Consider the following 57,671-nt stretch of genomic DNA (forward strand, 5'->3'; position numbering starts at 1 on the left):
AACCAGGTGAAGAAACAGGGAAACCAGGTGAAGAAACAGGGAAACCAGGTGAAGAAACAGGGAAACCAGGTGAAGAAACAGGGAAACCAGGTGAAGAAACAGGGAAACCAGGTGAAGAAACAGGGAAGCCAGGTGAAGGAACAGAAAAGCCAGGTGAAGAAACAGGGAAGCCAGGTGAAGGAACAGAAAAGCCAGGTGAGGGAGTAGAAAAACCTAATTTCCCAGAAAAAGGACAAGGTTCTTCTAATAATCAACAACTTCCAGCTACAGGACACAATACGAATTACGTTCCATTCATCGGTTTTATGCTTCTGTTACTAGGAATACGTTTAAGATTCATGGCTAAAAATAGTTAACGGATGTATAAAAGGCATCAGAGATATATAATCTCTGATGCCTTTTAAGTGAATACAGATAAAATGAAAATATCTATATGGAATGATAAATATGTTAAGCTTCAATTACGCTAAGCATTCTGTTTATAAATGCAGCTGCGTGAGCACGTTGTGATGGTCCTTTTGGTACGAATTGATTAAATTCATTACCTTTTACAATTCCATATCCATACACTCTTTGTACTTCTTCTTTAGCGTAAATTAAGTTTTGGTCTACGAATGGTAGTTCAACTTGTTTTGCAAAAATACCAGCGTGTTTTAGAGAACGATCGATCATAATAACAGCTTCTTCGCGTGTAATTGTAGTATTTGGATCAAATGTATTATCACCACGTCCGCGGATTATGCCTGCGCTTGCTGCACGATTAATACCGTCTCTTAAAGATGGGTGTACTTGTTCTAAGTCTGTGAAATTAGCATTTCCACTTGGTAATTGTAAAGCACGAGTAATTAATGTAGCAAATTCAGCACGCGTTACAAGACGTTCTGGGAAGTACTTGCCGTTCCCTTCTCCTTGCATAATGCCTCTAGCTGCTAATTGACGAATGTCTTGTTCATACCATCCACCTGTAATGTCATCAGTTACGGGATTTTTTTGGTTTTCCTTATAGTATGTTTCAGTTCCTTTTAAGAAAGCATCCCATTGTCCGCGTTGAATCATAAACGCAGGGCAGTTTTTTCCTGACCAAAATTGGTGTTTTTGGACCTTATCTAGAGAAATATTTAAGTCGTTCATTAAATAAGCTGCCAATTTACGTGCATTTTCTACCGCTTTTTCATAGTTTCCATCTTGATTAACGGCAATTTCAATTCCGATAGATTCATAGTTTCCAGTTTTATTTCCAGCATGCCATCCAACTTCATTTACTGGAAGATGTTGATAAATTTCTTTATCATCTACTGTGAAATGCCAAGATGCAGCGCGATCAGCTGTTCCGCGTGCTTGATTATCTAAGAATTTTGCATGATTTAGAGCATTAGCACCTTTCGCTGTATTAGCCGTTTCGTGAATCGTAATATATTTAGGCACCATCGGGTAGCCAGGGCGAATATCGTCATTTCCTTTTGGGACAATCATTTCTTTAAATGTAACGCCATAAATATTGTTTGTTTGTAGAGCTTCTGGCGATCTCAATAAACTATTTTTAGCAGTACGACTGTTTTTTAATAATGAAGCTTTTGTACCTTCAAATGTAGCAGAAGGTGCATAAATCCATTTTGCTGTTTCATTTATTTGGACTTTAAACCAATTTCCAGCTTGTTCAGTAGGAGTTATGACTTGTGGCTCTAGTTTTCCTTCTTCTTTAAACGATTGGAACGGAAGTGCATGTATGGAAGCTTCTTCTTTTACGATTAATTTTTGGTTAGATAGTTTATGAATCTCTTGAACTTCTAAGCTATTATCATTGTTATCTATCCATCCAGCGCCAGTTGACGTGGTTATGTAATAAGCATTTCCTTTTTTCTTTGTCGCCGTTACGACTTGTTCTGTAATCTCGATATTCGATTTGTTTTTTAAATCATTCGCGGTATATAATGAATGTTTTTTTGAAGTGTATAGTAGGAATTGGCCAGTAACCTCGATATCTTCTTCATGAGTACTATGCTCATTAACATGTTCTTTAATACTTTTAAAAACTTGATCCTCCGTATATACTTCGGCGGATTTTTCAGCACTCTCTGCAAATGAATAAGTAGGTGCAAGAACAGTTTGTAATGCAAGAGAGAGAGTTAAAACACTATAAAATTTCTTTTTCATATTTGTTTTTAACACATTAGATTGTGGAATCTAGTGTTAACAGTCCTCCTTTTTATATTGTATTTTCACTATGTATCGATTTTAACACTAATAAATTTTAACAAGAGAAAATCATGATGTCTATATACATGAGCAATATTCATAAAAAGAATTATTTAAAAAAATGTAAGAGAAACAGGTAAAACCTTCTGTATTGACCTGTAAACGCCCTTCAAGTAAACTAAAGAGAGTTTGCAAATGAAAAGGTGATAATGTTGTTAATTTCAATTAAAACGTTACAAGATGATCGTTTTTTACGTCCGCTACAAAATATTGGCGGCTTATTTTTTGAAGATAGTACGATTGGATTTGAACAAGAGGAAGCAAATCTGATCGTTGATATACACATTGAGGATAATGTGAAAGCATCCGCTCAATTAACGGATGTTAGCACAGGAAATGTGTATGAAGAAACATTCTCGAAAGATTTATCTGCTTTCACAGATGAAAAAGAGCGTATGAAGCAAGTGAAACACGTTGTTTCTTATGTATATCTTTCTGTTCTTCAGCAGTTAACTGGTATTGAACAAAGCTGGGGTATTTTAACGGGAGTACGTCCGACGAAACTTCTTCACAAAATGCTTCAAAATGGTATGTCAAAAGAAGAAGCGCATCAAGAACTTCGTGAAAGTTATTTAATTCATGAAGAGAAAATTGAACTTCTTCAGCGCATTGTTGATTGCCAATTAGCAGTTGTTCCGGATTTATACCGTTTGAAAGAAGAAGTAAGTATTTATATCGGTATTCCGTTCTGCCCAACGAAATGTGCATACTGTACATTCCCGGCTTATGCGATTAATGGACGCCAAGGGTCTGTTGATTCGTTCTTAGGTGGTTTACATTATGAAGTTCGTGAAATTGGTAAGTTTTTAAAAGAAAAAGGTGTAAAAGTTACGACGATTTATTACGGCGGCGGTACACCTACAAGTATTACAGCAGAAGAGATGGATATGCTGTATGAAGAAATGTATGAAGCGTTCCCAGATGTGAAAAATGTGCGTGAAGTAACAGTTGAGGCAGGTCGCCCAGATACGATCACGCCAGCAAAGCTAGAAGTGTTAAATAAATGGAACATTGACCGTATTAGTATTAATCCACAGTCATACCATCAAGAGACACTAAAAGCAATTGGACGTCATCATACTGTAGAAGAAACAATTGAGAAATACCATTTAGCTCGTGAAATGGGAATGAACAATATTAATATGGACTTAATTATTGGTCTTCCTGGTGAAGGGTTAGATATCTTCAAGCATACGTTAGATGAAACAGAAAAGTTAATGCCAGAATCATTAACAGTTCATACGTTATCATTCAAACGTGCTTCTGAAATGACGCAAAACAAACGTAAATATAAAGTAGCAGGTCGCGAAGAAATTACAGCGATGATGCATGAAGCAGAAGAGTGGACGCAAAAGCATAATTACGTACCATATTACCTATATCGTCAAAAGAATATTTTAGGTAACTTAGAGAACGTTGGTTATGCAATGCCGACGCAAGAAAGTATTTACAACATTGTCATTATGGAAGAAGTACAATCAATTATCGGACTTGGTTGTGGTGCATCAAGTAAATTTGTTCACCCGAAGACGGGAGCAATTACGCACTTTGCGAATCCGAAAGATCCAAAATCATATAATGATGGCTTTGTGAAATATACAGAAGATAAACTGAAAATTTTAGAAGAGCTATTTGCATAAGAAGAAAGAGGTTGTTCCGAGTCGGAACAACCTCTTTTTTATCCTGCAGTAACGGGCGGTCCGATTATATCTTGTCAGTTTTTGTCGGTAAGTTGATATATTCGAAAAATCGCCGATATAATTTCATTTACCGTCTAGCGGTACCGTATGTAAAACTATGTCGATAATAATCAGAAAAATTAGTCAAATCATTAGAGGACAATGTCTACTTATGGACGAAATGATAGATTTATGAAAGAGAAAAGGGGGAAATTGTTGGCATGTATATGACGATAGGGAGAATTTTTGATTTATCAGTTGGTAAGTATCCAAATAAAGAGGCGTTAGTGGAACCTGAAAAAAATATTCGCTGGACGTATAAACAGTGGGATGAACAAATAAATAAAACAGCGCACGCTCTATTAGAAGAAGGGGTAAGAAAGGGAGATACGGTATCTGTTTACTTATATAATTGCCATGAATTTGTAAACGTTTACTTAGCCTGTGCGAAAATTGGAGCGATCTTTAACCCGATTAATTTCCGCTTAAAAGCGAAAGAAGTATCTTATATTCTTCAGGACGCATCCTCGAAAGTCGTTGTCTTTGAAAAAGCAGTTGAGTCAACTGTTGCTATAATTGAAAGAGATTTTCCAAATACATCTTTTTGGTCTATAGAAAACGATAAACCTTCCTATGCAAGTTCCTACCATGAAAAAGTGAATGAAGCATCTTCTGAGAAAGTAAATATCGAAATTGATGAAATGGATTATTGTTCAATGCTTTATACGAGCGGTACGACTGGGCATCCGAAAGGCGTATTACATCGTCATCGCGAAATGACTGAGCATAGTATGATTTGTACGTATTTCCTTAAATATAATAGAGATAGTGTTGGGCTTGTTGTTGCGCCTTTATATCACTGTGGTGAATTAAATGCCGGAATCATACCACGCATTCAAGTTGGCGGAAAGAATGTTATTTTGCATCATTTTGATACAGAAACAGTATTACATACGATTCAAGAAGAAAAGATTACGACGTTCTTTGCAGCGCCGACGATGTGGAATATGTTGTTGCAAAAAGATTTAGCTCAGTATGATTTAACGTCAATGAAAATCGGTATATATGGCGGAGCAGCAATGGCACCGGCGTTAGTGAAGGAATGTAAAGAACGTCTTTATATTGATCTTGTTCAAATATACGGAATGACAGAAATGGGGCCAGTTGTTGCGTTTCTCGTAGAGGAGGATCAAATTACGAAAGCTGGTTCAGCAGGCACGCCATGTTTTAGCCATGAAGTTCGTATTGTGAAACCGAACGAGGATGCACCGGCAGAACCAGATGATGTATTACCTCCTTATGAAGTGGGAGAAATTATTTTACGCGGCCCAACTATGATGGCTGGCTATCATAATCGTGAAGAAGCGAATAAAAAATCGATGTATAAAGGATGGTATCATTCTGGTGATCTAGGCTATTTTGATAAAGACGGTTATTTATTCGTTGCTGATCGCGTTGATGATATGGTAATTAGCGGTGGCGTAAACATTTATCCTCGTGAAATTGAAGATTTCCTTCATAGTCATCCAGGTATATTAGATGTGGCGGTACTTGGTGAGCCAGATGAATTATGGGGAGAGCGTGTTGTGGCAGTTATTGTGAAGAAAGATGAAACAATAACAGAAGCTGATTTAGAAACGTATTGCAAAGAAAGTGATGAACTAGCAGATTATAAACGTCCGCGTCATTATTTATTTGTAGATGAACTCCCTCGTAATGCGAGCGGGAAGTTGCAGAAGTTTGTACTGAGGGAGTCGTTGAAAGGTGCGAAAAAATAGAAAATGCAGGATGCCCCATATCTATGGGGTATCCTGCATTTTTCTGTATTAAACAGAAGAAACAATATCTTTGTTAATTCTCATTTCTTCTTGGTGAAGGTTAATTAGCGCATTTGAAATAAGGTGGAAAAACAAAAGGGATGTAATGCACAAAAAGAAAAGACACCCTAAGGTGCCTCTCTCCGACTTGAACCATTTCATTTCATACGAATCGGAATCTATTCGTATTACCATTACCCCTTTGTTATGAGTGTAAACACACACTATAAAGCAGAATCGTCTATATACACTAGATTGTTAGTTCACAAAAGACAAGAGATTTGAGATCAATATCGAAGTGACGCCACATCCCCTATAATAATTGATATGTTACGCCTTTTAAAAGAATCTGCTTTATAGAACGTGCCCACAAGTTATATTTTACTACATGTAATATTCATTTAGTGTATTTTTTGATGAATATGTATAATTACATAAACTGTATGAAAAAAAAGAGAGTATACTCTAATATTGTGTAATAAAGATGAAGCCCGCCTACGAATAGGGGGCTTTTCTTACTTTTTATAAATATTTATTCCAATTATATTATCAGATGAGTCTAAACGAATATAAACGTCAGCTGATAAAAGGTGTGCATTATATATTCGTTGTTTATATGTTGATATCTCGAAGCGTTTTCCATTTAATTCACATTCTAGAATAATCATATCGCCATGTTCTTTCCAAGTTATTAATTTAGCAGTTGTATTCATATAAACCTCCTCTGAATCATTTTATGAAAATTAATAGAGATAGTGTGAGAAAGGAGTTTATATAACAAAAAAAGACACCTTAAGTGTCTTCTTTGATTACTATAAAAGTCGTTGAATAAAATAGGTTTCTATTTTTATTTGCGTGAAAAGCCTTCTTCATCAAGGTATTCCGCAGCTTCTGGATAAGAGTTGAATGTACCGTCTAAGTTTACACCAGCGTACACGTTCCACATGTCATCCTCTGAAATAAGAGTAAGAATATGACCATCTTCGTTCTGCCATTCTTCTTCTTTCGCAGGTTCTACAGGTGCTACTACTTCTTCTTGTGATAGAAGGTCAATTGATTTCTCAATTACTGAACGTAACTCCTCTGCTGAAAACTCACGGATGTTAACCATGCCTTTATCATCTGTTTTATAACCTTTAATACCGCTTGCATATACAAATCCATTTCCATTTGGGTGTAAATGAAATACAACGTTCTTTTTATCTAAACGACTTTCTTCAAAGTGGAAGTTTACACGTTTTAATGATACGTTCTTTCTTTCTAGTTCTGGGAAAGATTCAATAATCGATAATTTTTCTTCAAAAGTTAGCATAGTGCCTCCAAGTATATAGTAAAAGATTTAATTTGTTCATTATAGCATAGTTGCAATTGTTTCCAAAGATAAGGGGAAAACTTTTCGTTGAATACGTTTACGTCACGAGAATGTAAAAAGTGAGCTAACGAATGTATCTTTTTAGGTGTACAATGGAACATGGACTTTATACAAAGGTGGTTTTTTTATGTTTCAAAAAATAGCAAAGGAATGTTTAGCAGGATTTACTGTTGCGATTGTTGCGTTACCACTTGCGATTGCATTTGGTATTGCCGCGACAGGAACGTCTGAGGGAGCGCTTGTTGGATTGTATGGTGCGATTTTTGCAGGTTTATTCGCAGCGTTATTTGGAGGGACACCTGGGCAAGTAACAGGGCCAACTGGACCAATTACCGTTATTGCAACAGGAGTTATTGCGACGCACGGGTTAGAGGCAAGTTTTATTGCCTTTATGATGGCAGGGTTATTTCAAATTTTATTCGGTGTATGTAAGCTCGGTTCTTACGTTCGATATATTCCGTATCCTGTCGTTTCGGGGTTTATGAATGGTATTGCATTAATCATTATTTTAGGCGAAATAAAGCACGTACAAAATAGTTTTTTACTTGTTGTGTTAACGATTATTGTAATGATTGTTTCTGGTAAATGGATTAAGGCGATTCCGTCTAGTTTAGTAGCACTAGTCGGTGTGACAGCTTTGCTTCCTTTATTTTCTTCCTTACTCGAAGGACTTACAGTAAAGTTACCGATTATCGGAAATCTTTCACTAAATAAAGTAATTGAAAAGATTGGAACCATTCCAGAAGCGATGCCTACGCTTCATATTCCATCTTTAAGTGGAACAGGAATAGCAGCACTTATTTTGCCAGCGCTTAGTATTGCTTTATTAGGATCGATTGACTCGTTGTTAACATCGGTCGTAATGGATAATGTGACAGGTACACGTCATAAAAGTAATAAAGAACTGGTTGGACAAGGTATCGGTAATATGATGAGCGGATTGTTTGGCGGATTAGCAGGTGCAGGTGCGACTGTAAGGTCTATCGTGAATATAAGAAGTGGCGGTAAAACGGCACTTTCGGCATGTATGCATAGTGTTATCTTATTTATTTTTATTATGGGTCTTGGTTCGGTCGTACAATATATTCCACTTGCTGTATTATCAGGTATTTTAATTTTAACTGGTATTGGAATGTTCGATTGGGGAAGCATGAAAAAGATGCATGTCGCTCCTAAAGGTGATGTCGTTGTTATGCTCGTAACGATGATTGTAACGGTGAAGTTCGATTTAATGATTGCTGTTGCATTCGGTATTATTCTTTCGTTCATCATATATATGGTGAAATGTAAAGAACGCAAAACTTCTATCGTAAAAGAAAAAGAAGAAACGTACACAATTCAAGGACCGCTCTCTTTCCTATCAGTAGATCGTATTTTCTCTACTTTACAAGATGTGAAGTCACCGGTTGTTTTACGTATGAAAGATGTGCGTTATATGGATGTATCAGGAGCTATGGCATTATTAAATTTTGTTGAGCAATCAAATAAAGTAGGAGCAAGTGTAAAGCTTGAGCAAGTACATCCGAGTATTGAAAAAACAATCGCAGTAATGGCAAGCGATGAACAGAAAGAGCAATTGAAAATTTTAAGTGTTTAGATGGTAATTAGAATATCTCACAATCTTACATAAATTATAATGTAGAGTTGTGGGATATTTTTATAATGTTTTTAGTAATATGTATCGCAGTGATAGAGAGGAAGGGCTCTTTTTGCGTAACAGAAACGGTTATAGTGTGTACATATATAATGGAAGGAATTAGAAAAAATATTGTGAAGAGACAGGCTTAAATGGGTTCTCTTTTCTATTTTGAAAAAAAAACCAAGTATTCAACCTATAATAAATTTGTTATGATAACCAATGGGATAAAGTGAATTCCTATCGTTTAAAACAATATGTTTGAGAGTATATGTATAAAAGAAAAGAGAAAAAATATGAATAAAACATTTGTAAAAGGAGCAGCAATTTTAACCATTACAACTTTTTTGTCGAAATTGCTGGGTAGTTTTTTTCAAATTCCATTACAAAATATTGCAGGAGATGAAGTGCTCGGTATTTTCCGCCTTGTTTTTCCTGTATATATGATTGCTCTTACATTATCGGTAGCCGGAGTTCCACTTGCAATTTCGAAACTAATTGCAGAGTTGAACGAAAAAAATAAGCAAAAGGAAATTGCGAAATTATTTAAATCAGCGTCAATTATTGGGATAGCATTTGGCGTTTTCGGCTGTTTAGTCATTGTATTATTTTCTATTGAAATTGCAAATATGCTTGGTGGACAAGAAACTAGAATGCCGTTGCTTATTACTTCATTAGCGTTACTCATTGCGCCATACATGGCGGTGTATAGAGGGTATTTTCAAGGTTTCGGTGATATGAAACCAACAGGGGTATCACAGGTCATTGAGCAATTTGTACGTGTGTTTTTTATGTTAATAATTGCTTACATACTAGTATCATGGGATAAGAGTAATACTGTTATTACTAGTGGTGCGATGGTTGGCTCTTTTCTTGGAGTCATTAGTTCGCTTATATATTTGCGTATAAAATATAATAGAAGTCCATACTACAATAAAAGCAATTCCTATTCGCTCCGAGATTTAAGAGAAAACGGCAAAAAGATATTGCGGGTATCGATCCCAATCGCTATTGGAGCTTTATCAATGCCACTTTTAAATTTAGTAGACTCGCTTACAATACCGCATGTATTACAAGGATCATCAACAGAAATTCAAGAACAATTTGGAATATACAGTCGCGGTTTTGCATTCACGCAAATAATTGTTATTTTTGCAAGCGCAATTGTATTTCCGTTAATACCACTCTTAACTTCCGCATTGGCCAAAAGAGATATAAATTTGGCGGAAATAACAATTCAAAATACAAATCGACTAGCGCATGTTTTGACAGCACCGTTAACAATATGGTTGATGGCATTAACAGTACCGTTAAATGTCGGATTGTTCACAGATGTAAAAGGCAGTAGTATGTTAACAGTTATGATTGGCAGTTCGTATTTTACTGCGGTTATGGTATTATCAATAGGTGTTTTACAGGGCATTAACCGTTCTGCACAAGCTGCATGGATTGTTATTGGTGCGAGTTGTGTGAAAGTCGTGTTAAACATTATGTTCGTGCAGAAGTTTGGCATAGATGGAGCGGCGTATAGTACATTCATTACTTACGTATTGATTTGTATTGTAAATCATTTGTATATTCGAAGCTATATTGCCTATTCTATTCATTTAAAAAGCTTTTTTGGTGTGCTAGCAATAGCATGTATTTTGGGACTAGGATTGTATGAATTATGTAATGTGATAAATATTACATCTTCAAGAATTATGACGTTATTATTCAGTGGTATAGCATTAAGTATTACAACCATTTTGTATGGTGTATGTGCTTTGAAATTAAAATGGATATCAATAAACAAAATACCATTTTTAAAAAGATAAATATAGAAATTTAATTTTTTATTATAATTCATATGAACTGATAAAGAGGAAACTATGTAGGGTATCAAGTGTTTAGGTAAGGAATGGGTACTAGTTTATGTTAGATGAAATAAATGGTTACCTAGTTTTGGAGGAGATTTAGGGTGCGTTTAGTCTTATCAGGATATTATGGTTTTTATAATGTTGGAGACGAGGCGATTCTACAATCAATTATTGAATCGTTAAGTAAAGAGAACCCGGATATAGAACTAGTAGTACTATCAAATGATTCTAAATATACAAAGGAAATGTATGGTGTAGAATCGGTAGATCGCTGGGATATAAAAGCTGTTTATCATGCGATAAAAAACAGTGATGGAGTTATTAGCGGTGGCGGGAGCCTTCTTCAAGATCAGACAAGTACGAAGAGTATTCTATATTATACGGGTATTATGGGACTCGCTCGATTATTAAAAAAGCCGTATTATATTTATTCACAAGGAATAGGTCCAATTACAAAAGGATATAATCGTCTATTAGTAAAATGGAACTTGTCAAAAGCTTCCTATGTATCAGTTCGAGATGAGGATTCGTTTTTATATTTAAAAGAACTTGGCATAAAAAACGATATTGAAATTGTTCCAGACCCTGTTTTAACATGGAAACGGACAAAACAATCGGATTGGTTGCAAAAGCATTCGATACATGGAAAAGTAATCGCGGTTAGTGTGCGTTATTGGAATGCAAAAGAAGATTATATAAAAAAATTAGCTGCGGCATTAAAAAAATTAAAGCAAGAAGGATACCAAATTCTATTTGTTCCAATGCATGAGCCATTTGATCAAAAAGCTTCGCGTGAAGTAGTAGACTTAATGGGAGAAGAGACGTATATGCTTCCATATAAAATGGATATCGACGAGAAAATATTCATTTTATCACAATGTTCATTACTAATTGGTATGCGTCTTCATGCACTAGTTTTTTCTGCTGTAGCCAAAACTCCAATGGTCGGGATTTCATACGATCCGAAAATTGATTCGTTTTTAAGTCAAGTGAATCAGCCAGTTATAGGAAGTGTGGATGGCGAATGGAGTGCTGAGTATTTATATGAAATTGCGAAAAAGCAATTAATGCAACAAGGAACTGTGCAGCAAGAGTTACAATTGACAATAGATGAGCTTCGGTTGCAAGGCAAACAGGCAACAAAGAAACTCATTGATCATATGGAAAAAGGCACTTTATTAAAAAAGTAAAGTGTCTTTTATTTTGTTTTGAATGTAATGAAAATTCAAATTAAAAAACGTTTTATTTTAATTCCTATTTATTATGCTAAAATGATTGTGATTATTATATAATCAAATTTGTGATAATAAATTCGTAGATTACGAGGAGGATAACCTTGAAGACTTTTTCAAAAGGTATAACAGCAGTGGCATTAACGGGATCATTACTTTTAACTCCTATTTCAAGTTATGCGGCAAATGATGATATTACAGGACATATGTTTGAGACGAATATGCGCTCACTTATTACTAAAGGAGTTTTAATGGGGTATGGAGACAATGTATATGCGCCTGATAAATTAGTAACAAGAGCAGAGTTTGCTACATTCATAGCGAGGGCTTTAAATTTACCGAAAGCTGATTCGAATTTCGAGGATGTGCCGAAGACTTACGGTTTATATGATGGTGTAAGTAGAGCATATGGAGCGAAAATTATTAATGGTCGTACGAACGAGACGTTCTCACCAAATGATGTGATTACACGTGAAGAAATGTCGATCATGGTAAAGCGAGCGTTAGACTATAAAAATATTAAAGTAGCTGTAAGTCCGCTTACCTTTACTGATAAAGATAGTATTAACTATAAAGAACATGTGCAAGTTATGGTGGCTACTCAAATTATTAAAGGGTATCCAGAAGATAATACATTTAGACCACATTTATCAGCTACAAGAGGGATGGCTTCAGCTATGTTGGATCGCATGCTTCAGACGATTGAAAAAAACGGAAATAGCAATCCTGTAGAAACTAAGAAATATGTCGTGACAAATGTAAGAGAAAACGGAACAGAGCAAGAAGTAGAGCGCTATAATACGTATAAAGAAGCGGTTACCGCTGCTCAAAATAAAGGTATGAATGCGGTAAAATACGAGAACGAATTTTTATGGATTAAAGATGGTTTTGCAAGTGCGAAAAGAATAACTGGGCAAAACATCATTAATATTTATGATGAGAATTTATCAACAGTATATACGTATATTCAGTATGGAACAGAATTGAAAGTGTTAGAAGTTGGCGAAGATCGTGTGAAAGTTCAACTTTCTGGTTTGACAGGTTATGTGAAGAAGAATGAAATCACTTTAATTCCTACCAATGAAATGAAACAGTCGTCTTATTATGTGAAATCAGATGGATATTTATACCATAAATATTATACATATAATACAAGTTCACCTGGATATACAGAATTTAGATATGGTGTGGCACCTTCTTTCATGAAGCAAGGACAGCAAATGTATAGTGTAGATGGAAAGACATTTGGAGACGAAACTTTCTATCAATATTTCAATTATTTATCATTACGTTCGAAAACAGATTATACAGCTGAACAACTAGATAGTTATGTGAAATCGATTAAGCCAGACTCTCCATTAATTGGTTTAGGAAAGAAATTTAAAGAAGTAGAAAGCAAGTATAATGTAAATGCATTATTCTTATATTCATTAGCAATTCATGAAAGTTATTATGGAACAAGCGCTCTTGCAAAAGACAAAAATAATTTATTTGGTTTAAAAGCAACAGACGATAGTCCATATGGTAACGGAGAAGCATTTAATTCAAAAGAAGATTGTATTGAACATGCAGCAAAATTATACATGAATGAAGGATATTTAAATCCAGGACATTGGCGTTATACAGCAACATATACAGGTGATAAAGCTGCTGGTTTAAATGCGAAATATGCATCTGATGCGAACTGGGGTAAAAAAGTAGCGGGGCATATGAACCGTTTTGATTCTTATTTAGGTAAAAAAGAATACAACAAGTACAAACTTGCACGTGTGATGAATAACGTGGAAGTGAAAAAGAATCCTAGTATATCAAATGAGCGACTGTATCGTTTAAATACAAATGTAGTTGTCACAGTTACTGGTGAAGAAATAATAAATGGAAAAGCGTGGGTTAAAGTTATTTCAGATAATCCTACTGTAACAGAAGCGTATATTGCAAAAGAAAGCTTAGAATACGTAAAACATTAATTAAATAAAAAAGAAGGTGCTACTAATATTTCGTAGCACCTTCTTTTTATTCAATTTCAAAATCAACAATGATATAGGCGAGTATAACAACGAAGAAAATGCTAACGGCTGGCGCTGTTAATACGTGGCCAGACATAAAGCCAATGCCAAGTGATAGAATGAGTGTGCTCGCTAATAGCATATACTTTACAGTCATGATTTTCTTAAAGTTTGTGATCATGCGGATGAATAATTTAATACCAAAGTATAGAAGTGGTATTAAGTAAATAAGGAAACCGACAATTCCAAAGGCGAAAAATAGGTCATGGAAGTCCATTTCAATTAATTTAATTTTATCTGTGTAGTTACCAGCATAACCCATTCCGAATAGTTTTTGTGAAAGCGGTGCGTCTTTATAGTACTGTTTGTATGTTTTTAAGAATTTGTCGCGATCGCTGTAAATTAAACTTTTTACTTCAGAATCTGTAAGTTCACCTTTTGCATGTTTTTTTGCATCTTCTGGATCTTCTTTAATTACTTTTCCTTCTTTTCGATCTTTCTCTTCTTGTACTGATTTTTTGTATTCGTATATTTGCATGTGAATGCCCATATTTTTTGCGATAGGAGTATGTGGTGTAAGAGCAATTAAACCTCCTAGTATAACAGCGGCAACAACGGTATTTACAATATGTGTGAATCCTTTTCCTTCTTTTTTACGATTTATCATATATTCAATGAATGAGAAGAAAAGTGCTACGCCTAATGTAATAACAATTGCGCCATATCCGACTTTCGTTCCGACCATAATACTTGCATACATCGCAAGTATTGTTGGAATCCAGTAATATATTTTCGAGAAAGAAGTTGTTTTATGAATCGAATATAAGACAATGATTGGGAACATAATGGCGAAAAGAGAACTTAAATCATTTCCAGCGAAGAACCAACCTCTTGAACCGATTTTTGAGTGAGGATAGCTTGGGAAATCCGTTCCAGTTTGCATTGCGACAATCATTGTGATGCTTAAAATTAAAGTTGCATATAAGAAATATGTAATGATTTTATGAAATACATACTCTTTATTTTTTAGCTCTTTAAAGGCGATAATATATCCAAACAGTAGCACAATTGGATATACGGTCTTTAAGATAAATTTAACTTCTTCTCCAAATGAAACTGGAGATTTAACCATCATATTATTTACAAGACCGATTGCGAGTGCGATTCCGAGTAAACATAAATAGAAGATGTACTTTTTCGCATCTTGTTGTTTGTGATGAAGAAGTAGGTATCCTAATGCAAGAAGCATAAAGGCGAAACGGACTACAACTCCAACTGTTGCGCTCATGTGTAGTATATAGATTGAAAAAGATGTTAATAAATCTAAAATTGGTTGAAACACAATGAATAGCAATAGGAAATGTGGGAAGTAGTTATCCGTTTGTTTCAACTTATTAACCATATGTTCCTCCAGTTCTTCATTCCTTTATTACAACACCCAAAAGATGGGTATAAAGCCTTTTTTACATAGTAAGGCGAATGAATTTCAATATTTGTTTTTTTATCCTGCTATTTGCCGGGCAGTAAGACCCCGCCTCAAAATACAATACAGCGGAAGCAAAGAAGTTAGGTGGGGGCGGGCTGCCCGTAAAAGCCCGATTGGTGAGGACTAATAATCAGTGGGGGATGAACACCCCCCACTGATTAAAGTCTCACTTTATCAAACTTAAGAATACACCATTTCATTGTAATGGTAAATAGATGAAAAGCATGGATAAACCGACTTTAATTTCTATATTTTTCAACGGAATTGTATGTTTTATACGGTATATGTACAAATTGTGAGATTATTAGACAGAAAATTGAGAAAAAAGAAGGATTTTTCAGTGGTTTTCTATAATTATATAAGTATAATCTTTATGGAGAAAAGAGGGGTATATATAATGGAAATAACAAGTAAAACAGAATCTGTCGTTGTGAAATATGAAGGGCACGTTGCAACGGTTATGGTCAACCGCCCAGAGGTGTTAAATGCGTTAGATGAGCCGACCTTAAAAGAGTTATTACAAAAGTTGAAAGAAGTAGCGGAAAGTTCTGCGCATATCGTTGTGTTATGCGGGAACGGTCGTGGTTTTTCTGCGGGTGGGGATATTAAATCGATGCTTTCAAGTAATGATGAAAGTAAGTTTGATGGTATTATGAATACCATTTCTGAAGTTGTCGTGACATTATATACGATGCCAAAGCTTGTTATTAGTGCAATTCATGGACCAACTGCAGGTCTTGGATTAAGTATTGCGTTAACAGCTGATTATGTAATGGCGGATATATCATCTGTTATTGCAATGAACTTTATTGGAATCGCTTTAATTCCAGATGGAGGCGGTCATTTCTTCCTTCAAAAGCGCGTCGGTGAAAATATGACGAAGCAAATTATTTGGGAAGGCAAGAAATTATCAGCGACAGAAGCGCTTGATATCGGCTTAATTGATGAAGTAATCGGCGAAGATTTCCAAACGGCTGTGAAGCAGAAGATTAATGAATGGTCACAAAAACCGATTAAAGCAATGATTCAAACGAAGCAAATTTTATGTGAAGTAAATCGCTCTAATTTAGAGCAAACATTGCAATTAGAAAAGCGTGGTCAATATGCAATGAGACAAACAGCGGATCATAAAGAAGGTATTGCTGCGTTTTTAGAGAAACGTTTACCAGCATTTAAAGGGGAATAAAGTTTGTCCATTCCTCACTGATTATTAGCTCGTTAATTCGGGATAAAGGGGAGAAAGTGCTAACACATTTTAGTATAATTGTGTTAGCACTTTTTTTTAGGAGTAATACATGAAGAGAATGATTGGTGTTATCACTATTATTTTGCTTACATATTCTGCTTTGCATAGTACACCATCTTTGGCAGTTCGGACTGCGTTATTTTTTGAGGGACATCCAAGTGTTGCATTTTCTGACGGGGTGACGAAAGAAAAAGATGTGAAAAAAGAAGCGATTCCAGATGAGTATCAAACTCTATATGGTAAGGACGAAGACTTAGAGCACTATTTCTTTCCGCATGTAAGAGCACATGGATCAGGAATTGATATGTTAAGTGCATGCGTGAAGAAAAAATGGTTTTTCTATAAAGCAGAGCTCGGATGTTATTAAATATAGGAGGATGAATGATGTCAGCATATAACAAGTTAGTCAGAGATCGTGTTCCAGAGAAGATTTTAATGTCTGGAAAAACATATACAGCACAAAAATTAACAGGTCAAGCCTACATACAAGCTTTAGCGAAAATTGGAACGGAAGAAATTCGTGAATTTGCTTCTATGAAAGAACGCGAACATGCACTAGATTCTCTTGCAGATGCGCTAGAGGTTATCATTTCATTAGCACGTGCAGAAGGTGCATCGATTGAAGATGTGGAACGCCTTCGTAAGCAAAAAGAGATAGAGCGCGGTGGATTTGAAAGAGGTATTTATTTATTAGATGTTTCAGAAGAATAGTTTTATAGGAAAAGCATAGCGTTACTGAGTAACGCTATGCTTTCTTATTGCAATGAAGCTAATAATGAAGAAGATAGCTGTTAATATCCAGCCGATTGTAATAGAAGTAGTAGTATGAATGGCATAAGAGATTTGTAAACAAAATAATGATGCTAAAAACCAAATGAGTGCAATGTGTATATATTTTTTTGATATATTCATATTTCAGGGCTCCTTTTGTATACTAAAAAGAATTTTACTACAATTTAGAAAATTATGCCATATAAGTAGAGGTTTTCTGGCGAATTTTGTATACTGAATAGTAGAGAAAATGAGGAGGAAACGACAATGGCACATCATACGAAAGAAACGATGGAACTGATTAAGGAGCTTGTCTCTATTCCGAGTCCATCTGGAAATACAGCAAAAATTATTAATTTCATTGAAAACTATGTCAGTGAGTGGAACGTAGAAACGAAACGTAATAATAAGGGAGCTCTTATTTTAACGGTAAAAGGGAAGAATGATGCGCAGCACCGCTTATTAACGGCACACGTTGATACGTTAGGTGCGATGGTGAAAGAAATTAAGCCTGACGGTCGCCTGAGTCTTTCTATGATTGGTGGATTTCGCTGGAACTCTGTAGAAGGAGAATATTGCGAAATTGAAACATCAAGTGGCAAGACATATACAGGAACGATTTTAATGCATCAAACATCTGTACATGTATATAAAGATGCAGGTGAAGCAAAACGCGATGAGAAAAATATTGAAGTTCGTATTGATGAGCGCGTATTTTCAGCTGATGAAGTACGCGAATTAGGAATTGAAGTAGGAGACTTCGTTTCATTTGATCCGCGTGTTCAAATTACAGAGAGTGGATACATAAAATCCCGTCATTTAGATGACAAAGTAAGTGTTGCGATTTTATTAAAATTAATTAAAAGATTACAAGATGAAAACGTAACATTACCATATACGACGCATTTCTTAATTTCTAATAATGAAGAGATTGGATACGGTGGTAATTCTAACATTCCTGAAGAAACTGTTGAATACTTAGCAGTTGATATGGGAGCGTTAGGTGATGGACAAGCATCTGATGAATATACAGTATCTATTTGTGCAAAAGACTCTAGCGGCCCGTATCATTACGCACTGCGTAAACATTTAGTAGAGCTTGCGAAAACGAATCATATTGAATATAAAGTAGATATTTATCCATACTACGGATCTGATGCATCAGCTGCGATTCGCGCGGGATTTGATGTGAAACATGCTTTAATTGGAGCGGGTATTGATTCTTCTCACGCATTTGAACGTACACATGAAAGTTCTATTGCGCATACAGAAGCATTAGTGTATGCATATGTAATGTCTAATTTAATTGAAGAATAATTTCATAGATAATAGAGAGCTGATTAAAGATATTATTTTTAATCAGCTTTTTATTTGGCAAAGCGATTAGGAGACATGTTCTAATCGCTTTTTTATCCCGCTATTTGCCGAGTAGTAAGACCCCTACCTCAAAATTCAGCGAAAGCAAAAAAGTTAGATAGGGACCGGGCTGCCTGTAAAAGCCCGATTGGTGAGGGCTGATTAAAGTTTTTTATATACATTCATTATAAGTTATATATATGCGATTTTTGTTATACGACCGGAAACGTATTTACTATAGATATATAATGTTATACACTATGAAAGGAATTAATTAATAGTTAATATTTTTTAGTTAGCTTGATTAAAAAAATTGTATGAATATGAAGTTTTGAGAGGAGATTTATTTTTCATGAAGTACAAAGCAATAGCCGCAGGTTTATTAGCAGCAAATTTACTAGCACATCCAATTAGTAGTTTAGCAGAAACGAAGAAATTTCCTGATGTTTCAGATAGTGCGTGGTCGAAAGACGCAATTTATTATTTAGTAGAGAGAAATGTAATTAACGGTATGCCAGATGGTAACTTTATGCCATACGGAAATTTAACACGTGCCCAGGCAGCAAAGATTATCGCAACAGCAATTGGTGCTAAAGTAGATCCAAATGCAAAGCCGTCTTATAATGATGCAAAAAATAGTTGGGCAGCTTCATTTATTGCAGCCATGGAAAAAGAGAATATTATTAAGGGACGAGAACCAGGAGTATTTGATCCAGAAGGAAAAGTAACTCGTGCTGAAATGGCAGCTATGCTTGTAAGAGCATATAATCTGAAGAGCAAAGTAACAGGACCAGTTCCTACAAAATTCGCTGATTTAGAGAATCATTGGGGTAAAGAAGAAGTTAATATTTTAGTAGAATTAAAACTTTCTTTAGGTACAGAGAATGGCTGGAAACCGAATGATTCTATTACGCGTGAACAAGCAGCTCAGCTTACTGCGCAAACAGATAAATTTAGCAAGAATAGTGATCGTCCAGTAGAAACAAAGAAAATGTACATAGATAGAAAATTCATTACATATCACGCGCCATCATTAAGTTCTGGGATTAGTGCAAATCAGCATAATCCACAAATGGTTGAAATTAAAGAAGAACGAGATGGATGGATCAAAATTGCAACAAGTAACGGTGATAAATGGACACCTTTAGTAGAGAAAACAGAAGTTATTAATGAAGGATTCACTACTTATGCAGAAGCTTCTTCTTCGTCAAAAGTAATGGGAACACATAACGCACAGCAAGTAACTGTTATTGAAGAGAGCGGCAGTTGGATTCGTATCCGCATGGGCGCTGGTTTCCAATGGGTTAATAAAAATCAATTAAATCCAGTGAAGCAAGGTAACTTCTTAGAAGGAAAAGCGATTATCATTGATCCAGGTCATGGTGGAGTTGATTCAGGTAATCCAGGTTATTATGAGAAAGAAAGTGAAACTGTATTAGATGTATCATTGCGATTACAGAAAATATTTGAGAAAAAGACACCATTTACTGTGTTATTCACTCGTACAGATGATACACGTCCAGGAACAAGTGGTCCGGATTCTTTAAAGAAACGTGTAGAATTTGCTCAAAAAAATAATGGGGATATTTTTGTAAGTATTCATGGTAATGGTACGGAAAAGAAAAATGGACAAGGTACAGAAACATTCTACTATGAATCAGCGACAGCAAGAGGAACAAATCCTAACGTATCAGAAAGTCGTTTATTAGCAGAAAAAATTCAAGAGCGTCTTGTAGATGCACTGGGGACAAAAGATCGTGGTGTGAAAAAAGGCGATTTATACGTAATTAGAGAAAATACAATGCCAGCTGTATTAGCAGAATTAGCATTTGTAGATAATAAAAGTGATGCAGATAAAATAGCTACACCAGCGCAAAGACAAAGTGCAGCGGAAGCAATTTATCAAGGCATTTTAGATTACTATGAAGAAATGGGTAACAACGTGTCTTCTTTCCGTTAATAAATAAAAGAGATTGCCATTGGCAGTCTCTTTTATTTATTAACGTTTCTCTTTATTTCCGGCATATGATATCATTTAATTTTATATACAAAAGTATTTGAGTAATTGTAATTAGAACAATTTTAAACGATAGAGGATGATAATAGATTGAATAATCATAGTAAAACACCTGCCTGTATATATACGTATGCATTTCGTGAGGAGGAGCGTGCTTTATGTTACTTGGAAATGCGCTCGTTCTTTGGAATGGAGTCCCACGTTAATATTTTAAAAAGTGATGTCAAAATTGACCCGAGTAGAAGTGCGTTTATGAAAGAGCGAATTGAAGTTATGTATGAAGGGGACGACTTAGAAAGCATTTTAAAACAAGTGGAACAAATTGATTTGGCGGGAGCGACATTTAAAGTTATCTTCGTTAAAATCAATGACCTCGTTGGGGAGAATAAAATTGAATACGGAGAAAGACGTCTTATTGAACGAGACCTTGGCATGCACATTGAAGGAGAAGCGGATGTTCGTAATCCAGAGCGTGTATTCGGGATTGTTCCTCTTGGAGGACGCTGGTACTTCGGGCACTATGTAGAAAGCGAACCAGTTTGGTATCATCACATAAAAAAACCGCATAGCTATTCGACATCACTTAGCACACGTGTTGCGAGATCAGTTGCAAATATCGCTGTACCAAATCCAGAGGGAGTACGAGCAATTGACCCGTGCTGCGGTATTGGAACAGTAGTAGTAGAAGCACTTTCTATGGGGATTAACATCGTTGGTAGAGATATAAATCCACTTGTAGTTCTTGGAACGAGAAAAAACATCGCACATTTCGGATTTGAAGGAACAGTAACAAAAGGTCCAATCGAGGAAATTACTGAGAACTATGACGTTGCCATTATCGATATGCCGTACGACCTATTTACGCACGCCACACCAGAAGATCAGCTCTCCATTCTTTCAAGTGCGCGCCGCATCGCTAAAAAGGTAGTCGTTGTCACGATGGAGACAATGGATGACATGATCCATGAAGCAGGATTTGAAATTACAGATCGCTGTATTACAAGAAAAGGATCATTTACTAGACAAATTCTTGTTTGTGAATAAGAAAGGAAGGTCACCCGTTTGGGTGACCTTTTTAGTGTAGTTTGATGTGTGATTGATTGGCAGTTTGTAGGCGGCGATAAGTTGATATTGTGATCGGAGAATCTATTACTGTTCTTTTAATTTCTCTTGTTGTGCGATTAATAAATTGCGTAATACGTGTCCGCGGTAACTTTCTAATTTTCGTCCTTCATGATAGCGTACGCCTAATTTTTTTAGTTCAGCTACGTACCAGCCCTTTGTTCCGTAATACATGGGATCACTTCCTTTTTGCTTTTGAACAGTATATGTTGGGGGGCGAAGTAACTTTACATTGAAAATATTAATGGTAAAAGGAATCCTACATGTGTGTACGAGAGGAATTGCAAAGTTATCGAGATGTTTTATAACGTAACATCCAAGCTGTGTATAAAAAAGTAGACAGTTGTATATGAATTTGTTGAAAAAAGAATACACATTACTGAGGGGATTTGAAAAAAGTAATGCTATACGATTTGGCATGATACTTGCGTTGGAAATAGTATCAACGTATAGGGGAGAGATCGAAATGAAGGTTAGTAAAATATATACAACGATTGATGCACACGTAGCTGGGGAGCCGCTTCGAATTATTACGGGCGGAGTGCCAGAAATAAAAGGAGAAACGCAGCTGGAAAGACGCGCCTACTGTATGGAACATTTGGATTACCTTCGTGAAGTTCTTATGTATGAACCGAGAGGGCATCACGGAATGTACGGTTGTATCATTACACCACCTGCAAGTGCCCACGCTGATTTTGGTGTTTTATTTATGCACAATGAAGGATGGAGTACGATGTGTGGTCATGGCATTATTGCTGTCATTACAGTTGGAATTGAAACAGGCATGTTTGAAGTGAAGGGGGAAAAACAAAAGTTCATTATTGATAGCCCGGCTGGGGAAGTCATTGCGTATGCAAAATATAACGGGAGTGAAGTAGAATCTGTATCATTTGAAAATGTCCCTTCATTTGTATACAAAAAAGACGTTCCTATTAAAATAGATAACTATGAATTTCAAGTAGATATCGCGTTTGGAGGAGCATTTTACGCTGTTGTAGACTGTAAAGAATTTGGTTTGAAAGTTGATTTTAAAGACTTGCCTGCTATTCAAACGTGGGGCGGTAAAATTAAACATTATATAGAGAGCAAAATGGAAGTGAAGCATCCACTTGAAGAAGGTTTAAAAGGAATATACGGCGTTATTTTTTCAGATGAACCGAAAGACAAAGGTGCTACGCTACGAAATGTAACGATTTTTGCTGATGGGCAAGTAGACCGTTCTCCTTGCGGTACAGGAACTTCAGCGAGAATCGCAACTCTTTTTGAAAAAGATGCTTTACAAAAGGGAGAAATTTTCGTCCATGAATGCATTACTGACGGGAAATTCGAGGGGGAAGTATTGTCGGTAACCGCAGTAGATACATATGAAGCTGTCGTTCCAAAAGTAACGGGGAATGCCTTTATTACAGGATTTCATCAGTTCGTTGTAGACCCGAGAGATGATTTGAATCGAGGATTTTTGTTAGGATAAGAGGAGGAGGTGGAAAGATATGCTAGTCATAAGCGCGAACGAACAACGAAACTTAGTAAATATGAACGAAGTCATTGAATACGCGGCGCTTGCTTTAAAAGAATTTTCCGCAGAAAGAACGATCACACCAATTCGAGGCTCATTGCCATTTGCGAACGAGAAAAATACGGCATTAATTATGCCCTCAGTAGCGGAAGGGCTTGAGGCACTTGGCTTAAAAGTAGTAACAGTAGTCCCAGAGAACAAAAAGATAGGAAAGAAAACGATAAACGGGATTGTGATGCTATCAGACTTTCAAACGGGAGAACCGCTCGCACTTTTAGAAGGATCGTACTTAACGATGATCCGAACAGGCGCCTTATCAGGAGTAGCGACAAAATATTTAGCTCGTCATAACGCAAAAACTTTATGCATTATCGGCACGGGCGAACAAGCGAAAGGAATTGCCGAAGCAATATTTGCGGTTAGAGATATCGAAAAAGTCATCTTATACAATCGCACAGAAGAAAAGGCGTATGCATTTGCGGAATATATACAAGAGAGATTCAACAAACCTGCATATGTTCACACAAATGCAAATGAAGCAATAAGCGAAGCAGACATCATCGTCACAACTACGAACGCATCCACACCAGTCTTCTCAGAAAAACTACAAAAAGGCGTCCACATAAACGCCGTCGGCTCATTCAAACCGAACATGCAAGAACTACCATCCCATGCCATCGCGGGAGCAAACAAAGTAGTAGTCGAATCAAAAGAAGCAGCACTAGACGAAACAGGAGATCTTCAAGTTCCAATAAAAGAAGGGCTATTCAAAGCAAACGCCATTCACGCTGAACTTGGTCAAATTATAAGCGGAGAAAAAGCTGGACGCGAAAATGATGAAGAGATTACTATTTTCAAATCAGTTGGTTTGGCGGTAGTAGATATTATCGTTGCGAAGTATTTGTATGAGAAAGCGGTGGAGCAAGGAGTAGGGAATAAGATTGAATTTTGAGGCTGCCTTTTGGCGGTCTTTTTTTCAATTCATCAAATGTCATGGTAACCTCCTAAATGTGTTTTTTGTCTTTAATCCCATTCTACATTTTCGATCATATATAACAATCATTTCAGAGTTTTTTTTGGAAGCTACTAGTTTTTTAACTCATTTTATGAGGTAACCTATGCGTGGTCTTTTTATTTTATCTTCCGCATAAATATATTTTATCGCAAGAATGCATTAATAGATTACAAACTTTCTACCTTTGCGAAAAAGTTTGACAATACATACGGGTAGTGGTAATTTAAAACCTATAAGAAAACTCGGTATTAATTCCGAGTTTTCTTATAGGTGTAAATAGTCGAGAGGGGTCGAAATATGAAGAAGAAGTTGTTTGTATTACCATTTGTCCTACTATTATTTATTGCATTAGCTGCTTGTTCAGGGGAAAAAGATTCGAAGCAAGCAGGAACTAGTAAATCAGGGACTCCGAAAGACGGAGGGGCGTTAACGATTGGTGTTAGCGATAATCCAGATACGATGAATCCGCTTTATGCGAATGATCGTGTGTCATTAACTGTGCAGCAAGCTTTATATGCGCCGCTATATCATATGGAAGACGGTAAGAAAAAGTTTGTTCTTGCTGAGAGCTTTACGCCTTCAGAAGATCAATTAACGTGGACATTGAAATTAAAAGATAATTTGAAATGGCATGATGGTAAGAAAATTACATCAGACGATATAGCATTTACATTCCAATCTATTTTAGATGAGAAGCAAAATAGCTCAAGTCGTGAAAACTTTATTTTTAAAGGAAAGCCGCTTGAGGTGAAAAAGGTAGATGAGTTAACAACTCAATTCGTTTTACCACAAGTAAGCGCATCTTTCGAAGGTGTGATGAATGATTTCTTCCCGATTCCGAAACATGTATTTGAAGGGGAAGCAGATTTAGCGAAGAGTAAGAAAAACTTACAACCTGTAGGGTCAGGTCCGTTTAAGTTTAAAGAATATAAATCAGATGAGTACGTTGCATTAGATCGATTCGATGATTATGTAGGTGGGAAAGCTAAATTAGACTCTATCGTATACCGAGTTGTAAAAGACCGTAATACAGCAAATGTTTCACTGCAAAATGGTCAAATCAACATGAAGATGATTGAGCCGCAAGACTTTAAGAAATTAGATAGCACTGGGAACTTCTCAATGGTGACATTCCCTGAAGGTAGATTATTCTACTTATCTTATAACATGAATACTGATCTTATGAAGAAAAAAGAAGTGCGCCAAGCAATTGCACATGCGTTAGATAAGAAAGAAATGATTAACTCAGCATTCGTTTCAGGTGAATTTGCAGAACCAGCAAATTCAATCTTAACGCCAGACGCTATGTATTATGCGAAAGATATTAAAGACTATAAGTATGATAAAAAAGAAGCGAAAGATTTATTAGCAAAAGCTGGCGTGAAAGATAAGGAAAAAGTACGTGTGATGTATGTAACGAATAATAAAATTATGGAAAGCTTAGCGTTATATACACAACAAAAATTAAAAGAAGTTGGCTTAGAAGTTGAACTAAATGCATTAGATGCTAGTGCGGCAAGTGAAAAAGGCTTAGATAAAGAGAATAAAGAATATGATATTACATTTGGTGGTTACATAATGGGACCTGAGCCAGATTCATATAAGAGCTTATTCTTAAGTAATGCTGAATACAATTATGCACGATATAAAAACGCTGATTTCGATAAGTTATGGGAAGAAGCTGCAGTTGAAACAGATAAAACAAAACGCGCAGAGCTATACCATAAAATTCAAGAGACAGCTAGAGAAGACGTACCTTATCTACCAATCGCGTATCCGAAAGCAGTTATTGCAGTAGATAAAAAGTTTGATGGATTAAAAGAAGCGAAAGCAATTCCTGTCACAATGTTTGAAGATCTATCTAAGATTTATGAAGTGAAATAAGAAACAATAAAGAAGCTGGTGGAAATCAGCTTCTTTAGCTTGAGGGGGGAAGTTTGTGTATAAAGTAATTGCGAAGAGGCTTTTAAATGCAATTCCGCTTTTATTTGTTATTTCTATTATTTCTTTTCTATTAATAAAACTAGCGCCGGGGGATCCGGTTCGAAACTTTGTTACGCCAAACATGAGTCCAATTGATGTTGAGCGTATTCGTAAAAGTTTAGGACTAGATCAACCAATTTACGTGCAGTATTTTTTATGGTTAAAAAATATTTTAACAGGAAACTTTGGTTACTCACTTCAAAATCATCGTCCTGTTTTGGAACTTATCACAGAAAGATTACCTGCAACAATTGGATTAATGGGATCATCTTTACTCGTCTCATTCGTAATCGCAATACCACTTGGACTATTTACAGGTGTGAAAAAGAATTCGTTCTTTGACCGCATTGTAAACTTTATTTCATACGTTGGTATTTCTATGCCGGTTTTCTGGTTTGCACTACTATTAGTCTACTTATTCTCTTTAAAATTGAACCTACTTCCGAGTATGGGTATGCGCACCGTAGGTAAAGATTCTGTCTGGGATATTGTGCAACACGGCATTTTACCTTGCATGGTGTTAGCGTTCCAAAACGTATCTGTTTATATGAGATATATTCGTTCAAGTACGATTCAGCAATTAGAAGAAGAATATGTACAAATTCAATATGCGTACGGCGCTTCAAAGAAAACGGTGTTATTTAATCACGTACTTCGAAATGTATTAATACCGATCATTACAATTTTCGGATTATCGATTCCAAGTTTAGTAGGCGGAGCGTTTATTACGGAAACAGTATTCTCATGGCCGGGTCTTGGTTCACTTGGGGTAAATGCTATTTTTAGATTTGATTATCCGATTATCATGGCAATTACATTACTATCATCATTCATGTTAATTCTCGGTAACTTAATTGCTGATATTTTATATGGCGTAGTAGATCCGCGCATTCGAATGAGGGGGTGATTTGGAATGAATAATAGGAGATTTCAAACGATAAAACATAGCTTTACGAAAAATAAGTTTGTTGCAATGGGAGTTATTATACTTGCGGTTTTAACGGTCGCATCAATTTTCGCATTCGTATCGCCGTACGATCCTAGTAAAATGTCAATTCCAGATCGCTTACAAGAACCAAGTATGAGTCATCCTTTCGGAACGGATGATTACGGAAGGGATTACTTAACGAGAGCGTTATATGGCGGACGAGTTTCACTTGCGGTCGGTTTCCTTGCGATGGTTGTTTCTATTACAATCGGGACCGCAGTCGGAACAATTAGCGGATATTTTGGAGGAAAGTTAGACAACTTTTTAATGCGAGTTGTTGAAGTACTTATGTCAATTCCATCATTCTTTTTAATGCTACTATTAAATGCGTATTTAAAACCAGGAATTACGACGTTAGTTCTTATTATCGGATTACTAACATGGATGGACACCGCGCGCATTGTAAGGGCAGAAACGTTATCTGTAAAAGAGCGTGAGTACGTTTTATACGCAAAAGTATCAGGACAAAAATCACTTATGATTATTGTAAGACATATCATTCCTAACATTTTATCAACCATTATTATCGCCGCGACATTAACGATTGCGACATCGATTTTAATGGAATCATCACTTAGTTTCTTAGGTTTAGGTATTAGAGAACCAGATTCTTCTTGGGGCAGCATGCTAAACAATGCGCAAGGATATATTGGTGAAGCTTGGTATTTAACGCTCTTCCCAGGATTCCTTATCCTTTTAACGGTACTTAGTTTTAACGTAATTGGTGAAGCGTTGAAGAAAGCTTTCGCACCAAAAGGAGCCGGACATGAAAACTAAAGTGTTAAGTGAAAGGAGTGAGAAGCGTGTCTGAAAAACTACTAGAAGTGAAAAATTTAAAAACTTCTTTTTTCATAGAAAGTGGCGAAGTTGAAGCGGTTCGCGGCGTTACATTTCGCTTAAATAAAGGAGAAGTAGTCGGTATCGTTGGGGAATCTGGAAGCGGAAAGAGTGTAATGGCGAAGTCTGTTATGTCTCTCGTTACGTCACCAGGAAAAGTGAAAGAAGGGGAAATCCTTTTTCATAATGAAAACATACTTTCTAAATCTGAAAAAGAATTACGTTCTATTAGAGGAAATCAAATTTCACTTATCTCTCAAGACCCAATGTCAGCGCTAAATCCAGTCGTGAAAATTGGGAAACAAATGACGGAAGTAATTATACGTCATCAAAAAGTGAAAAAGAAAGAAGCAGAGCAAATCGCGATTAACTTGTTAAAACAAGTCGGCCTTTCGTCGCCAGAAGAAAGGGTAAAACAATATCCGCATGAACTAAGCGGTGGTATGAAGCAGCGGGTTATGATCGCAATGGCGATGTCTTGCAACCCTGACCTTCTTATTGCGGACGAGCCGACGACTGCACTTGATGTAACGATACAAGCACAAATACTAGATTTAATGAAAAACTTAAAGAACGAAACGAATATGGCGTTACTTCTTATTACGCATGACTTAGGAATTGTCGCGCAAAACTGTACGCGCGTCATCGTTATGTATGGCGGGCTTATTATGGAAGAAGGACCTGTACTTGATATTTTCCAATCGCCGAATCATCCATATACGAAAGGGCTATTAAACTCTCTGCCAAAAATATCGAACGGTGTAAAAGAAAGACTCGCTCCTATTCAAGGTGTAACACCAAACTTATTAAACCCGCCACAAGGTTGCCCATTCGCAGAGCGTTGCCCGCATGCGATGGACATTTGTGAAAAAGAACGTCCGCCATATTTTGAAATCGGAAACGAAAGACGTTCCATGTGCTGGTTAAACGATAAGACAGTAGGTGATTCACATGCATGAAGAAAACTTAATTGAAGTTTGGAACTTAAAAAAGTATTTTCCTATTAAAAAAGGACTATTTGGCAGGAAAACAGAGCAATTAAAAGCAGTCGATGACCTTAGCTTCACCATTAAAAAAGGTGAAACATTCGGTTTAGTAGGAGAATCAGGTTGCGGAAAATCAACGACAGGAAGAAGCATCATTCGTTTACACGATGTCACTTCAGGTAACGTTTTATTCGACGGAAAAGATATCGCAGGTTTAAAAGAAAGTGAACTAAAAGAATATAGAAAACGAATGCAAATTATTTTCCAAGATCCATACGCATCATTAAACCCGGCAATGAACGTATTCCAAATTATTAGCGAACCGATGAACATTCATGGATCTTATGAAAAAGAAGAACAAAAAGAAATCATATTAGACCTGCTTAAAAAGGTAGGCCTAAAAGAAGAACATTTATATCGCTACCCGCACGAATTTAGCGGGGGCCAGCGCCAGCGCATTAGCATCGCGCGCGCACTATCTGTAAAACCAGACTTTATCCTATGTGACGAACCAATCTCAGCACTAGATGTCTCAGTCCAAGCGCAAGTCGTAAACATGCTGCAAGACATCCAAGAAGAAACAGGAGTCACATATTTATTCATCGCACATGACCTATCGATGGTAAGACACATATCAGACCGAATCGGAGTCATGTACTTAGGAAACATAGTAGAAATTGCCGATAGTGAAGACCTATACACAAAACCGGCACATCCATACACACAAGCACTACTCTCATCCATGCCAGAACCAGATCCAACAAACACTGGTAAAGAACGGATTATCCTAGAGGGAGAAGTACCAAGCCCACTAAACTCACCATCCGGCTGCAAATTCAGAACGCGCTGCAAATTCGCCACTGAAAAATGCGCACAGGAAGTACCGAAGATGGTTGAGATTGCGAAGGGGCATGAAGTAGCTTGTCATTTGTTTTAGGGGGAGAGCACCAGGGGGGACCTGGTGCTTTTTTGTTTTGTGTTGGGGTGTGGGATTGGTTGTTAGTTTAGGAGATAACGCGCTCGAAATTTGTCGGTAAATCGATATGTTGTGTCGAAACGTTGATATATTCGGAGTTACGATCGATATAATTGAATAATCGTTGATATATTTTTGTAAAGAGTGGGATTAGTTGTAGATTAATGTAGAAATTTAATGTTTTCGGAAAAAAGAATTGACTTCTATATTAGTTGTAACTAAAATAGTTACATAAAGATGTAATCAATTTAGTTACAACTAATATCTGCTAAAAATATGATTTATATATTTAATTAAGGATGGTGGTCCATACGTTGCCACCCGGTGTAGAAAGTTACTAACACATTCAAATCGATGCATATTCTAAGCTTTAGTATTTTCTGTTACGGGGCAATAAGGTGCAACGTTATCTTTTGTTAAAAACCTTGGTGGATCTTTCTTTGGAAATATTAGTTTTGGGGAAATATAGTAAGGTATCTAAAAAAGAACAAGGTATAAAAAGATGTACTTATATAAACCAAAAATTTAGTTGAGCTGGATAATAAAAAAAAGGTAGGAGATTTAAATGGAGACGAAACAAGATAATCTTATTTACGTATGGGATGCATATTGTGGATGGTGCTATGGTTTTTCAGAAAGTATTAAAGGATTTTACAAAAACCACACTGAAGTGCCATTAACGGTTTTATGTGGAGGGTTATTTTTGGATAATTTACCAATGAAACACTTCTCATATATAGAAGAAGGAAATAAAAGAATTAATCAACTTACAGGTGCTGAATTTGGTCCTTCCTATCAAAAATTGGTGGAGGAAGGGACTTTTAAAATGAATTCGAAAGATGCTGCAATTGGTTTTTCAGCTTTACGCTCATTAGCGCCAGACCGTTTATTAGAATTCACTTCGGCTATGCAAAAAGCGTTTTATTATGAGGGCCAAAGTCTGAGTGATCCTGAAACATATCGTAAAATTGCAATCGAGCATGGTTTGGACCCTGAACAAGTATTAGAACGTTTAAACGCTCAAGAAACAATAATAGATGTCCAAAATGATTTTAATAAAGTTCGACAGCTTGGTGTTAATAGCTATCCTTCCTTACTTTTACAAAAGGATAATCAAATTATTCCTATTGGTGGTGGCGTAATGACACCGGATAAAATTGAAGCGCGTTTTAAAAATTTATATTAAGAAAATTTAGGATATAGTAGCAAACACGTTATCTTAGGCCACCTGACATTGATCTCCGGAATATTCGCTAGTACTATTACACTTTCAGATAAATGGGAGTGGGAGATTTTATCCCGCTTTAACGGGCAGTAAGACCCCCACCTCAAAATTCAGTGGAAGCAAAGAAGTTAGGTGGGGGATCAACTGTCCGTAAAAGTCCGATTGGTTCAACTAATAATCAGTGGGGGATGAACAAAACCCCCACTGATTAAAGTTTCACTTTATCGGAACAAGATAAAAATATGATAATTAGTTAATAACTTTAACAAAAGGAGAATAACATACTATGTTTAAAACAATCGATACAAATCAAAAAGATGTGAAATTAACGGTGTTTAGTTCGGACGAAAAAAGCTTTATGGTCACAGCAACATTAGTTGAGAAAGCAGGACATGCATTTTTAATAAATTCAAAATTTACTCAATCTGATTCGAAAGGAATTGTTGAGTATCTGAAAAAAAATAACTTATCTTTAGATAAAATCTTTATTATTCATGGGGATCCAGACTACTACTTTGGATTAGAGAGCATTAAAGCCGTTTACCCAGAAGCTATAGCGTATGCAACAGAGTCTACTGTTGAACATATCGTTCATTCTGTCTTAGGGAAATTAAAAGTTTGGAAAGACGCCCTTGGAGAAAATGCACCAAGTAACGTGGTATTACCTCAAGTGTTTAAAGAAAAAGCGATTGATTTTCAGGGGTTAACATTTGAACTAGTAGGCTTAGATCATTACAGAACTAGCCTATTTAATAAAGAACTAAAAGTATTAATTGGTGGTATTGATGTTTTTAACGAAATACATGTATTCTTAGCGGATACTAGCTCAAAAGCGGCTATGGAGGCGTGGATTGAGAACTTGAAAGTATTACAAGCATTACATGCTGACATAATTGTACCTAGCCATGGATCAATCGAAAAATCCCTAAATAATCAAGCACTTACTGCGACAATGGATTATCTAAGAACTGCGGTTCAAGCTTCTGAGGAAAGTGGAACTTCAAAAGATTTTGTGGCAAAACTTGAAGCAGCATATCCAGGCTATGCAAATAAAGGTGTATTAGAATTAAGTGCAAAAGTTGTAACAAAAGAAATGCCTTGGGGTTAATGATATGAATAAATATCAAAAGCTATTACATGAAACGTATGTGTTAACTGGCGAAGGGAAATTGGATGCGTTCAAAACGTATTTAAGTGAAAATGTATCTTGGACAGAAGCTGCTGGGTTTCCATATGCAGGTACTTATATAGGTCCAGATGAAGTAGTGAAAAACGTACATGAACGTCTTGGCACAGAATGGGATGACTATAGCGCTAAAGATGAAATCTATGCTTTTAATAACAATACTGTTATCGTGTATGGAAAATATAGTGGGACATATAAAGCTACAGGGAAATCGTTCATAGCAGATTTTTGTCACCTTTATAAGTTTGATGAGAACGATAAGGTTAAGAAGTTTATTCAAATTGTGGACAGTGCAACTGTTAATGAGGTATTAAGTTAGAATGAATCGTTTCTAATATGCGTTGTATAGGGGGAGGTTAGGATAAATGAAATTCCTAACATTACCCCTGACATTACATTTTGGGGAAGGTTTCTCCTTCTTCAAGCTTTTTATAGAAGAGAACTTATTTAAGTAGAAGAGGTAGGTATATATGAAATTAGAGAAAAGTTTAATAGTAATAATTATTTCTGTGTTTATTTTAGGAATTGTATCGACTTTGATATTTCAAGCTTCCACCGGTAATAACAAAGGTAACTCAATAAAGAGCGAAAATGTTGCTTCTGTATCAAAAGAAGTGAAAGAAAATGAAAAGAATAAAAAGATGGTAGTTGATTTCTATAATGAAGTTTTTAACAAACATAATATCGATATTATCCCTAAATATGTTAGCGAAGATTATAAGCAACATAATCCTTTTGTTGCTGATGGACGAAAAGCCTTCATGGATTTCTTTAAGGAGGATTTTGTTAAAAATCCTAATTCCTCTGCAGAGATTAAACGTGTAGTAGCTGAAGGGGATACAGTTGCTCTTCATGTACATTCTCGTACTAATTCTCAAGATAAGGGAGTTGCTATAGTGGATATATTTCGTATCAAGGATGGAAAGATTGTCGAACACTGGGATGTAATTCAAGAGATTCCAAGTGAAGCAGCTAATGATAATACGATGTTTTAGATAGAAGATATATTTAATAATTGTTTAATTGAGAGTGCTTTGTAGAATTTAGATAAGTAAAGGAGATGTCCTAGTACTATGCCTGGGACATCTCCTTTTTGTTTTAACGATATTTAATTTATTGTTATTTGTATTTTTTATGTACTACTATTCAAGTACATATCATTTCAGGCGGTTTTCTTTTATCCCGCATTAACGGGCAGTAAGATCCCCACCTCAAAATTCAGCGAAAGCAAAGAAATTAGGTGGGGGCGGGCTGCCCGTAAAAGCCCAATTGGTGAGGGCAAAGTTTCACTTTATGCTTCTATATTTTCCCTCTTCTACACCAGCAAAAGCAAATCAGATAAAAATGTAGGGCTTAAGTAACTAAAATAAAGAAAAAGCCATACAAGTAGTATGACTTTCTTTGCGGAACAATTAAGCTTGTGGTGCAGGCGGTCTTCCATGATCGTAAGTAGGTGCACCAGTATCACCATCAGCTATACCCCAAGGCTCCCCGTGTGTGTAAGATGAAGACCACCCTTCTCCATGTGTATATTCTGGAGAAGTACCGATATGCCCATCACTAAATGCTAAATCAGGTCTTTGTGGTGCAGGTGTGTCACCTTTGTTTAATGCCGAAAATTCTAAGTTGTTACTTATACCAAAAGTCATAATTCCAGCTAACGTTAAACCTGCTATTGTTAATCCAAACTTTTTCATTACTTTAACGCCCCTTTAGCTAATAGTTTTTTCTTTGCTTCATTACTCATATAAAAATATTTACTAGCCTTCACATGATGTTCCTCTGCATAAAATTTATTCGCTAATCGTTCTGCATATTCTTCAATGCAATCCCATAACTCTTCTTTTTTAAAGTATGAAACTCCTGCTAATACAACAGCTTCTAATTCTGTAGTGTTAGACGTGTTGTTCAATTTTTCTAAGATTTTAAAGCGATATTGATATTCTTTATTTGCTAATTCATTGCAAATGTTTAAGCCTTTTTCGATGAGTTGAGATGCTATTGCCGTTTCGCCTAATTTTAAATTTTCATCTGCTTGTAAATATAGGGCTTTAAAGTGATTTGGTATATTTTCTGTAACCTCTGATAAGTGACGAATTGCTAAAGAGGATAGATTTTGATTTGCATATAATAGTCCGATGTTATTTCTAACACGTAGTAACAATGTTCTTTCATTTTTACTTTTTAGAATATCTATGGCAGTGTTAAAACTTTCTTCGGCTTGTTCAAATTGCCTTAAATCTATACAAGCTAATCCAAAAACATTGTCACATAATGCTACATTAATTTTATAGCCTGTGTGTTTAGAGAAAATATCTTTAGCTATTCGTATGTAATCAATAGCTAAAAGCGGTTTATAGATTTGATAATAAAATGAAGCTAAACGGTAATTAAATTCAGCTTCTTCTACTTCATTCATTGCGTACATTAAAAGTTTTTTCGCCTTCTCAAAATATACTTTTGCTTCATTATAGTCTGCAAGAATTGTGCTGTGAATAGCTTTGAAGAAGTGATAATAATAGGATAAAAAACTACTATCAGGTATATCAAAGGAGTTAATTTCATTAAAGCTATCTTTTGTAATGTTAAATCCATCGGTTAGTACTTTATATCTAAAGTCTAATAATGAATAGTATAATAATAAATTTTTATCTTCTTTTATACTGGAAAGCTTATCTTCAACTTCTTGTTTTAAGTTTGTTGCTTGTACATTTTGATGTTGTAGTATAGCTTGATACCAGTCATTAAATAATTTTGAAATCTGTTCATTACCCTTCACTGGAACACGCATATAATCCCTTCCTTTTCTGAATAGTCTTACATTAAATGATAGCAAGAATAGAATATAATGGAAATTGAAATTTAGTATTTCTCAACATTTGTTTAACAATTTTATTTTCAATTATATAACTAATCGTATTCATTCTAACTGTTTAGTAAATTCAAATATTTGGTACAGTGAAATAATTCTACACGGTACAATTTTTTTATAAATGCTATGAATGCCGTTAAAGAAAAAGCAAAGAAAGACTTCCAAGATGATTACATGACACAGAATTACGTAGCAGATGAACAATCTAAGGTATTTGATTATATAAATGGTATTGAACTCAAATCCCAGGAAGAACTAAACGTTATGAAGAAAGTGATCAACGACTTCCCTAATGACTTCATGACTACTGAATATGTTTATAACAGATAAAAGCTATGAACAAGCAGTAATAAGATATTATGCTTTTCATTTTTTCGCAAACAAAATATGGATAAATACGTTAAAATAATATTCGGATGGGAGTCCAATACATATTATTAAAATTAAAGTGGTTCAAGTCGGAGAAAGGCCCCTTTTGGTGTCTTTCTTTTGTATTTATAACTTTTTTTAGAAATTATTTGAAATATTATACAGTTAATTATATTATTATGTGTGTATGATTTCTGGTTTTAAAAATTACAAAAATTAATAGGGGGGAAACAATAATGAAGTTAGGAAAATTAGCATTAATTGGTGCGTTAACTTTTAGCGGTTTTACTGCAATAGAAATGAGTAAGCCTACCTCACAAGCAGCTGCAGCTTACTCAGATCCACTTAATGATGATTGGGGATTTAAAACCATTGTGGATTTACAAAATTCAGAGGAAAGTACATATCAACCAGATTGGAAGATTGGGAATTTAATAACTGGTGATACATTTTACTTAACACAGCACTTTGGTAGAGAACATTTTGGTGCACAAATGAAAATTTTTAAAATCCACACAAATGGTACCCTAGAACGATTCCAAACAATAGAACCAGAATTTATTCCTGGAACAGAAATTTGGCAAACCCCTATCACAGATAGCTATACAAGTGGTACTTATGTGGCTGCAATTAAATATCGTGGCGAATTCACGTATTCAAATCAATTTACAATCAATTAGGGATGTAATAAATTGAAAAAAGGCTCACTTGGGTTTCTTTTCTTCTGTACATTATATCTATTACGTGCTCATTGATTTTTTATGTACGTTTGATATAATTACTGTAGTAGTATTACAGTAATACCTTGTGTATATAATAAAAAGAAGAGATGCGCTAACATCTCTTCAAGTAACTGCTACCGCAAGGTGGTCGGTTGCTTAAACTTATTTTTTGCGTTTAGAACCGCCCTTTCGCTTGCCGGCATTTGGGGCGGTTCTTTTATTTCGTTTACTGCTAATCTTCTTCGCCAGCTCATTCGCATAAGCTGTTGCAAATACTGTAAGGAATACCTTAGCAGCGTCATACAATAAATTAAATAAAGAATCCATTCGGTCACCTCCTTTCTCTCTAGAATCAGAGAAAGGATAGCAACCTCCCGCCCTCACAATATACAGTTACATACAGTCTATCATACAATTCTATTAGAAGAAATATCATTGGAATAATCTCAAATTACATCAAGCTAGAATATAGATTTGAATCATATTTCTCAATGAGCGAAACAACTTAACATGGTAAAATAATAAGTGGATGGGATTCCAATACATATTATTAAAATTAATGTGGTTCAAGTCGGAAGGCACCTTTGGGTGTCTTTTTTTATTTCATTTCGACATAATATGACAAAATAGTTGTGATTATATTTGTTATGATAGTTCAGGTAAATCTTACATTTTAAACAATGGGGGATACATACTATGAACAAAAAACTATTAACAACACTTACTTGTTTCACTTTATTTATGGGACTAGCAGCATGTTCATCTAACGAGACAGCAAGTACTTCCAAAGAATCTAAAGCTGAGCAAGAAGCACAAAAGGAAGCTGAGAAAGCGAAGAAAGCTGAAGAAAAAGGGACTGTGAAAAAGGAGAAAGCAGAACAAGAGACGGCTGAAAAGCAAGAAGAGTCTACAAAAAAGGAACAACCAACAACTACTTCTGGTAACACTATTAAAGGCTTAAAAGAAGAACTATCCATTGGTATACCATTTAAAGATTATCTTGCTAAAAAGAAATCATTAAATGTAGAGAATCCTTTCAGTATTTCTCTCGGTAAAGGTAATGTGGGTAGTGTTCTTCAAGCTCAAGATGGTGTACTCGTTGTATGTATTGATGGGGAAAAAATATTTGATTTAAAAGTATTTAAAACTACTGACGAAGTTAAAGCATATGAAAAAAGCTTAAAAACAAAATGAAATAATATATAGATGGTAATCCAATACATATTATTAAAATTAAAGTAGTTCAAGTCAGAGGAAGGCACCTTAGGGTGTCTTTTCTTTATATTTATAACTTTTTTAGAAAATATTTGAAAAAATATATATTTCGTTGTATCTTATTATAGAGATTAATTGTTTTTTAAATAGAAATATTTAGGGGGATTTTTTATGAAATTAGGAAAATTAGCATTAGTCGGAGCATTAACATTTGGTGGATTTACTGCAGTAGAAATGATTAAGCCAGTCTCTCAAGTACAAGCAGACACAGTAAAAGCAAGTGATCCTTTCAATGATGAGTGGGGAATTACAAATACATACATTTTACATGACTTTATCCCAGGTTTCATTCCTCGTTTAGCATATCAAGTTGAAAACAGCTATACATCAGTGAGTCCGTATAATCGTTTCTTAATGGTTCGTGAAACCGTTCAGGAAGACCCTACCGACATTGTAAAAATCTTCAAAGTTGAGGACACAGGCAAATTAACACGATTAAAAACAATCGAACCAACGTATTGGGTTGACCCAACGGACAACCAAAAATATCAAATGTGGGAAACATATATTAACGGTAATTACCCACCAGGAAAGTATGTTGTAATTGGTTTCATTGATGGGCAACATCAAAAGAGTCAATTCATCACTATTAACAAATAAAACAATATGAGAGCTCCCTCGGGAATTCTCTATAAAAATAAAACATTATTTAGAGAAATTCTTTAGGCATGGCCACTAGCAATTGGTTTACAATTAATAAGTAATAACAATTATCCTTGTAAACATCATCTTTATTGTAATAATAAAGCGGTTCAAGTCGGAGGAAGGCACCTTAGGGTGTCTTTTCTTTATGGAAAGTATTAAAAAAAGACACCTAAAAGAGTGTCTTTCTTTTAAAATAAACATACTATTGAATCCAACCCTCATACTTAGCGACATATCCCCCACCATCTTCATTGATTTCTTTTAAATACCAATACACTGTCCCGCCACAAGCTTGTTCAGTAAAAGTAGTAGCAAAAATTCTTTGGGGATTTCTCACTTCTCTTACATACTTACCGTTTTCTTTGTCATAGCATCTTGATAATTGTTTTACAGAACTTGGTGTATTAGATCCATTTTCTGTACTTGCTGACGCTGCCCCAATTCCTCCCGTCAATGCAATACCTGTTGCTAATGCTCCAACTACTAATTTCTTGAACATAATAAATCCCCCTTTAATAGTTTTTTATAACTTGCACCTTAAATGTATCACTTTTGTGATTTTTGTAAATATTTTGAATTTGTAGAAATATTTATTTAATTTTTGTTAATATTGGTAATATATTTTATCAAATGGAAAATAGAGGGATTTATTATAATATGTAATAATGCATGTTCATTTAGAAAAAAATTGTGATAAAATCTAAGCACCTGATCTATTTTTTCAGTTATCTTAGAAACCTTACTTCTTATTTCCCCAAATGGGGGGCGCTTTATGGCGCCTTTTTTTTATTTTCAAAAGGCCATGCTCATTTAATCCATAAAAACATAAAGTAATTTGAATCCATTAAGATACATGAGTGACTCCTTATTTTTCTCCTACTCTTTAAAGGAGGAATTATTATGGGCTTTGGTGGTAGCTGCGGTGGCGGCTGTGGCTTTGCAGGAGGATTTGCTTTATTAGTTGTATTATTTATCTTATTAATTATTGTTGGAGCTTCTTGCTTCTGCTAAAAAACCATTAGAAAAGGCACCCTTATATGGGCGCCTTTTCTTTATGTATATTATTTATTATCCAATTCATTGGTTTTATTATAAACACATTTTATTTCTCCAAAATTTCACTATTACTGATAGTCTTTTTAGGTAAATTTAGAGATATTAATTATATTACAAAAATATTATGATAAATAAATTATTATTGTTCTCCTATAATCTTTATCATCCACCATTTAAAGTTTCTTTAAACTAATACATAACATATGTTTTTTTGTACCATGCTTTGTTAATGCATTTAACCTTCTTAGATATTGAGGGTTTAGAATTATCCCTCGGTATAGCCATATCATTAGAACATCCTGCGATATTTAAACAAAATGTAGCCAATAAAGACAATAATATTAATTTATTCAAATAATCACTTCTAACTCTTTTTTAATTAACATTTTGATATAAAATAAACCTCTCACTAATTTTACATTAGATTAAAAGTTGAAAACTATTCTTATAATCATAAAATGTTAAATTTTTGTCCAATGAGATAGTAATACCCCTCCTAAAAACCTACTTATTTCCCTAGGTCGGTCTTCTTAAATTTTTTAGCATCATAAAATCCTAAATCGAACGAATACAACGTTTCTAATGTCTCTGAAGCTCCAATATATTTCAAAATACTCTCTATATCTTTGTATGATTGAAAATATAAAATTTTTGCTTTTGGTATTTTCCCGTCAGTTTGTAATTTTTTCTTCTTAATACCTAATTCTTCAAACATAAAATTATTTAAATGCTCCAAGATATCTTCAGACCCATGAATACGAAAGCGTGGTCTAACATAAATTTTATTTTCAGATCGTTTAACTTTTATCGTGCCAAGTTCATGCCTCAATAAAACATATTTTTTAATGAATATATTTTTATTAAACTCACCTTTAGGAAATAACCTAGATTTTCCTCGTATCGGTGTCCAACCAAATTCTTTTACCTTTGTAATAAATGGATGGTCACTATTCATAGACATATACCATTCCACATACCCTTTATCTTCACAATATCTTGATCTTGTTTCTTTCCCAAAGAAATCAGCAAACTTTTTTACTATCACTTGTGACTTATGAGTGAATTGAAAATAACCTCCTGATTCATAACCATTACGCCATACCATACCTAAAGCCTCTGAAAATGCATCTGTTTTAATAAAATCATCTATCCAATTCTTCTCTATAAGATTATTAGTCATAAAATATTCCCCTTAAATTTTATCCTTCTAATCAATTGTAAAATAATACTTTATTTCTATAAACAAGAAATCAATCTTTTAAATTTCACGTACTATATCCGATGTGTAAAACCAAATCTTGCAATAAAGCCTATTCTACCATCCGTCCCCATATCCTCTATCCAAATAAGTAGTAAATCCCTTATTTATTCCTCTATCTTAATGAGTCATTCCCCCAGGTCTTAAACAATCTCATATTTTTCATCTTTTCTTCGCAATTAAACTTGACTGAAGGTCTGGAGGGTTTGCATCATGTGGGAACGATTAAGGAACACGGCTGGAAGGCAGATTTATCCCCTACTTTGAAAGATCACAAAAAAAGTAATCGATCAAAATAGATGGATAAGCGTCTTGTTTTCGCCATGCGGTCACTTATAAGGTATCCGTATGTATAGACCCTGTTCACTCAGCGATTTTCACCGCATACATCCTTTTTCTATGGCTTGTCCTTGTAATATCGTCCCTACACGACAAACTGAATGTACTCCCTAGCACCGTAATGCTAACGATAACCACCCGAACCTTTTAGAGAATCGTCCCTGGGCAAGTTCTCGCCCTCCCTCACCAGAAGAACAGGATTCCAATGAGGGGCGCTGTTTTTGTAGGCGCATACTCTGTACCCCCTGCACGACCAACAGCTAGCCACGCACGTAACGCGTTCCCTCTATATAGAAGCACGGAATTACGGCTTATCAGTTTTTATTTACGTGGTATCAGGCAATTCCACGCGAACAAAAACAAAAAGGCATCTCCAACTCCTAAATGGCCTGTATATTCACAAGACCTCTAGGCTTAGAGATGCCCTATATATATCTTTTGACTGCAAAAAATACAATTCTAGCATTTACTAGTTGAATTTTAGTCAAACAATAGATAAAATGGGTATATCAAATAAGCCTAGTCGAAAGGCATAATTGTTTAAGGATAGTGGTGGTACACTACTTAAACCGAATTCCTGCATGGTTACAGGTTATGTCTAGTAAGTGTTGGTAGCAATTACTAGAGCTGAGTCATTCCCACAACGGTTGGTAGCCGTTAGCATATGGGAGTGGCTTTTTGTTTTGTGTTCATATTCAATTGTTCTATCGATCTTCGTATATGTAAAATATCAAATTATGTTTTGTTTTGTAGAATGTTGCTTGTTGTGTACTACGTTACAACAAGCTTTTTTGTTTGTAAACAGCGAAATGACAACTTAAAACTACGCACAAGTAGAAAAATATACCTACGAAAAAGTGTAAAAGTATACTTTTCTACCATACTTTTAAATTTGGTATACTGTTTCTAACTTACGCATAAGTAGAAATGTATACTTAAAGCCTCATATTTATAATTTATTCCTGCTTTAAAATTGCGATTAACCCTTTATTAACGGTATATATATATAACACCTCTAAACTACGCGTAAGTAGAAAAGTATACTTTTACACCTTTAAAATCACCCACTCTATAAACTACGTATAAGTAGAAAAGTAGAAAAGTATACTAAAAAATCTTACGCTTTAGTATACTTTTCTACTCTTTCGATAAATTTGTTAGAAAAACATAAACTTTTCTTCGGTATACTGTTGCGAATATTGTATATAGATGTTACATTTTACTCAAAGGTATACTTATTCGGAGTTTTATGGAGGAATGTCGAAAATGACTAGACAAGCAACTACATACGTAATCGGTAACTTTAAAGGCGGAGTTGGAAAAACTAAAACAGCTACAATGTTGGCTTATGAAGCAGCTACTGTATTTAATGAGAAATGTCTATTAGTGGATATGGATCCTCAGGGGAATGCTACAAGAGTCCTTGCTAAAACAGGTGACATTGAACAAATAGACAAGTCTATTACTGATGCATTTTTAAATCAAAATTTAGAGAATGAGATTATCCCAGTTATCGAGAATTTGGATATCGTTCCATCTAATACTTCATTTAGAAAACTTTCAAAAATCCTCTTTGATATGTTCCCAGAGGATGAACTTGCACAAATTACATATTTAAAGAAGTTACTAGAACCATTAAAAGATAAATATGATCGTATCTACATTGACGTACCACCAACAATCAGTGACTACTCAGATAACGCTATGATAGCAGCTGATTATTGTATCATCGTTCTACAAACACAAGAGTTATCTTTAGAAGGTGCTCAAACATACATCGCTTATATGCAGTTCTTAGCAGAAACATATGATGCAGACCTACAAGTTTTAGGCATTATCCCAATGATGTTACATCAAGGAAAACGAGTGGATAATAAAGTATTACAACAAGCCCAAGAAATGTATGGTGGAAACGTTCTAAATACAATCGTCAGATATCAAGAGCGCCTAAAAGTATACGATATTGAAGGTATTCATAAAAACGTAAACGTTAGCGGTAATATTGATATGTGGGATGAAAAAGCTCACCAACTATTCATCGATGTTCTTAGTGAACTTAATGAACATGAAAATTATTTTGCTACTATTAACGCTTAAGGAGGAAGTTCATAATGTCTAAAGCGCCATTTCAGCCTATAGTCACAAAACCTGGAAACACTTTAAATGACAAAGGTGTACAGATAAAAGGAACTAACGATTTTGGCCGTAATAGTGAGCCTGTTAAAAAACAAGTTATTAAGCCTATTATCAATAAAGGAAAAGTAGCAGCTCCTGAGAAGCATGATCAACGTTTAGTTCCATCTAAAACGGCTAAAATTTCACCAGCTGTTTTATTAAAGCTAAATACACTTAAACCATTTATAAAAGAACAAGAAAGCATGGATAAAGCATCGATTAATAGTATTATTGATATGCTTCTTGAAAGTTATGTAAATACTAAACTAACAACGAGACAATCTGAAGGTTATAAAGGGATGTACAAGCACCTTTATGAAATGCTGGAAAAGAAATAACACGTGAAAAGTTTAAATAGGAGTGGTACCTGTGGAAAATAAAAATAATTCATTTGTAGTAACAGTTACGCCTATTACCGACAACTTAGATTTAAACACAGACAAGAATTTACAGGCGCCCGAGAAAAAGAAGTTTAAAAACCAACAAGGAAGTATTAAGGTTTCTAATGAATCGAAAGTAGAACTTGAAGCACTTATGAAAATTACCAACAAGAAATTCGCTCATGAAATAATCAATCTACTTATAGATAATTATGTAGAAAAAGAATTAACTGCAGAGCAGAAAATGAAATTCAAATTATTGACTGGAATATAAAAAGAAGTATCCCTGAATCTAATTAGGGATACTTCTTTTTTATGAGGTACCTTCAGTATTTCAGAAAAAAACAACGCTAAGAGTATACATAAATTTATACAATTTTTCGAGTAATCCAGTAACAAACGAGAACCCGAAAACCGCACCATGATAGGAATGTATAAAAAATTGTATAGATCCATAGAACAAAAAAGGCGGATTCCCTTTGAAAGTAAGAGGCTGCCTTTTTCTTTGCTACCGATAATGAGACGTTATGTTAACTTTCTATGAATATCATATTCAACCAAAATTACCCTTATTGATGGTACAATTAAAGCCTTGGAGGGATATTATGGGAATTATTTTATATTTTGCATTTTATTTTGGAGTACTGTTTCTTATAATTGGTACTGCATTAGTTTTATTTATTATGGCTGCATTGCCAAAAATCTGGAGTAAAAATCTATCATTCGTAATGATCGGTTTAGGGATAAATATACTTACCATTCCGTTATCTTATTTTATAGGTGGGATGGCAACAGATTCTCCTGATAGTACTAGGTTAGATTTTTGGAAAGGATTTTTCTTTATTCAAAAAATACCGCTCTTTTTACTGATTTTTTTATTATTTTTAACTGTGGTTTTGTGGTTTATTCGTAAGAACAAGAAAAGAGTAAACATGTAGAATTTTAAAACGACTTCCAATAACGATAATTATGTAAATAAGCTGCCTATATGGACAGCTTATTTTTTGCTTAGCGTTGTTTTTTCGAAATGCTGACTATACCCATTTATGTTAAAAATATAATAATAAATACATCTTCCAACAAAGTAGAAAAGTAGAAATATATACTTTTCTACTTTTGCGTAGTTTATTCTAAATCCTTTACCAGAACCTCCACCACGGCTTTTTCTTCTCTTTCGATGCAGCAATCTCATCCCGTACTTCCAATGGTTTCCCCACTAGCACATTTACATAATTATCGATAGAGGAAATAGTTTTAAGCATCAGGTAACACAAATTCCATTTGGCGACTCTGTGTTTTAAATCCAAGTTTTTCATAGAATTGTATAGCCTTCTTGTTAAATTCTAAAACATTTAATTCTACACTTGTTGCTTGTATTTCTTTAGCGTACTCAAATACTTTTTTTACTAATATTTTTCCTATTCCTGTTCCTTGACATATTTCACTCACACCAATATTACGGATAAAGAGTACTTTTCGCTCAACTAACTTTGGATTTTCGGATGGTTCTTTAATATCTAAAATTAAATAAGCAAGAATCTCTTTATTATTGTCCTCTACTACAAATATCTCTATGGTTTTATCATTAAGCCACTCTTCGTATGCATTGTGATCCAAAGAAGCTGAAGTATCAGAGTAAATATCTGGTCTTCCCTCTATATGTAACTGTTGAACTTGCTTGTTTATATTTGATATATTCCAAAAATCTTCTGGAGTAGCTAGTCTTACTGTGAAAGGCAAAACTTCATTAGACATAAGTCCATTCCTCCAAATGTTTTATTTAAATTGGTTTTAACAAAGCGCATCATTATCCGTAGCGAAGACAAAGAGGAACCCTACTCTCACAAGGGGACCTCCTTGTTCTCACCAGAACTTCCACCACGGCTTTTGCTTCTCTTTCGCAGCAGCAACCTCATTTCGAAATTCCTGCATCACTCTCTTCGTTTCCTGCATTTCTCGTAATGTCTTCATCAACGTCTCATCCCGCGCTTCTAATCGTTTTTCCACGCGTTCATTATGCAATTCTATACTCGCTTTGATTTCCTCATTGCTTTGCTTGGCCTGCTCGCTTAATCGCTTCTCCATCGCTAACATACTCTGATTCATTTCTTGCGTCATAACGCTGTACTGTTCCTGTAGTTGTTGTTTAATGTGGAATGGCACTAAGTCCGTTTCCTCAGGCTCTTCTTGAATCAGATCCGGATTAACTTTCTCTATTTGCTGCGCAATCATCTTCGCTGCTTTCTCTAGTGTCATACCGTCATGCTTGCTAAGCTCAATTAATTTCTCAATCACCATAATGTCACTGTCTGTGTACTGGCGTCTGCCGCGATTATCCTTCTTCACTACGAATCCTTCGCGTTGCAATACTTCCATGTACTTTCTAAGGGTGCTATCACTTATTCCTAGTCGTTTATATACTTCACTAGCAGAATAAACAATTTCGTCCGTCATAACGTCACAACACCTCCTAGTGAGAGTATTCCATGATGGTTAAGAAATTCCTGCAAGTAAAAAAAGGAGCCTACTAGGACTCCTTTTTGTTTTAAATCTTAATAGTTAATTGTAGCTTGTCCAGCCGGATACCATGTTCCGTTTTTTGCTAGAGCGAAACCATAGACAGTCTGACCAGAGCCGATTTTTTGTTTAACATTATTTAATGATTCATATCCATATGCCTTATAATCATTCCCGCTTTGTGGATATGCTACTGCTAATGTATTGTAATTATTTGGATCAGAATAATTATTTGTCCAAGCTATTTTTTGATAATACGTTGAAGTGAATGGATTTTCTAAGCCTTTTACAGCAAACTCAACAGTGCTCCCATAGACATTAACAGTAGTATACGCCGTACTTAAAGTATTTAAGTCTGCAACCTTTTCCTTACTTAAAGCTTGTGTGTTTTCTGCCGCCATCACACCGCCAGCTCCAGATAACATGACCCCAGTCGCTAATGCTCCAATTGCTAGTTTCTTTAACATAAAAAATCCCCCTTTAATAGTTTTATAGCTTGCAACTTCATCATACTTTCGATTTTCATTTATGTAAATATATTACAATTTTAGAAACATAAAACTATTTATTGCGAATGTTGAGTTAAGATATGTTGTCTGATAATAACGATAGATGGTTATTATCATATGAAAAAGTCCTACATTAAGTAGGACTAAATAGCCTTAGCGAGCTCAACAAGCAATCTCATAAACAACGGAATCATTTGCACCACTATATAGCCAATCCCAGCGTGACTTATTAAAGAAAACCCCCGTTCCTGGCTACCAACCATAATAAACAGCCCACCGCATAACGCTACAACGGATGCAATTCTGGTGAAAAAAGCTTCCTAATTATGCTTTTACAGTAAGACTATTCATAAAATTGCTAATTGAAGGAGCTTGAAAGATACGTAAATTAGAAGAATTAATATCATACTGCTTATCAGTAATGATGAGGATCGATGGAAAGTATTTAGTTCCTTTCGGTTGCCACGATTCGTTATGCCATTCCTGGCTATGGAAATATAACTCATATCTGTTTATCTTATCTTGCATAATCTTTTTACTGTAAACTGACTTCTGGACTTCAATGAAGAATGGTGATCTGCGCCATATTGTAAATGCATCGGGTTCCATAAATTCTTTTCCGTATTTCGGCTCGACTTTGAATAGTTTCGGTTTTTCATAATGAATGAGTTGTTTGTATACATCCACAATACCGAGGAAGTGAGGAATCTTTTGGCTAGTCTTTCGAATGGTAGAAGGTTGAGGGAAATATATAAATGGCTGCTGTGTGATATTGGCATCCACATGGCCGTCTCTCCTTAATCGTTTCATCACCGTGTTACAGCAAGTAACCGCGTTTTTCACCCCGTGAAAATGCAAATCTATAATGTCATCACGTGACATACACCTAAAACGTTTTAAATCACTCAGTATCGCTTTGTCTCTACTCCTCATAATCTAACACCCCAAACAATTGATTGTCTTCTTCTGGAGGATTCTGAAGCTTCATATCCTCTTTAGGAATGCGATGAGGTTCAACGACTTGTTTCGCTTTGCTTAATTCTAAATAAGGAGCTTGCACTTTCTTTAATCCATTTAATTTCAATATCATTTGGCCCGATTGCTCCAAGTGTTCTGAACCAGGTGTACCCATGATATTACTGTTAATCGTACTATCACATTTAAAACCCATTCTTACCGTCATGTTGAGTTTTAACTTACCATCTAATACTTTTGCATCAGGACGTTGCATAGATAGCATGAGGAAAACTCCTAACGCCCTACCGACTGCTGATATCTTTTCAACTGTAGACATACATTCCTTTTCGTCTTGCAACATGGCCACTTCATCGATTGCTAATAAAATATATGGTTTCCGATTATCAGGATTAATTTTGTTGTATTCATCAATATGATCCACTTCATACTCTTCCATTAGCTTTCTTCGTTCACGTATTTCATTCCACACTTTCTGAAGCATAATCTTCATTTCAATTTCTTCCATGCAAACCTCTTTTACGTGTTTTACTCTTCGTAAGAAATGAAATTCAGAGTTTTTTAAGTCACCCAGGTACAAATGTAATTTATCAGGAGACATATATTGAATGAGTGTGGACAGAACAACGCGCACCATACTACTTTTCCCGCTTCCTGTTTCCCCTGCTATAAGTAAATGTGGTGTATTGGCTTCAACCATGTCATACACAATCATATTGCCAAATTGGTCCCGACCTACCACAACAGGAAGACGATGTTGTTTTAGTAACGGCTGCCATTTCTTATAACTGTAATTGTATGGTTGTAGTCCTGCATCTGAATGGAATACATTCAGTACAAACTTTTTGATATCACCTTCAATTGCTACATTACGACCTAATATTTGTTGAAAGCAAAACCATTTCTTTTCAATAATCTTAGGATCCAAACCATTCGGAATGGTAAATACATATCGAACATTTTCTTGTGTTGAAGAAACGGAATGTATCTTTGGATAAATCGGCACCTTCCCACCCCGTGTTTGATGGTCTACATATAAACCTGCTTTTCCAAATACCTCTATAAGTTGGTTTTTCAAACTTTGTTTATGAAGCCATTCTTTGATGAATTCCATTTCACATCCTCCTAGAACATGATTAAGATTTTGATAAATACATAACCGATGAAACAAACTCCACCTATTCTCATTCCGTGATACATTCCATCACTTAAAAGTTTAGCTGCTGCAACGTGATCATTCTTTACAAGATGTTTTTCTAATATCGCTCCACCAATTGTTGTTGCTCCTAAAATCCCTAAAGTAATAAATGTAGTTAGCATATAAAACTCCCCTTTATAAACAGAATTTTAAATCCTTATGACACGTAGGTTTATCGACCTGATGCCTTGGTAGCGTTACTTTGATAACTAACTTGATAGCTACTTTGATAGTACAAATACTAGTTACCTTGATAGCGATTACGCTATTTACTTTGGTAGCTGCTTTGGTAGCAACCTTGATAAAGCATATGGTGTACAGCTTGGACAATTTCTTATTTTTTTGCCTTAGTTTAAAAAAGTAAGAAATAGGTCAAGATATTGATGAGGTGATAAACGTGTTCGGATTAGGAAAAAAACGTACAAAATTTGGTAGCTATCTTGATCGGAATGGAATAGCACAAATTGAATTAGAAAGAACATCTAAACTAAGTACAGCCACTATTTCTAAAGTGTGTAACGATAAAAAATATAGACCGAAGTTTTCAACAATAATTCAGATTGTTAAGGGATTAAAAAAGTTAGGTAAGAATATAAACGAACGAGATTTTTGGGATATGTAAAACAATATTGTAATTTAGTAAAAAAAGGAGCTGTATGGGTATGGAGAGAAAGTCTGTTGAATATTTCATAGAAATAATGAATGAACGCATTCAATTCTTAACAGATAGCATTAATGATTTTGAAAATGAAATAAAAGCTGCTGATGGATATGCAAAAGGTCATTTTAAAGGATATAATGCAGCTCGCCGAAGCGAAATTGAATTTATCCAACGACGAATAGAGTTTTTAAATAAGGAATTAGAGGGGAAAAACAACGCAGAAAAAGCAGTTTAAAATGAACGTATGCTTGTGTGTAATGAACATAAATTATACGAATTAAGGAATATAAATTAAAAAAAGCCGCCCAACAGGACGGCTCTTATTTTTGTTAATCAAACTATTCTTTTGTATAGAAGTATTTAAGACCTCTAGCATCTAACCATGCTGTCGCTCGATCTAGTTCATTACCTTGGCGGTAATTTGTCTCAAATCTAACTAGGCCTTGCTTGTCTCCGCCAGAAATAATACGAGATTCATATCCTAAAGAATCCATCATCCCTAACATTTCTGGTACTAACGCTGTCCCAAACTCATAAGTTACAACTTTATTAAATTTATTCACTATAATCTCCACCTTTCCTGCCTCTTGTGTTTTATTTGATTTCTTAATACTAGATGCTCTACTTGCACATTGATTTTTAAACCACTGAACACGTCCTTCATCTAACATTCGATGTGGACAGTACTTCCCATTTCTCTCTTGATGAGTCTTAACTTTACTAATTGGTATATCAAACTGAATCATTAATTGAGCAATAACTTCAACTGCGTTCAATTCAGCTTTACGATATCTTTCTCCACCGGACATAGAATAGCAAATTTCAACCCCAATACTATTACGATTCCCTCTTCCATTAGCACCATCACCAGCATGCCATGCGTTTCTGTTAAAAGGAATTAACTGAATAGCTTCTTTGTCATCCACAGCGATATGAAAAGATGTTCCGGTACTATTATTAGCAACGTTATTTCGCTCATTTATAGCTGAAGCATCGTTATACGTATTGTGAAATGTAATCTCGGTTGGATTCATTTCATACGGGCATAGGGCATCGTATCGACTTTGCGGTACTAACATTTGTTTAATCTCCATTACTGAACATCTCCTCTTAGTGTAAGTTGTTTTTTTCTAATACATCTTTTTGTTGCAATCCTTTATTGCTTAAGTAGTTGTTTTTCCAAGCCATATACAAAGTGAATGCTCCTGTAATCACGGCTACTAAATTGTTTGTATTTTTGTCATCAATCGTTTGGTATCCAACAAGATTCAAGACACTATTAATCACAGCGATTACTAATACGACATATCGACTAATTGAAGCTGTATCAAGATTTTTCATACTCCCACCTCCCTTCAATAAAAAAAGTGACCGTATATACGATCACTTCCCTGCGAATTTAAAAAGTAGTGCAATTGCTCCAGCTATAAGCGAACCAATAACTGTTGTTCCCATCCAAAATACAAGTCTATCTAATCGATCTACACGTAAATGAGCGCTTCTTGCTGACTGCTGCGCTTCAATTGCGAGTTCTCTCACATTACCAAGACCATCAATTTTCGTTTCTACCCTTGTTAATCCAATAATTACTTTTGTGAAATCATCATGATTTTCATGTTCTGGCAATCTTCTCATCTCCTTTTTAGGCAATAAAAAAGACCAGCTTATGGCTGCTCTGGTTTCTCGCTTATTAATTTTTGAACTAAATCAGTTAATGTGACAACATTGTTTGCTAGGGTCGTAACCTGCTCTTGTAGTTGTTTATTCTCACTTTTAACAGTAGTTAACTCTTCGTTAAATTGATGATACTGCTGTTGGAAAGCTGCAATAAAGATTGAAACAGTATTATATAAGTTAACGGCTCGTTTCTCTTTATCTGTAAATATATCGTCCGTATCATCTGCAATCATACCGAAATACGTTTCGATTTCTTTTGTTGTATATGGTTCTGTTTGTTCTTCCGGCTTGTTCACACGCATTTGATACAGATCATACATATCGTCCTTGAAGTTGTACTGTTTGATAGTTAAATTCATGATTTTATCAAGAGCCGAGAAAGGAATATCTTTTATATTTTCTTTCATATTCCTAGCTGATGTAGGATTAAATGCTTTCGCCCACATTTGACCATTAGCATTTATATTTTCTTGCGCTCGTAGTGTTCTTAATTCTATATCTTTCCATCCTTGACCCATCATATCTTTAATCTGTAATCCGTTGTTATAACCTTGTACAAAACTTGATCTTATCATTGCATTACCCATGATTAAATCATGATCGGTGGCGCCGTTTATGAAATGTATTTTATAGTCACTGCCTTTTCTTTTGAAAGTAAACTGTCCCTTGTTATTGTTAAAAATATGCGGTTCAGTTGTAGTTACAGAGAAGTAACCATATCCTGGAGCCCATCCTTCAGATTCAAAAATAATATCATTCAAGTTTTGAAAACGAAATTGTCCATCTGAATATACGCTCAGATGTCCACCGTCATTCTGCATTTGAATATAATTTGACCAAATATTAGTTCCTTCTGCATTTTCTCCTTTAGAAACCCCAAATTTTGCATACGCTTTAGAAGGTTGATCGACTCCATTAATTCGCGGCATGACTTGATAAATATAAAACGATCCTGTACCCCTGTATTTAATATTGTCAGAACCAAGGACGAGTGAAGGTTGAATACTTCCATCATTTGTTTCCATAAATCCTATATAGCCACGTGGCTTATCTGCATCGAAAATCTTCATGTCTTGCTTATTTATTTCAACAAATCTGCTTCCGCTTGTTTTAAGTGTTACTCCTTCTAAAACTTGTCCTTTAATATGGCTCGCTGTAATAAAACCTTTTAAGTTAATTCTGTTCGCATTCAAAGTAATGTTTTCTTTACTCATATTGAATGCTGCGATTACATCATTTTCTTTTACAGATATACTAACGCCTTTTTCAGTTAGCTGAAGACGGGTTTCCATATCTCTTACATAAGAATCTTTTGCAAATTTTCCATTTGCTTGCTCTATTGTATATACTTCTGTCTTTTTTGCTGCTGCATTGATACCCTGTTCATTAATAGTGAAACGGTTGTCAATCATGGTCATTTTCTGGTTAAATTGCTCAGTTGCAAGTTTGTTAGCTAATTCACCCAACAAGTCTTGTTTATTTTTATCAACTGTTTGCTTTAACTCGGGTATCTTAAATCCAGCAACATAATCTTCTACTTGTTTAAGCTCAACTTTTGCACCGATTACTGTTGCCTGTTGTTCGAGTTTTGAATTTGCTTCAGTAAGCTTTTTCCCTTGATCTGATACTACATTATTTAAATTGCTCACCGAGGAAGATAATCCAGTTGCTGTTTGCTCTACTGTAGTCATACGCTTTTCGAATCCGGCTTGGCTATCCTGCACCTTAGTTACAGTCGTTTTTACGCCATCCACACTTTTTTCGATTTCGGTTGTTTTCTTGGTGAATTTGCCATTTGTTATTAAGTCTTCTGGCGCTGGCCTCCAAGTGTAAACCTTATCTCCTACAGTTAATTGATGTTGACTTTGTTGATACCAGTTCGAGCCACCTGCGTTAACTTCTATCTCAGTACGGAAAAAGCTCTCCACTACACTCCCACTAGTTTCCATCATATCAGCCGTAACTGTAAAGCTTACCCCTACTCGTTTCCATTCATTAGTTACAGCTGGGAAGCGAAGACCTGTTGCAGGAGGTCTAAAGAAGAATATATGCTCACGGGATTCCCCGTTAGGAAGTCCCTTCATGCGAGCATAAAGTGAATAATTTACTTTGTCCCCTACTTTGATAACGCCTCTGTTAACTAAATCTCTAAAGTTGTAACCTATACCTGACCACGAAGACTGAACCTCAAAGACTGCATTACCGTTGTAAAAATCTGCAGAAATCCTAGCTCCTGATCCTTTCAAGTACCATCTAGGACTTTTAGAAGCATCGTATAGAGCTCCTTCGTAAGTGCCTGAGTCAACTAGTAAATTGGTTACATCATCATTGATGTTGTTTACTTTCGTTTCTACACTTGTTAACTTCTCACTGATTTTCCCTGCTTCTTCTTTAATTTCAGTTGTTGTTTTCTTAAGCTCACTTGTTGTTTGCTGCACATCAGAAATTGTCTTCTTTGTACCTTCTACAGTTTGTTCGACTGTATTTAATTTATTGCTGATATCATTATCTTTTTTTGTTAACGATTCAATAGAAGTTTTAAATCCATTAGAATCCTGTTCGAACTTAGTTACTTTCTTATCAATTTCACCTTGTTTATTTTCGATATTAGAAATTGTGCGGTTGACACCTTGTAAACCTTCCTGCACTTCGTTGAATTGTCCTGTCGCTTGATTTTGTGCTTCTTGAACCTTCTTGTTTAATTCTGTTTTTGTTGATTCAATATCTTGATTTACCTTCTCTATTGTTTCTTTCTTGATAGTTTCTGGATCAGGAACAACTGATTCCCAAGCTGTACCTGTCCATATTTTTAAAATGCCGGGCTTTCCGTTACTAATATCACGCCAAAGTGTCTTATAAGGTTTAAGCCCTGTTGTCGGTGGATTCTTAGCTTCAATTATTTCTACCGTGTTATTTTTAAGATTCTCTTGCACCTTTTCAGCCAATGTTTTCGCTGCTTCGGATTCTTTCTTAGCATTACTAGCTGTTTCATTTGCATCTTTCACTAATTTATCTAACTGATCTATCAGTTCTTGCTTACTTCCTAGTGAACTAAGAATACGATTATAAATCTTTCGTAATTCTTCGTTTGGATCAGTAATTTCGCGATAATCACCAAACACATATTTATCTTGTGTAGGATCCGTAAAAGATTCATCACCAGCAATTACACGTGCTTCAAGGTATAACTTAGGTGTGAATCCTGTATCTTTGATTCGGATCGTATCGCCTTCGTTAATTAGTTCATGTGCTAGTCCGAAAATACGTCCAATCGATTGTGCTTCTACTTCATAAGAAACTGAAGTATTGACACGCTTCTTTAATTCCGTCTTCATCAAAGTCAGTAATCGTTGTGGTGTCATATTTTGGTCTTCTGTTTCTGGAGTGTAGAAACCAAATTTATGTTTACCATGCGCATTCCAGCGTTGAAAAGCATCACTATCTGTAATATAAAGAATTCCGTTATTGATGCTCTCAACCGTGATAAGTTTGTCACCTTCACCTCGTACAAAACCGACAAGTGCTGTGCAAATATCCCTGGAATGTTCAATACGCCTAACGCCTACTAAGTCTTTTCCCAGGGTTACTTCCTTCCCTGTTTCTCTCCCTCGTTTCTTTATCATATCAACATACCAACCAGTAATTTGAGAACCGGATACTTCAACGCGATATTGGATTTCTAACTCAAACAAAGCCGCGGTTTTCTTTAAAAAAGTGAGGGGATCGATGAATTCATCAATCGTCATCGTGTGGAATGAAGAATAATCCGTTATTCCACGTTTCCATTTTGAATCGGCAAGAGCGATATCAATAAACGTATTAACTGTTTCGCTCTCTATACGTTGAGGTTTAATAATCCCATCTTTGGCTATTTGAACCCAGGCACCAGAAGCATGTACAGTGAGCGATCTATCATCAGAGTCTTTTTCTACTTCATTATTGATAACATATGGAACAATGCGACCATCACGCACTTCCTTTAAAACTAAGTTCTGCTGCTGTAATGTAACTGCATGTGGAGTGCCGTCAAAAGTTTTGAATTCTAACATATCAATGTTACTTTTTATCTCCCAATGACGGTTATCAGCCCAGTAGTCCTTTGATTGAATAGCTGATATAATCTGATCTGTTTTGAAATCAACAACATGAAGTATTCCGCTTGGTGTTCTCATCTGAATCGCTCCCTATATTTGACCCTTGCTGTTCCGATATCAGAAGGCATGATTTCAAGTTTATTAGTGCCTCTATTGATAACAGGGAAATTACTGAAAATGTCCTTAATGTTAATCGCATTCTTCCCTTCAATTGTTACATGACTGTTTTCTGTGTCGATCACGACTTTATCACCAACATCTACTATATAAGGCGGTGTATTTTTCGTATTTAAATTCACTTTCCAAAACTTCAAATCACTAACTGACATTGCTTCTACTGGTGGCACGTCTTGAAACTGCATGATGCTAATCTGAATTTGTGCTGCTTTTTCCATATGATAGTTTTTTTCATCCGTCCAACGTGCAAATCGTTCTGAATCATCTTTTTCTGTACCTGGAAGGAATTTTGAAATATACGCTTCCCAAACATTTCCTGTCCTAGCTATCCACAATCGACCAAAATACTGATTCCATGTATTCGGATAATCGCCACTCTCATAAATTAAACCTATTTTCCCTGGCTTATTGTCATATCCAATTACCATTGTCCCGAAATTTTGTTCAGCTTGCCAAAAGAGATCGTTCATAGCAATTTTTGAAAGTACCTTGCTATTTTCATCCAGTATCGCTATCTCAACTCGTCCCATTTCATTAATTTTTTTACTCTTACATGTAACGTAGGCTTGCATAATAAAGTCTTGTACTGGACCGCCAGGGATACTCTTTTTAACGGTTGCGCCGTGCCAGCCTTTACCCGCAGTACCAAAATCAGAACAATAGAATTGGTATTTATCTGATTTCATTTCACCAACCGGTTCCCCATCTTCCATTGAGCTGACTTTACTCCATCCGACCGTAGTAGCCATTTCATCCCATAATATACGTTGATTCCTTTCTACAGGCTTTTCCACAGTTTTTAGTGGCATACCGATACGAAAATAATCTCGATCACTTAAAGATACCCCGCCGAACCATACGTCTAGAAAAGTATTTGGTTTCGTAATATCAATCTCAATGATAGGGGTAGAATGAACAGTTCCTTTATTTTGGACATTAGCAACTAACCCACTAACATCTTTTTTAAAGTCAACCGTTTGCTCTTTTCCTAACTTATATGGCATTGGACAAATGAAAGTTAAAGTACCTTCACCTAGATCAACTAACTGGTCTAAATCTAAAGTTTCATCTACGACAGCTAAAAACGTACGATCTTTTTCATCATCAAAAATAAGCTCGCACGGTTGATCCGTAACGAGCCAATCTGCTATTTCTTCTTTTAGTTTTTCAGCTTCTTCAGCTGAATCATATAATAGTGCAATAGGAACTAAAATCTTTCTCATTTTAGTTTGTGTGCGTAGTAACCTACCTCCTGGATAATGCGAGACTTCAAGAAACATATGATCCAAAGGAGCCCATGCAGGGCGCTTTTTACCCTGCAATGGAATTACATTTGGATTCCTTTTCCCGTTAAAACTAAAGAAGCTAATTCCCGCCATATCATCACCTACCTAAAATACTTTGAGTCTTTCTTTCTCGCGTTCTTGAAATTCATTGACATCTGAGTAAATTTCCTTCGCTATTTCTCTTCCGTTTAAATTAATTTGTAAAACAGTTGGACCTTGTGATACATATTTGGCCCCTTGCTGTTGATTTAATGGTAATGAACCCATAATTCCATTCGCAATCGCGTCAAACGTTTGCTTACGTAAAGGTAAAACCGTTTCATCGTATCCTCTTGCGTCACCACAATTGTTATGTTAAGGCTCTTTATCCTTAACTCTCCGGTTTTCACTGGAGTATCGGACTATATCATCACCCATTCATCGGGTGTCGTGCGCTCTTGGATATTTCGCCATACTTTTAGCTTAGGCTACTTTACCTAGTCTCTACACCTTCCTGTCGTTTCCGTACAGGCTTGGCTCGGGATTGCCATATTTTATCAACAAAAAAAGCACTCATAATAGAGTGCTTACCTTCAATTCAAGTATTGGTTTTAATATATCTTGCTCTAGGTAAGAAATTCTAATCAATGGGATATTGTTTCGTTTGCAATATGCATTTTTTATTGCATCCCTTTTCTTAGAATCTCGAAATTTAGTATTTCTTGTATCTTCATCCCTAATATATTGAAAGGGTCTGAAGTGTTGTTCTCCGTCATATTCAATTAAACATTTAACATGTTCATCTGAATCTAAAACAGCGAAATCGAAGGCTAAGCTCCTTTGGTGTTTACAATCAGGGAATTTGTATTCTTTTTCAAATAGAACATCATGTTCAGTTAACCAGCTTTCAATTTCTTTACTAGCTTTGGATGAACGAAAG

Annotated in this window: 58 protein-coding genes and 2 pseudogenes (1 of these 60 running past the window's edge); 35 read left to right on the forward strand and 25 right to left on the reverse strand. The window is 35.4% G+C overall.

Annotated elements, in window-relative coordinates:
- Nucleotides 1-356 (forward strand): LPXTG cell wall anchor domain-containing protein (locus GBN91_RS21100; RefSeq protein ID WP_152122317.1); only part of this gene is annotated, 356 nt, incomplete at its 5' end.
- Nucleotides 357-450: 94 nt separating this feature from the next.
- Here the strand turns inward: GBN91_RS21100 and GBN91_RS21105 are convergent.
- Entirely contained in the window at nt 451-2,154 is a 1,704-nt protein-coding gene (locus GBN91_RS21105) for an S-layer homology domain-containing protein (protein WP_044307491.1), read from the reverse strand.
- 251 nt (nt 2,155-2,405) lie between these two features.
- Between GBN91_RS21105 and GBN91_RS21110 the strand changes: the two genes are divergently transcribed.
- Both GBN91_RS21110 and GBN91_RS21115 read left to right on the forward strand, forming a co-directional pair.
- On the forward strand, nt 2,406-3,896 hold the full coding sequence (locus tag GBN91_RS21110) for a coproporphyrinogen III oxidase (protein WP_002164625.1): 1,491 nt from the start codon (nt 2,406-2,408) through the stop codon (nt 3,894-3,896).
- A 260-nt stretch (nt 3,897-4,156) separates the two neighbouring features.
- The gene (locus GBN91_RS21115; protein ID WP_000281993.1) at nt 4,157-5,713 is read left to right on the forward strand and encodes a fatty acid--CoA ligase; all 1,557 of its coding nucleotides are present in this window, start codon (nt 4,157-4,159) and stop codon (nt 5,711-5,713) included.
- A gap of 554 nt (nt 5,714-6,267) precedes the next feature.
- Here GBN91_RS21115 and GBN91_RS21120 read toward each other — a convergent pair.
- Both GBN91_RS21120 and GBN91_RS21125 read right to left on the reverse strand, forming a co-directional pair.
- Nucleotides 6,268-6,465 (reverse strand): hypothetical protein, encoded by a 198-nt coding sequence (locus tag GBN91_RS21120; protein WP_001098262.1) that lies wholly within the window; start codon nt 6,463-6,465, stop codon nt 6,268-6,270.
- Between the two features lie 134 nt (nt 6,466-6,599).
- Nucleotides 6,600-7,064, reverse strand: coding sequence for a hypothetical protein (locus GBN91_RS21125; RefSeq protein WP_000954998.1), 465 nt, complete (start codon nt 7,062-7,064; stop codon nt 6,600-6,602).
- A gap of 187 nt (nt 7,065-7,251) precedes the next feature.
- Here GBN91_RS21125 and GBN91_RS21130 point away from each other — a divergent pair, with 187 nt between their 5' ends.
- The 4 genes from GBN91_RS21130 to GBN91_RS21145 all read left to right on the forward strand — a co-directional run bounded on the left by GBN91_RS21130 (nt 7,252) and on the right by GBN91_RS21145 (nt 13,818).
- Nucleotides 7,252-8,721, forward strand: coding sequence for a SulP family inorganic anion transporter (locus GBN91_RS21130; RefSeq protein WP_000486654.1), 1,470 nt, complete (start codon nt 7,252-7,254; stop codon nt 8,719-8,721).
- A gap of 335 nt (nt 8,722-9,056) precedes the next feature.
- Complete coding sequence (locus GBN91_RS21135; protein WP_152122220.1) at nt 9,057-10,577, forward strand: putative polysaccharide biosynthesis protein; 1,521 nt, start codon at nt 9,057-9,059, stop codon at nt 10,575-10,577.
- A gap of 143 nt (nt 10,578-10,720) precedes the next feature.
- A complete protein-coding gene (csaB, locus tag GBN91_RS21140) occupies nt 10,721-11,809 on the forward strand; it encodes a polysaccharide pyruvyl transferase CsaB (RefSeq protein WP_001241591.1) in 1,089 nt (362 codons plus the stop codon).
- 146 nt (nt 11,810-11,955) lie between these two features.
- A complete protein-coding gene (locus tag GBN91_RS21145; RefSeq protein WP_000847506.1) occupies nt 11,956-13,818 on the forward strand; it encodes an S-layer homology domain-containing protein in 1,863 nt (620 codons plus the stop codon).
- A 46-nt stretch (nt 13,819-13,864) separates the two neighbouring features.
- Here the strand turns inward: GBN91_RS21145 and GBN91_RS21150 are convergent, their stop codons facing one another.
- Nucleotides 13,865-15,259 (reverse strand): O-antigen ligase family protein, encoded by a 1,395-nt coding sequence (locus tag GBN91_RS21150; RefSeq protein ID WP_152122222.1) that lies wholly within the window; start codon nt 15,257-15,259, stop codon nt 13,865-13,867.
- 457 nt (nt 15,260-15,716) lie between these two features.
- Here GBN91_RS21150 and GBN91_RS21160 point away from each other — a divergent pair, with 457 nt between their 5' ends.
- The 3 genes from GBN91_RS21160 to GBN91_RS21170 all read left to right on the forward strand — a co-directional run bounded on the left by GBN91_RS21160 (nt 15,717) and on the right by GBN91_RS21170 (nt 17,300).
- Nucleotides 15,717-16,529: an enoyl-CoA hydratase gene (locus GBN91_RS21160; RefSeq protein ID WP_001999174.1), complete on the forward strand. Its 813-nt coding sequence runs from the start codon at nt 15,717-15,719 to the stop codon at nt 16,527-16,529.
- Nucleotides 16,530-16,638: 109 nt separating this feature from the next.
- Nucleotides 16,639-16,956 (forward strand): hypothetical protein, encoded by a 318-nt coding sequence (locus GBN91_RS21165; protein WP_000827122.1) that lies wholly within the window; start codon nt 16,639-16,641, stop codon nt 16,954-16,956.
- A 17-nt stretch (nt 16,957-16,973) separates the two neighbouring features.
- The gene (locus tag GBN91_RS21170) at nt 16,974-17,300 is read left to right on the forward strand and encodes a nucleoside triphosphate pyrophosphohydrolase (protein ID WP_001277350.1); all 327 of its coding nucleotides are present in this window, start codon (nt 16,974-16,976) and stop codon (nt 17,298-17,300) included.
- Between the two features lie 21 nt (nt 17,301-17,321).
- Here the strand turns inward: GBN91_RS21170 and GBN91_RS21175 are convergent, their stop codons facing one another.
- Nucleotides 17,322-17,501, reverse strand: a complete 180-nt coding sequence (locus tag GBN91_RS21175; RefSeq protein ID WP_098537183.1) for a hypothetical protein — start codon at nt 17,499-17,501, stop codon at nt 17,322-17,324.
- Between the two features lie 126 nt (nt 17,502-17,627).
- On the opposite strand from GBN91_RS21175, the gene GBN91_RS21180 reads away from it, so the two are divergent.
- From GBN91_RS21180 to GBN91_RS21190, 3 genes are all read left to right on the forward strand, one after another.
- The gene (locus GBN91_RS21180; RefSeq protein WP_000930085.1) at nt 17,628-18,677 is read left to right on the forward strand and encodes a M42 family metallopeptidase; all 1,050 of its coding nucleotides are present in this window, start codon (nt 17,628-17,630) and stop codon (nt 18,675-18,677) included.
- 391 nt (nt 18,678-19,068) lie between these two features.
- Complete coding sequence (locus GBN91_RS21185; RefSeq protein ID WP_059304101.1) at nt 19,069-20,676, forward strand: N-acetylmuramoyl-L-alanine amidase; 1,608 nt, start codon at nt 19,069-19,071, stop codon at nt 20,674-20,676.
- A 147-nt stretch (nt 20,677-20,823) separates the two neighbouring features.
- Entirely contained in the window at nt 20,824-21,777 is a 954-nt protein-coding gene (locus GBN91_RS21190; protein ID WP_001059319.1) for a TRM11 family SAM-dependent methyltransferase, read from the forward strand.
- Between the two features lie 105 nt (nt 21,778-21,882).
- Here GBN91_RS21190 and GBN91_RS21195 read toward each other — a convergent pair whose 3' ends face one another.
- Complete coding sequence (locus tag GBN91_RS21195) at nt 21,883-22,113, reverse strand: YflJ family protein (protein ID WP_100617920.1); 231 nt, start codon at nt 22,111-22,113, stop codon at nt 21,883-21,885.
- 208 nt (nt 22,114-22,321) lie between these two features.
- Between GBN91_RS21195 and GBN91_RS21200 the strand changes: the two genes are divergently transcribed.
- The 11 genes from GBN91_RS21200 (at nt 22,322) to GBN91_RS21250 (ending at nt 33,562) form a co-directional block, all read left to right on the forward strand.
- Nucleotides 22,322-23,326, forward strand: coding sequence for a proline racemase family protein (locus tag GBN91_RS21200; RefSeq protein ID WP_152122224.1), 1,005 nt, complete (start codon nt 22,322-22,324; stop codon nt 23,324-23,326).
- 19 nt (nt 23,327-23,345) lie between these two features.
- A complete protein-coding gene (locus tag GBN91_RS21205) occupies nt 23,346-24,323 on the forward strand; it encodes an ornithine cyclodeaminase family protein (protein ID WP_049108267.1) in 978 nt (325 codons plus the stop codon).
- A gap of 360 nt (nt 24,324-24,683) precedes the next feature.
- Nucleotides 24,684-26,270: an ABC transporter substrate-binding protein gene (locus GBN91_RS21210; RefSeq protein ID WP_046392390.1), complete on the forward strand. Its 1,587-nt coding sequence runs from the start codon at nt 24,684-24,686 to the stop codon at nt 26,268-26,270.
- A gap of 55 nt (nt 26,271-26,325) precedes the next feature.
- Nucleotides 26,326-27,276, forward strand: coding sequence for an ABC transporter permease (locus tag GBN91_RS21215; RefSeq protein ID WP_000278778.1), 951 nt, complete (start codon nt 26,326-26,328; stop codon nt 27,274-27,276).
- Between the two features lie 6 nt (nt 27,277-27,282).
- Nucleotides 27,283-28,134: an ABC transporter permease gene (locus tag GBN91_RS21220; RefSeq protein ID WP_001065285.1), complete on the forward strand. Its 852-nt coding sequence runs from the start codon at nt 27,283-27,285 to the stop codon at nt 28,132-28,134.
- A gap of 26 nt (nt 28,135-28,160) precedes the next feature.
- On the forward strand, nt 28,161-29,153 hold the full coding sequence (locus GBN91_RS21225; protein WP_023521279.1) for an ABC transporter ATP-binding protein: 993 nt from the start codon (nt 28,161-28,163) through the stop codon (nt 29,151-29,153).
- The gene (locus GBN91_RS21230) at nt 29,146-30,117 is read left to right on the forward strand and encodes an ABC transporter ATP-binding protein (protein WP_152122226.1); all 972 of its coding nucleotides are present in this window, start codon (nt 29,146-29,148) and stop codon (nt 30,115-30,117) included. Before GBN91_RS21225 ends, GBN91_RS21230 begins: the two co-directional genes overlap by 8 nt.
- Before the next feature lie 604 nt (nt 30,118-30,721).
- Complete coding sequence (locus GBN91_RS21235; RefSeq protein ID WP_000448615.1) at nt 30,722-31,342, forward strand: DsbA family protein; 621 nt, start codon at nt 30,722-30,724, stop codon at nt 31,340-31,342.
- 325 nt (nt 31,343-31,667) lie between these two features.
- Nucleotides 31,668-32,489, forward strand: a complete 822-nt coding sequence (locus GBN91_RS21240; protein WP_006919777.1) for an MBL fold hydrolase — start codon at nt 31,668-31,670, stop codon at nt 32,487-32,489.
- A gap of 4 nt (nt 32,490-32,493) precedes the next feature.
- The gene (locus GBN91_RS21245) at nt 32,494-32,886 is read left to right on the forward strand and encodes a nuclear transport factor 2 family protein (protein ID WP_001046359.1); all 393 of its coding nucleotides are present in this window, start codon (nt 32,494-32,496) and stop codon (nt 32,884-32,886) included.
- Nucleotides 32,887-33,037: 151 nt separating this feature from the next.
- On the forward strand, nt 33,038-33,562 hold the full coding sequence (locus GBN91_RS21250) for a nuclear transport factor 2 family protein (protein WP_000764219.1): 525 nt from the start codon (nt 33,038-33,040) through the stop codon (nt 33,560-33,562).
- A 417-nt stretch (nt 33,563-33,979) separates the two neighbouring features.
- On the opposite strand, the gene GBN91_RS21255 is transcribed toward GBN91_RS21250, so the two are convergent.
- A complete protein-coding gene (locus GBN91_RS21255) occupies nt 33,980-34,264 on the reverse strand; it encodes a hypothetical protein (RefSeq protein ID WP_016121979.1) in 285 nt (94 codons plus the stop codon).
- Nucleotides 34,264-35,358: a response regulator aspartate phosphatase gene (locus GBN91_RS21260; protein WP_016121980.1), complete on the reverse strand. Its 1,095-nt coding sequence runs from the start codon at nt 35,356-35,358 to the stop codon at nt 34,264-34,266. Before GBN91_RS21260 ends, GBN91_RS21255 begins: the two co-directional genes overlap by 1 nt.
- Nucleotides 35,359-35,562: 204 nt before the next feature.
- Here GBN91_RS21260 and GBN91_RS21265 point away from each other — a divergent pair.
- Nucleotides 35,563-35,789: pseudogene (locus GBN91_RS21265) on the forward strand (hypothetical protein); the annotation flags it as partial.
- A 255-nt stretch (nt 35,790-36,044) separates the two neighbouring features.
- Entirely contained in the window at nt 36,045-36,488 is a 444-nt protein-coding gene (locus GBN91_RS21270; RefSeq protein WP_000765890.1) for a DUF5065 family protein, read from the forward strand.
- A 204-nt stretch (nt 36,489-36,692) separates the two neighbouring features.
- Here the strand turns inward: GBN91_RS21270 and GBN91_RS28940 are convergent, their stop codons facing one another.
- A complete protein-coding gene (locus GBN91_RS28940) occupies nt 36,693-36,857 on the reverse strand; it encodes a hypothetical protein (RefSeq protein WP_000377658.1) in 165 nt (54 codons plus the stop codon).
- Between the two features lie 369 nt (nt 36,858-37,226).
- On the opposite strand from GBN91_RS28940, the gene GBN91_RS21275 reads away from it, so the two are divergent.
- On the forward strand, nt 37,227-37,724 hold the full coding sequence (locus GBN91_RS21275; protein ID WP_152122228.1) for a hypothetical protein: 498 nt from the start codon (nt 37,227-37,229) through the stop codon (nt 37,722-37,724).
- Nucleotides 37,725-37,916: 192 nt separating this feature from the next.
- A complete protein-coding gene (locus GBN91_RS21280; RefSeq protein ID WP_152122230.1) occupies nt 37,917-38,405 on the forward strand; it encodes a DUF5065 family protein in 489 nt (162 codons plus the stop codon).
- Nucleotides 38,406-38,652: 247 nt separating this feature from the next.
- Here the strand turns inward: GBN91_RS21280 and GBN91_RS21285 are convergent, their stop codons facing one another.
- On the reverse strand, nt 38,653-38,949 hold the full coding sequence (locus tag GBN91_RS21285; protein WP_098973981.1) for a hypothetical protein: 297 nt from the start codon (nt 38,947-38,949) through the stop codon (nt 38,653-38,655).
- A 401-nt stretch (nt 38,950-39,350) separates the two neighbouring features.
- On the opposite strand from GBN91_RS21285, the gene GBN91_RS21290 reads away from it, so the two are divergent.
- Nucleotides 39,351-39,461, forward strand: a complete 111-nt coding sequence (locus tag GBN91_RS21290; protein WP_000505681.1) for a YjcZ family sporulation protein — start codon at nt 39,351-39,353, stop codon at nt 39,459-39,461.
- A gap of 553 nt (nt 39,462-40,014) precedes the next feature.
- On the opposite strand, the gene GBN91_RS21300 is transcribed toward GBN91_RS21290, so the two are convergent.
- Complete coding sequence (locus GBN91_RS21300; protein ID WP_121868680.1) at nt 40,015-40,686, reverse strand: hypothetical protein; 672 nt, start codon at nt 40,684-40,686, stop codon at nt 40,015-40,017.
- 1,683 nt (nt 40,687-42,369) lie between these two features.
- Between GBN91_RS21300 and GBN91_RS21305 the strand changes: the two genes are divergently transcribed.
- The 4 genes from GBN91_RS21305 to GBN91_RS21320 all read left to right on the forward strand — a co-directional run bounded on the left by GBN91_RS21305 (nt 42,370) and on the right by GBN91_RS21320 (nt 44,596).
- Nucleotides 42,370-43,200 carry a ParA family protein gene (locus GBN91_RS21305; RefSeq protein ID WP_000198084.1) on the forward strand — a complete coding sequence of 277 codons (831 nt, stop codon included), beginning with the start codon at nt 42,370-42,372 and terminating at the stop codon, nt 43,198-43,200.
- Between the two features lie 14 nt (nt 43,201-43,214).
- Nucleotides 43,215-43,616, forward strand: coding sequence for a hypothetical protein (locus tag GBN91_RS21310; RefSeq protein WP_086385210.1), 402 nt, complete (start codon nt 43,215-43,217; stop codon nt 43,614-43,616).
- Between the two features lie 31 nt (nt 43,617-43,647).
- The gene (locus GBN91_RS21315; RefSeq protein ID WP_000428555.1) at nt 43,648-43,932 is read left to right on the forward strand and encodes a hypothetical protein; all 285 of its coding nucleotides are present in this window, start codon (nt 43,648-43,650) and stop codon (nt 43,930-43,932) included.
- 331 nt (nt 43,933-44,263) lie between these two features.
- On the forward strand, nt 44,264-44,596 hold the full coding sequence (locus GBN91_RS21320; protein ID WP_000511404.1) for a hypothetical protein: 333 nt from the start codon (nt 44,264-44,266) through the stop codon (nt 44,594-44,596).
- A 201-nt stretch (nt 44,597-44,797) separates the two neighbouring features.
- On the opposite strand, the gene GBN91_RS29490 is transcribed toward GBN91_RS21320, so the two are convergent.
- The 7 genes from GBN91_RS29490 to GBN91_RS21350 form a co-directional block, all read right to left on the reverse strand.
- The gene (locus GBN91_RS29490; RefSeq protein WP_264299197.1) at nt 44,798-44,920 is read right to left on the reverse strand and encodes a hypothetical protein; all 123 of its coding nucleotides are present in this window, start codon (nt 44,918-44,920) and stop codon (nt 44,798-44,800) included.
- Nucleotides 44,913-45,413 carry a GNAT family N-acetyltransferase gene (locus GBN91_RS21325; RefSeq protein ID WP_109103424.1) on the reverse strand — a complete coding sequence of 167 codons (501 nt, stop codon included), beginning with the start codon at nt 45,411-45,413 and terminating at the stop codon, nt 44,913-44,915. Before GBN91_RS21325 ends, GBN91_RS29490 begins: the two co-directional genes overlap by 8 nt.
- Nucleotides 45,414-45,521: 108 nt before the next feature.
- Nucleotides 45,522-46,112 carry a DUF3967 domain-containing protein gene (locus tag GBN91_RS21330; RefSeq protein WP_152122232.1) on the reverse strand — a complete coding sequence of 197 codons (591 nt, stop codon included), beginning with the start codon at nt 46,110-46,112 and terminating at the stop codon, nt 45,522-45,524.
- Nucleotides 46,113-46,210: 98 nt separating this feature from the next.
- A complete protein-coding gene (locus GBN91_RS21335; protein ID WP_152122234.1) occupies nt 46,211-46,642 on the reverse strand; it encodes a hypothetical protein in 432 nt (143 codons plus the stop codon).
- 366 nt (nt 46,643-47,008) lie between these two features.
- Nucleotides 47,009-47,617 (reverse strand): replication-relaxation family protein, encoded by a 609-nt coding sequence (locus GBN91_RS21340; protein ID WP_152122236.1) that lies wholly within the window; start codon nt 47,615-47,617, stop codon nt 47,009-47,011.
- Complete coding sequence (locus GBN91_RS21345; RefSeq protein ID WP_152122238.1) at nt 47,607-48,773, reverse strand: FtsK/SpoIIIE domain-containing protein; 1,167 nt, start codon at nt 48,771-48,773, stop codon at nt 47,607-47,609. The genes GBN91_RS21340 and GBN91_RS21345 overlap by 11 nt, the downstream gene beginning before the upstream one ends.
- Before the next feature lie 11 nt (nt 48,774-48,784).
- Nucleotides 48,785-48,979 carry a hypothetical protein gene (locus GBN91_RS21350; protein WP_152122240.1) on the reverse strand — a complete coding sequence of 65 codons (195 nt, stop codon included), beginning with the start codon at nt 48,977-48,979 and terminating at the stop codon, nt 48,785-48,787.
- Between the two features lie 275 nt (nt 48,980-49,254).
- Between GBN91_RS21350 and GBN91_RS21355 the strand changes: the two genes are divergently transcribed.
- Both GBN91_RS21355 and GBN91_RS21360 read left to right on the forward strand, forming a co-directional pair.
- Nucleotides 49,255-49,479: a helix-turn-helix domain-containing protein gene (locus GBN91_RS21355; RefSeq protein ID WP_152122242.1), complete on the forward strand. Its 225-nt coding sequence runs from the start codon at nt 49,255-49,257 to the stop codon at nt 49,477-49,479.
- A 40-nt stretch (nt 49,480-49,519) separates the two neighbouring features.
- Nucleotides 49,520-49,753 (forward strand): hypothetical protein, encoded by a 234-nt coding sequence (locus GBN91_RS21360; protein ID WP_226800180.1) that lies wholly within the window; start codon nt 49,520-49,522, stop codon nt 49,751-49,753.
- A gap of 103 nt (nt 49,754-49,856) precedes the next feature.
- Here the strand turns inward: GBN91_RS21360 and GBN91_RS21365 are convergent, their stop codons facing one another.
- From GBN91_RS21365 to GBN91_RS21395, 7 genes and pseudogenes are all read right to left on the reverse strand, one after another.
- A complete protein-coding gene (locus tag GBN91_RS21365) occupies nt 49,857-50,612 on the reverse strand; it encodes an N-acetylmuramoyl-L-alanine amidase (RefSeq protein WP_152122244.1) in 756 nt (251 codons plus the stop codon).
- Nucleotides 50,613-50,628: 16 nt separating this feature from the next.
- A complete protein-coding gene (locus tag GBN91_RS21370; protein WP_152122246.1) occupies nt 50,629-50,859 on the reverse strand; it encodes a phage holin in 231 nt (76 codons plus the stop codon).
- 42 nt (nt 50,860-50,901) lie between these two features.
- Nucleotides 50,902-51,153 carry a hemolysin XhlA family protein gene (locus tag GBN91_RS21375; RefSeq protein WP_098391719.1) on the reverse strand — a complete coding sequence of 84 codons (252 nt, stop codon included), beginning with the start codon at nt 51,151-51,153 and terminating at the stop codon, nt 50,902-50,904.
- Nucleotides 51,154-51,182: 29 nt separating this feature from the next.
- A complete protein-coding gene (locus GBN91_RS21380) occupies nt 51,183-55,367 on the reverse strand; it encodes a phage tail spike protein (RefSeq protein WP_152122248.1) in 4,185 nt (1,394 codons plus the stop codon).
- A complete protein-coding gene (locus GBN91_RS21385; RefSeq protein WP_152122250.1) occupies nt 55,364-56,845 on the reverse strand; it encodes a distal tail protein Dit in 1,482 nt (493 codons plus the stop codon). The genes GBN91_RS21380 and GBN91_RS21385 overlap by 4 nt, the downstream gene beginning before the upstream one ends.
- A 12-nt stretch (nt 56,846-56,857) precedes the next feature.
- A pseudogene (locus GBN91_RS21390) lies at nt 56,858-57,094 on the reverse strand (hypothetical protein); the annotation flags it as partial.
- A gap of 210 nt (nt 57,095-57,304) precedes the next feature.
- A protein-coding gene (locus GBN91_RS21395) for a DUF2726 domain-containing protein (RefSeq protein WP_098005715.1) crosses the window boundary here: on the reverse strand, nt 57,305-57,671 show its end. The gene runs 653 nt beyond the window's last position; the window shows 367 of its 1,020 coding nt (coding positions 654-1,020); its start codon lies off the right edge, out of view — the gene reads right to left on this strand; the stop codon is at nt 57,305-57,307.

Origin of the sequence: Bacillus sp. B1-WWTP-T-0.5-Post-4 (genome assembly GCF_009183795.1) — a bacterium.
In the GTDB taxonomy this organism is placed as follows: Bacteria; Bacillota; Bacilli; order Bacillales; family Bacillaceae_G; genus Bacillus_A; species Bacillus_A cereus.

Bases quoted from the DNA above. Each gene is read 5' to 3' on its own strand.
- GBN91_RS21105 (WP_044307491.1), bottom strand. From the start codon at position 2,154: ATGAAAAAGAAATTTTATAGTGTTTTAACTCTCTCTCTTGCATTACAA.
- GBN91_RS21110 (WP_002164625.1), top strand. From the start codon at position 2,406: ATGTTGTTAATTTCAATTAAAACGTTACAAGATGATCGTTTTTTACGT.
- GBN91_RS21115 (WP_000281993.1), top strand. From the start codon at position 4,157: ATGTATATGACGATAGGGAGAATTTTTGATTTATCAGTTGGTAAGTAT.
- GBN91_RS21120 (WP_001098262.1), bottom strand. From the start codon at position 6,465: ATGAATACAACTGCTAAATTAATAACTTGGAAAGAACATGGCGATATG.
- GBN91_RS21125 (WP_000954998.1), bottom strand. From the start codon at position 7,064: ATGCTAACTTTTGAAGAAAAATTATCGATTATTGAATCTTTCCCAGAA.
- GBN91_RS21130 (WP_000486654.1), top strand. From the start codon at position 7,252: ATGTTTCAAAAAATAGCAAAGGAATGTTTAGCAGGATTTACTGTTGCG.
- GBN91_RS21135 (WP_152122220.1), top strand. From the start codon at position 9,057: ATGAATAAAACATTTGTAAAAGGAGCAGCAATTTTAACCATTACAACT.
- GBN91_RS21150 (WP_152122222.1), bottom strand. From the start codon at position 15,259: ATGGTTAATAAGTTGAAACAAACGGATAACTACTTCCCACATTTCCTA.
- GBN91_RS21160 (WP_001999174.1), top strand. From the start codon at position 15,717: ATGGAGAAAAGAGGGGTATATATAATGGAAATAACAAGTAAAACAGAA.
- GBN91_RS21165 (WP_000827122.1), top strand. From the start codon at position 16,639: ATGAAGAGAATGATTGGTGTTATCACTATTATTTTGCTTACATATTCT.
- GBN91_RS21170 (WP_001277350.1), top strand. From the start codon at position 16,974: ATGTCAGCATATAACAAGTTAGTCAGAGATCGTGTTCCAGAGAAGATT.
- GBN91_RS21175 (WP_098537183.1), bottom strand. From the start codon at position 17,501: ATGAATATATCAAAAAAATATATACACATTGCACTCATTTGGTTTTTA.
- GBN91_RS21180 (WP_000930085.1), top strand. From the start codon at position 17,628: ATGGCACATCATACGAAAGAAACGATGGAACTGATTAAGGAGCTTGTC.
- GBN91_RS21185 (WP_059304101.1), top strand. From the start codon at position 19,069: ATGAAGTACAAAGCAATAGCCGCAGGTTTATTAGCAGCAAATTTACTA.
- GBN91_RS21200 (WP_152122224.1), top strand. From the start codon at position 22,322: ATGAAGGTTAGTAAAATATATACAACGATTGATGCACACGTAGCTGGG.
- GBN91_RS21205 (WP_049108267.1), top strand. From the start codon at position 23,346: ATGCTAGTCATAAGCGCGAACGAACAACGAAACTTAGTAAATATGAAC.
- GBN91_RS21210 (WP_046392390.1), top strand. From the start codon at position 24,684: ATGAAGAAGAAGTTGTTTGTATTACCATTTGTCCTACTATTATTTATT.
- GBN91_RS21220 (WP_001065285.1), top strand. From the start codon at position 27,283: ATGAATAATAGGAGATTTCAAACGATAAAACATAGCTTTACGAAAAAT.
- GBN91_RS21230 (WP_152122226.1), top strand. From the start codon at position 29,146: ATGCATGAAGAAAACTTAATTGAAGTTTGGAACTTAAAAAAGTATTTT.
- GBN91_RS21235 (WP_000448615.1), top strand. From the start codon at position 30,722: ATGGAGACGAAACAAGATAATCTTATTTACGTATGGGATGCATATTGT.
- GBN91_RS21240 (WP_006919777.1), top strand. From the start codon at position 31,668: ATGTTTAAAACAATCGATACAAATCAAAAAGATGTGAAATTAACGGTG.
- GBN91_RS21245 (WP_001046359.1), top strand. From the start codon at position 32,494: ATGAATAAATATCAAAAGCTATTACATGAAACGTATGTGTTAACTGGC.
- GBN91_RS21250 (WP_000764219.1), top strand. From the start codon at position 33,038: ATGAAATTAGAGAAAAGTTTAATAGTAATAATTATTTCTGTGTTTATT.
- GBN91_RS21255 (WP_016121979.1), bottom strand. From the start codon at position 34,264: ATGAAAAAGTTTGGATTAACAATAGCAGGTTTAACGTTAGCTGGAATT.
- GBN91_RS21260 (WP_016121980.1), bottom strand. From the start codon at position 35,358: ATGCGTGTTCCAGTGAAGGGTAATGAACAGATTTCAAAATTATTTAAT.
- GBN91_RS21270 (WP_000765890.1), top strand. From the start codon at position 36,045: ATGAAGTTAGGAAAATTAGCATTAATTGGTGCGTTAACTTTTAGCGGT.
- GBN91_RS28940 (WP_000377658.1), bottom strand. From the start codon at position 36,857: ATGGATTCTTTATTTAATTTATTGTATGACGCTGCTAAGGTATTCCTT.
- GBN91_RS21275 (WP_152122228.1), top strand. From the start codon at position 37,227: ATGAACAAAAAACTATTAACAACACTTACTTGTTTCACTTTATTTATG.
- GBN91_RS21280 (WP_152122230.1), top strand. From the start codon at position 37,917: ATGAAATTAGGAAAATTAGCATTAGTCGGAGCATTAACATTTGGTGGA.
- GBN91_RS21285 (WP_098973981.1), bottom strand. From the start codon at position 38,949: ATGTTCAAGAAATTAGTAGTTGGAGCATTAGCAACAGGTATTGCATTG.
- GBN91_RS21290 (WP_000505681.1), top strand. From the start codon at position 39,351: ATGGGCTTTGGTGGTAGCTGCGGTGGCGGCTGTGGCTTTGCAGGAGGA.
- GBN91_RS21300 (WP_121868680.1), bottom strand. From the start codon at position 40,686: ATGACTAATAATCTTATAGAGAAGAATTGGATAGATGATTTTATTAAA.
- GBN91_RS21305 (WP_000198084.1), top strand. From the start codon at position 42,370: ATGACTAGACAAGCAACTACATACGTAATCGGTAACTTTAAAGGCGGA.
- GBN91_RS21310 (WP_086385210.1), top strand. From the start codon at position 43,215: ATGTCTAAAGCGCCATTTCAGCCTATAGTCACAAAACCTGGAAACACT.
- GBN91_RS21320 (WP_000511404.1), top strand. From the start codon at position 44,264: ATGGGAATTATTTTATATTTTGCATTTTATTTTGGAGTACTGTTTCTT.
- GBN91_RS29490 (WP_264299197.1), bottom strand. From the start codon at position 44,920: ATGCTTAAAACTATTTCCTCTATCGATAATTATGTAAATGTGCTAGTG.
- GBN91_RS21325 (WP_109103424.1), bottom strand. From the start codon at position 45,413: ATGTCTAATGAAGTTTTGCCTTTCACAGTAAGACTAGCTACTCCAGAA.
- GBN91_RS21330 (WP_152122232.1), bottom strand. From the start codon at position 46,112: ATGACGGACGAAATTGTTTATTCTGCTAGTGAAGTATATAAACGACTA.
- GBN91_RS21335 (WP_152122234.1), bottom strand. From the start codon at position 46,642: ATGTTAAAGAAACTAGCAATTGGAGCATTAGCGACTGGGGTCATGTTA.
- GBN91_RS21340 (WP_152122236.1), bottom strand. From the start codon at position 47,617: ATGAGGAGTAGAGACAAAGCGATACTGAGTGATTTAAAACGTTTTAGG.
- GBN91_RS21345 (WP_152122238.1), bottom strand. From the start codon at position 48,773: ATGGAATTCATCAAAGAATGGCTTCATAAACAAAGTTTGAAAAACCAA.
- GBN91_RS21350 (WP_152122240.1), bottom strand. From the start codon at position 48,979: ATGCTAACTACATTTATTACTTTAGGGATTTTAGGAGCAACAACAATT.
- GBN91_RS21360 (WP_226800180.1), top strand. From the start codon at position 49,520: ATGGAGAGAAAGTCTGTTGAATATTTCATAGAAATAATGAATGAACGC.
- GBN91_RS21365 (WP_152122244.1), bottom strand. From the start codon at position 50,612: ATGGAGATTAAACAAATGTTAGTACCGCAAAGTCGATACGATGCCCTA.
- GBN91_RS21370 (WP_152122246.1), bottom strand. From the start codon at position 50,859: ATGAAAAATCTTGATACAGCTTCAATTAGTCGATATGTCGTATTAGTA.
- GBN91_RS21375 (WP_098391719.1), bottom strand. From the start codon at position 51,153: ATGAGAAGATTGCCAGAACATGAAAATCATGATGATTTCACAAAAGTA.
- GBN91_RS21380 (WP_152122248.1), bottom strand. From the start codon at position 55,367: ATGAGAACACCAAGCGGAATACTTCATGTTGTTGATTTCAAAACAGAT.
- GBN91_RS21385 (WP_152122250.1), bottom strand. From the start codon at position 56,845: ATGGCGGGAATTAGCTTCTTTAGTTTTAACGGGAAAAGGAATCCAAAT.